This window comes from Nocardia brasiliensis NBRC 14402 (assembly GCF_000308475.2).
Classification (GTDB): domain Bacteria; phylum Actinomycetota; class Actinomycetes; order Mycobacteriales; family Mycobacteriaceae; genus Nocardia; species Nocardia brasiliensis.
Genome location: NZ_BAFT02000032.1, coordinates 57672 through 115342, shown reverse-complemented (window position 1 = coordinate 115342; position 57671 = coordinate 57672). Strand labels below are relative to the sequence as shown.

General features: G+C 68.6%; 50 protein-coding genes and 1 pseudogene (2 of these 51 cut by a window edge). 30 read left to right on the top strand and 21 right to left on the bottom strand.

The window, feature by feature from the left end; translation table 11 throughout:
* The 3 genes in view from TY25_RS09580 to hutI are tightly spaced (at most 52 nt apart) and all read left to right on the top strand, a layout consistent with a single transcriptional unit that may run on beyond the window.
* Window positions 1-1005, top strand: partial view of an allantoate amidohydrolase gene (locus TY25_RS09580; RefSeq protein ID WP_088606883.1) — the 3' portion only. It extends 195 nt beyond the left edge of the window; only the last 1005 of its 1200 coding nucleotides appear in the window; its start codon lies off the left edge, out of view; it ends in the stop codon at window positions 1003-1005.
* A 52-nt stretch (window positions 1006-1057) separates the two neighbouring features.
* Complete coding sequence (locus TY25_RS09575) at window positions 1058-2362, top strand: formimidoylglutamate deiminase (protein ID WP_088607223.1); 1305 nt, start codon at window positions 1058-1060, stop codon at window positions 2360-2362.
* Window positions 2350-3507: an imidazolonepropionase gene (gene hutI, locus TY25_RS09570; protein WP_042255554.1), complete on the top strand. Its 1158-nt coding sequence runs from the start codon at window positions 2350-2352 to the stop codon at window positions 3505-3507. The genes TY25_RS09575 and hutI overlap by 13 nt, the downstream gene beginning before the upstream one ends.
* A 5-nt stretch (window positions 3508-3512) precedes the next feature.
* On the opposite strand, the gene TY25_RS09565 is transcribed toward hutI, so the two are convergent.
* Window positions 3513-4592 carry a PQQ-dependent sugar dehydrogenase gene (locus TY25_RS09565; RefSeq protein ID WP_201773652.1) on the bottom strand — a complete coding sequence of 360 codons (1080 nt, stop codon included), beginning with the start codon at window positions 4590-4592 and terminating at the stop codon, window positions 3513-3515.
* Window positions 4593-4805: 213 nt separating this feature from the next.
* Between TY25_RS09565 and TY25_RS09560 the strand changes: the two genes are divergently transcribed.
* Together TY25_RS09560 and TY25_RS09555 are read left to right on the top strand one after the other, a co-directional pair.
* Window positions 4806-5741, top strand: coding sequence for a LysR family transcriptional regulator (locus tag TY25_RS09560; protein ID WP_042255552.1), 936 nt, complete (start codon window positions 4806-4808; stop codon window positions 5739-5741).
* A 132-nt stretch (window positions 5742-5873) separates the two neighbouring features.
* A complete protein-coding gene (locus tag TY25_RS09555) occupies window positions 5874-7946 on the top strand; it encodes a CocE/NonD family hydrolase (RefSeq protein WP_042255551.1) in 2073 nt (690 codons plus the stop codon).
* Between the two features lie 26 nt (window positions 7947-7972).
* Here the strand turns inward: TY25_RS09555 and TY25_RS09550 are convergent, their stop codons facing one another.
* Entirely contained in the window at window positions 7973-8893 is a 921-nt protein-coding gene (locus TY25_RS09550; RefSeq protein WP_042255580.1) for an LLM class F420-dependent oxidoreductase, read from the bottom strand.
* Window positions 8894-9617: 724 nt separating this feature from the next.
* Here TY25_RS09550 and TY25_RS09545 point away from each other — a divergent pair.
* From TY25_RS09545 to TY25_RS43950, 6 genes are read left to right on the top strand one after another with little or no spacing between them, the layout of a single operon-like run.
* A complete protein-coding gene (locus TY25_RS09545; protein ID WP_042255550.1) occupies window positions 9618-10667 on the top strand; it encodes a 3-oxoacyl-ACP synthase III family protein in 1050 nt (349 codons plus the stop codon).
* 3 nt (window positions 10668-10670) lie between these two features.
* A complete protein-coding gene (locus TY25_RS09540; RefSeq protein WP_042255549.1) occupies window positions 10671-11564 on the top strand; it encodes a beta-ketoacyl-[acyl-carrier-protein] synthase family protein in 894 nt (297 codons plus the stop codon).
* Window positions 11561-14224, top strand: a complete 2664-nt coding sequence (locus TY25_RS09535; protein ID WP_052382893.1) for an aminotransferase class III-fold pyridoxal phosphate-dependent enzyme — start codon at window positions 11561-11563, stop codon at window positions 14222-14224. The genes TY25_RS09540 and TY25_RS09535 overlap by 4 nt, the downstream gene beginning before the upstream one ends.
* Before the next feature lie 58 nt (window positions 14225-14282).
* A complete protein-coding gene (locus tag TY25_RS09530; RefSeq protein WP_052382892.1) occupies window positions 14283-15983 on the top strand; it encodes a class I adenylate-forming enzyme family protein in 1701 nt (566 codons plus the stop codon).
* A complete protein-coding gene (locus TY25_RS09525; RefSeq protein ID WP_042255548.1) occupies window positions 15980-17503 on the top strand; it encodes a flavin-containing monooxygenase in 1524 nt (507 codons plus the stop codon). Before TY25_RS09530 ends, TY25_RS09525 begins: the two co-directional genes overlap by 4 nt.
* A 4-nt stretch (window positions 17504-17507) precedes the next feature.
* Window positions 17508-20855: a 3-carboxy-cis,cis-muconate cycloisomerase family FAD/NAD(P)-binding protein gene (locus tag TY25_RS43950; protein WP_063602715.1), complete on the top strand. Its 3348-nt coding sequence runs from the start codon at window positions 17508-17510 to the stop codon at window positions 20853-20855.
* Between the two features lie 150 nt (window positions 20856-21005).
* On the opposite strand, the gene TY25_RS09515 is transcribed toward TY25_RS43950, so the two are convergent.
* On the bottom strand, window positions 21006-21431 hold the full coding sequence (locus TY25_RS09515; protein WP_042255547.1) for an SCP2 sterol-binding domain-containing protein: 426 nt from the start codon (window positions 21429-21431) through the stop codon (window positions 21006-21008).
* Between the two features lie 70 nt (window positions 21432-21501).
* Window positions 21502-22263, bottom strand: coding sequence for a helix-turn-helix transcriptional regulator (locus tag TY25_RS09510; protein ID WP_042255546.1), 762 nt, complete (start codon window positions 22261-22263; stop codon window positions 21502-21504).
* Between the two features lie 161 nt (window positions 22264-22424).
* Between TY25_RS09510 and TY25_RS42540 the strand changes: the two are divergent.
* The 4 genes and pseudogenes from TY25_RS42540 to TY25_RS09490 form a co-directional block, all read left to right on the top strand.
* Window positions 22425-23078 (top strand): annotated as a pseudogene (locus TY25_RS42540) (ABC transporter ATP-binding protein); the annotation flags it as partial.
* An 80-nt stretch (window positions 23079-23158) separates the two neighbouring features.
* Window positions 23159-24733 carry an ABC transporter permease gene (locus TY25_RS42535; protein ID WP_042255544.1) on the top strand — a complete coding sequence of 525 codons (1575 nt, stop codon included), beginning with the start codon at window positions 23159-23161 and terminating at the stop codon, window positions 24731-24733.
* Between the two features lie 19 nt (window positions 24734-24752).
* Entirely contained in the window at window positions 24753-25226 is a 474-nt protein-coding gene (locus tag TY25_RS09495; protein ID WP_014984177.1) for a universal stress protein, read from the top strand.
* 122 nt (window positions 25227-25348) lie between these two features.
* On the top strand, window positions 25349-25834 hold the full coding sequence (locus TY25_RS09490) for a gluconokinase (RefSeq protein ID WP_052382895.1): 486 nt from the start codon (window positions 25349-25351) through the stop codon (window positions 25832-25834).
* A gap of 180 nt (window positions 25835-26014) precedes the next feature.
* Here the strand turns inward: TY25_RS09490 and TY25_RS09485 are convergent, their stop codons facing one another.
* The 10 genes from TY25_RS09485 to TY25_RS09440 all read right to left on the bottom strand — a co-directional run bounded on the left by TY25_RS09485 (window position 26015) and on the right by TY25_RS09440 (window position 36518).
* Window positions 26015-26908, bottom strand: a complete 894-nt coding sequence (locus TY25_RS09485) for an ADP-ribosylglycohydrolase family protein (protein ID WP_042255543.1) — start codon at window positions 26906-26908, stop codon at window positions 26015-26017.
* Window positions 26909-26962: 54 nt separating this feature from the next.
* Entirely contained in the window at window positions 26963-27760 is a 798-nt protein-coding gene (locus TY25_RS09480; protein WP_081868775.1) for an adenylate/guanylate cyclase domain-containing protein, read from the bottom strand.
* Window positions 27761-27844: 84 nt separating this feature from the next.
* Window positions 27845-28300 (bottom strand): hypothetical protein, encoded by a 456-nt coding sequence (locus tag TY25_RS09475; protein ID WP_146153996.1) that lies wholly within the window; start codon window positions 28298-28300, stop codon window positions 27845-27847.
* Window positions 28301-28363: 63 nt separating this feature from the next.
* Entirely contained in the window at window positions 28364-29542 is a 1179-nt protein-coding gene (locus TY25_RS09470; RefSeq protein ID WP_042255540.1) for an acyl-CoA dehydrogenase family protein, read from the bottom strand.
* Window positions 29543-29626: 84 nt separating this feature from the next.
* Window positions 29627-30190 carry a type 1 glutamine amidotransferase domain-containing protein gene (locus tag TY25_RS09465; RefSeq protein ID WP_042255539.1) on the bottom strand — a complete coding sequence of 188 codons (564 nt, stop codon included), beginning with the start codon at window positions 30188-30190 and terminating at the stop codon, window positions 29627-29629.
* Window positions 30191-30263: 73 nt separating this feature from the next.
* A complete protein-coding gene (locus tag TY25_RS09460) occupies window positions 30264-31061 on the bottom strand; it encodes a M50 family metallopeptidase (protein WP_042255538.1) in 798 nt (265 codons plus the stop codon).
* Window positions 31062-31070: 9 nt separating this feature from the next.
* Window positions 31071-32630: an AMP-binding protein gene (locus TY25_RS09455; RefSeq protein WP_042255537.1), complete on the bottom strand. Its 1560-nt coding sequence runs from the start codon at window positions 32628-32630 to the stop codon at window positions 31071-31073.
* A gap of 113 nt (window positions 32631-32743) precedes the next feature.
* Window positions 32744-34393: a serine/threonine-protein kinase gene (locus TY25_RS09450; protein WP_042255536.1), complete on the bottom strand. Its 1650-nt coding sequence runs from the start codon at window positions 34391-34393 to the stop codon at window positions 32744-32746.
* A gap of 83 nt (window positions 34394-34476) precedes the next feature.
* Window positions 34477-35367 (bottom strand): bile acid:sodium symporter family protein, encoded by an 891-nt coding sequence (locus TY25_RS09445; RefSeq protein ID WP_042255535.1) that lies wholly within the window; start codon window positions 35365-35367, stop codon window positions 34477-34479.
* Between the two features lie 92 nt (window positions 35368-35459).
* Entirely contained in the window at window positions 35460-36518 is a 1059-nt protein-coding gene (locus TY25_RS09440; RefSeq protein WP_042255534.1) for a Gfo/Idh/MocA family protein, read from the bottom strand.
* A 603-nt stretch (window positions 36519-37121) separates the two neighbouring features.
* Here TY25_RS09440 and TY25_RS09435 point away from each other — a divergent pair.
* From TY25_RS09435 to TY25_RS42530, 3 genes are all read left to right on the top strand, one after another.
* Complete coding sequence (locus tag TY25_RS09435; protein ID WP_162184196.1) at window positions 37122-38678, top strand: mannitol dehydrogenase family protein; 1557 nt, start codon at window positions 37122-37124, stop codon at window positions 38676-38678.
* Entirely contained in the window at window positions 38675-39367 is a 693-nt protein-coding gene (locus TY25_RS09430) for an HAD family hydrolase (protein WP_081868772.1), read from the top strand. Before TY25_RS09435 ends, TY25_RS09430 begins: the two co-directional genes overlap by 4 nt.
* A 134-nt stretch (window positions 39368-39501) precedes the next feature.
* Complete coding sequence (locus tag TY25_RS42530; protein ID WP_162184195.1) at window positions 39502-40041, top strand: LppP/LprE family lipoprotein; 540 nt, start codon at window positions 39502-39504, stop codon at window positions 40039-40041.
* Window positions 40042-40048: 7 nt separating this feature from the next.
* Here TY25_RS42530 and TY25_RS09420 read toward each other — a convergent pair whose 3' ends face one another.
* Complete coding sequence (locus TY25_RS09420) at window positions 40049-40393, bottom strand: winged helix-turn-helix transcriptional regulator (RefSeq protein WP_042255573.1); 345 nt, start codon at window positions 40391-40393, stop codon at window positions 40049-40051.
* 69 nt (window positions 40394-40462) lie between these two features.
* Here TY25_RS09420 and TY25_RS09415 point away from each other — a divergent pair, with 69 nt between their 5' ends.
* Window positions 40463-41035 (top strand): carboxymuconolactone decarboxylase family protein, encoded by a 573-nt coding sequence (locus TY25_RS09415; RefSeq protein WP_042255531.1) that lies wholly within the window; start codon window positions 40463-40465, stop codon window positions 41033-41035.
* 3 nt (window positions 41036-41038) lie between these two features.
* On the opposite strand, the gene TY25_RS09410 is transcribed toward TY25_RS09415, so the two are convergent.
* Window positions 41039-41710 (bottom strand): response regulator, encoded by a 672-nt coding sequence (locus TY25_RS09410; RefSeq protein WP_042255530.1) that lies wholly within the window; start codon window positions 41708-41710, stop codon window positions 41039-41041.
* Complete coding sequence (locus tag TY25_RS09405) at window positions 41692-43380, bottom strand: ATP-binding protein (RefSeq protein ID WP_172595833.1); 1689 nt, start codon at window positions 43378-43380, stop codon at window positions 41692-41694. The genes TY25_RS09410 and TY25_RS09405 overlap by 19 nt, the downstream gene beginning before the upstream one ends.
* 146 nt (window positions 43381-43526) lie before the next feature.
* Here TY25_RS09405 and TY25_RS09400 point away from each other — a divergent pair, with 146 nt between their 5' ends.
* The 6 genes from TY25_RS09400 (at window position 43527) to TY25_RS09375 (ending at window position 49155) form a co-directional block, all read left to right on the top strand.
* Complete coding sequence (locus tag TY25_RS09400; RefSeq protein ID WP_042255529.1) at window positions 43527-44366, top strand: ABC transporter ATP-binding protein; 840 nt, start codon at window positions 43527-43529, stop codon at window positions 44364-44366.
* Window positions 44356-45243, top strand: coding sequence for an ABC transporter permease (locus TY25_RS09395; protein ID WP_081868771.1), 888 nt, complete (start codon window positions 44356-44358; stop codon window positions 45241-45243). Before TY25_RS09400 ends, TY25_RS09395 begins: the two co-directional genes overlap by 11 nt.
* 2 nt (window positions 45244-45245) lie before the next feature.
* Entirely contained in the window at window positions 45246-46298 is a 1053-nt protein-coding gene (locus TY25_RS09390) for an ABC transporter substrate-binding protein (protein ID WP_042255570.1), read from the top strand.
* Window positions 46299-46442: 144 nt separating this feature from the next.
* A complete protein-coding gene (locus tag TY25_RS09385) occupies window positions 46443-47588 on the top strand; it encodes an aromatic ring-hydroxylating oxygenase subunit alpha (RefSeq protein WP_081868770.1) in 1146 nt (381 codons plus the stop codon).
* 10 nt (window positions 47589-47598) lie between these two features.
* Window positions 47599-48216 carry a TetR/AcrR family transcriptional regulator gene (locus TY25_RS09380; RefSeq protein ID WP_042255528.1) on the top strand — a complete coding sequence of 206 codons (618 nt, stop codon included), beginning with the start codon at window positions 47599-47601 and terminating at the stop codon, window positions 48214-48216.
* Window positions 48217-48246: 30 nt separating this feature from the next.
* The gene (locus TY25_RS09375; RefSeq protein ID WP_081868769.1) at window positions 48247-49155 is read left to right on the top strand and encodes an alpha/beta fold hydrolase; all 909 of its coding nucleotides are present in this window, start codon (window positions 48247-48249) and stop codon (window positions 49153-49155) included.
* A gap of 46 nt (window positions 49156-49201) precedes the next feature.
* Here the strand turns inward: TY25_RS09375 and TY25_RS09370 are convergent, their stop codons facing one another.
* Window positions 49202-49972: a siderophore-interacting protein gene (locus TY25_RS09370; RefSeq protein WP_042255526.1), complete on the bottom strand. Its 771-nt coding sequence runs from the start codon at window positions 49970-49972 to the stop codon at window positions 49202-49204.
* Window positions 49973-50333: 361 nt separating this feature from the next.
* On the opposite strand from TY25_RS09370, the gene TY25_RS09365 reads away from it, so the two are divergent.
* A complete protein-coding gene (locus tag TY25_RS09365; protein WP_042255525.1) occupies window positions 50334-51758 on the top strand; it encodes an amino acid permease in 1425 nt (474 codons plus the stop codon).
* Between the two features lie 56 nt (window positions 51759-51814).
* Here TY25_RS09365 and TY25_RS09360 read toward each other — a convergent pair whose 3' ends face one another.
* Entirely contained in the window at window positions 51815-52480 is a 666-nt protein-coding gene (locus TY25_RS09360; RefSeq protein ID WP_226887380.1) for a TetR/AcrR family transcriptional regulator, read from the bottom strand.
* A gap of 47 nt (window positions 52481-52527) precedes the next feature.
* On the opposite strand from TY25_RS09360, the gene TY25_RS09355 reads away from it, so the two are divergent.
* Genes TY25_RS09355 through TY25_RS09345 form a run of 3 tightly spaced genes read left to right on the top strand, consistent with a single transcriptional unit; the run spans window position 52528 to window position 55121 of the window.
* Window positions 52528-53547: an oxygenase MpaB family protein gene (locus TY25_RS09355; RefSeq protein ID WP_042255524.1), complete on the top strand. Its 1020-nt coding sequence runs from the start codon at window positions 52528-52530 to the stop codon at window positions 53545-53547.
* 3 nt (window positions 53548-53550) lie between these two features.
* A complete protein-coding gene (locus TY25_RS09350; protein ID WP_042255523.1) occupies window positions 53551-54888 on the top strand; it encodes an oxygenase MpaB family protein in 1338 nt (445 codons plus the stop codon).
* Complete coding sequence (locus TY25_RS09345) at window positions 54885-55121, top strand: 2Fe-2S iron-sulfur cluster-binding protein (protein WP_042255522.1); 237 nt, start codon at window positions 54885-54887, stop codon at window positions 55119-55121. Before TY25_RS09350 ends, TY25_RS09345 begins: the two co-directional genes overlap by 4 nt.
* On the opposite strand, the gene TY25_RS09340 is transcribed toward TY25_RS09345, so the two are convergent.
* Window positions 55104-55700: a TetR/AcrR family transcriptional regulator C-terminal domain-containing protein gene (locus tag TY25_RS09340; protein ID WP_042255521.1), complete on the bottom strand. Its 597-nt coding sequence runs from the start codon at window positions 55698-55700 to the stop codon at window positions 55104-55106. The genes TY25_RS09345 and TY25_RS09340 overlap by 18 nt on opposite strands.
* A 65-nt stretch (window positions 55701-55765) precedes the next feature.
* Here TY25_RS09340 and TY25_RS09335 point away from each other — a divergent pair, with 65 nt between their 5' ends.
* On the top strand, window positions 55766-57016 hold the full coding sequence (locus tag TY25_RS09335) for an FAD-dependent monooxygenase (protein WP_042255520.1): 1251 nt from the start codon (window positions 55766-55768) through the stop codon (window positions 57014-57016).
* Here the strand turns inward: TY25_RS09335 and TY25_RS09330 are convergent.
* Window positions 56994-57671 carry the 3' end of an ABC1 kinase family protein gene (locus TY25_RS09330; RefSeq protein WP_042255567.1) on the bottom strand. Its footprint extends 1284 nt past the window's final position, so 678 of the gene's 1962 nt are visible here — the last part of the coding sequence; the start codon falls outside the window, past its right edge — the gene reads right to left on this strand; it ends in the stop codon at window positions 56994-56996. The two genes, TY25_RS09335 and TY25_RS09330, sit on opposite strands and share 23 nt — an antisense overlap.

Here is a 57671-nt window from a genome sequence, read left to right as displayed (position 1 = left end):
GCCGGCGCGGTGGTCACCGGCAGCCATCTCGATTCGGTCCCCGGCGGCGGCGCCTTCGACGGCCCGCTCGGCGTCGCCAGTGCCCTCGCGGCGGTGGAGATCCTGCAGGACAAGGGTTTCACGCCAGCGCGGCCGCTCGCCGTGCTGGTCTTCGCCGAGGAAGAAGGCGGGCGATTCGGGGTGCCCTGCCTCGGTTCCCGGCTGCTCACCGGCGCCCTCGACCCCGATCGCGCCCGCAATCTCCGTGACGCGGAAGGCGTCACCCTGGCCGAGGCGGCGGTGAAGGCCGGGCACGATCCGAAACGGTTCGGGCCCGATCCCGAGTTGCTGTCGAAGATCGGGTGTTTCGTGGAGTTGCACGTCGAACAGGGCCGCGGCTTGATCGAGCTGGACAGCCCGATCGCCACCGGCAGCACCATCATCGCGCACGGTCGCTACCGATTCTCCTTCTCCGGGCAGGGCAATCACGCGGGTGCGACCAGACTCGGCGACCGGCACGACCCGATGCTGCCCGCCGCCGCCGTGGTGGCCGCCGCCCGCCGGGCCGCGGCCGCGATGACCGACGCCCGCGCCACCGTGGGCAGGCTCGTACCCACACCCGGCGGCACGAACGTGATCGCCTCCACGGTGGACCTGTGGCTGGACGCGCGCGCGGCAGGCGACGGCCGCACCGCGGCACTCGTGGACGACATCACCGAGGCGGCGTTCGCGGCCGCCGCGGCCGAGGGCTGCGAGCTGACCGTCACCGAGGAGTCCTATTCGGACGATGTGGTTTTCGACGAGCCGCTGCGGCAGCGGATGGACAAGGTGCTCGGCGGTGTCCCCGCGCTGCCGACCGGCGCCGGGCACGATGCGGGCATTCTCGCGGCCCACGTGCCCTCGGGCATGCTGTACGTCCGCAATCCCACCGGTGTCAGCCACGCTCCCGAGGAGCATGCCGAGGCCGCCGATGTGGCCAGTGGCGCAGCGGGTTTGGCGCGGGTGCTGGAGGAGCTGGCCGGATGAGCCGCGACCAGCTCGGGAGCACCACGCCCGCCGCCGCGCCGGAGGTATGGCCGTGACCGTGTATTGGGCCGAATATGCCTGGCTGCCGGATGGTTTGGCGGCCGGGGTGACGATCGATGTGCGCGGCACGGCGATCCATGCGGTGGTCCCGGGCACCGAGCCCGCCGGGGAGCTGCTGCGCGGGCTGACCGTGCCGGGATTCGCCAACGCGCACTCGCATGCCTTCCATCGTGCGCTGCGCGGCCGCACCCAGCACGATCAGGGCACGTTCTGGACCTGGCGGGAGCGCATGTACGCCGTTGCGGCACGGCTGGATCCGGATTCGTACTACCGGCTGGCCCGCGCCGTCTACGCGGAGATGGTGCTGGCCGGCTACACCAGCGTCGGCGAGTTCCACTACCTGCACCACGCGCCGGGTGGCGTGCCCTACGCCGACCCCACCGCCATGAGCGCCGCGCTCGCAGCCGCCGCCGTGGACGCGGGCATTCGGCTGACCCTGCTCGACACCTGCTATCTCGCAGGCGGTTTCGGTGTCGAACTGGGGGAGCATCAGCTGCGCTTCAGCGACGGCACCGTGGACGCGTGGGCCACCCGCGCCGCCGCGTTCACGCCGGCCTCGGAGCTGGTGCGCACCGGCGTCGCCGCGCATTCGGTGCGGGCCGTGCCGTCGGCCGCGCTGCCGGTCATCGCGGCGGCGGCGGCCGGCCGGCCGTTGCATGTCCACCTGTCCGAGCAGCCCGCCGAGAACAGCGATTGCCTTGCCGCGCACGGCCTCACGCCGACGGCCCTGCTGGCGAAGACCGGGGTGCTCGGGCCGCAGACGGTCGCGGTACACGCGACCCACCTCACCGCCCTGGACATCGGCCTGCTCGCCGACTCCGCCAGCCGGGCATGCTTCTGTCCCACCACCGAACGGGACCTCGGTGACGGTATCGGCCCGGCGCGTGCGCTGTCCGACGCCGGCGTCGGACTGTGCCTCGGCACCGACAGTCACGCGGTGATCGACGCGTTCGAGGAGTGGCGGGCGCTCGAACTCGACGAACGTCTGGCCAGCCGGGCCCGCGGCCGCTTCACCCCGGCCGAGTTGTACCGGGCCGCCACCGATCACGCGTCCATCGGCTGGCCCGAAGCCGGGCGGATCGCCGCCGGCGCGGCCGCCGACCTGGTCACCGTCGACCTGGATTCGATCCGCACCGCGGGTACCGCGCCCGCCGCCGCGCTGTTCGCCGCCACCGCGAGTGACGTCCGCGCGGTGCTGATCGCCGGGCGGGCGGTCGTGGCCGACCACCGCCACATGCACGTGGACCACCCAGCAACCGTGTTGCGAGAGGAGATCGAGGCCCTGTGTCGACCCTGATCACCGGTATCGGCGAACTCACCACCAATACCGAGGAGGGCCAGCTGCGCGACGCGGCGGTGCTGCTCGACGGCCAGCGCATCGCGTGGGTCGGCGCGGCCGCGGCGGCGCCCGCGGCCGACGAACGGGTCGACGTCGGCGGTCGTGCCGTGCTGCCCGGCTGGGTCGACAGCCACACCCACCTCGTCTTCGCCGGGGACCGCACCGCCGAGTTCGAGGCGCGGATGGCGGGACGGCCCTACCGCGCGGGCGGCATCGCGACCACCGTCGCCGCCACGAGAGCCGCGTCGGACGAACAACTTTCGGCTAATCTGGCGCGGCACATCGCCGAGGCCAGGCGGCAGGGCACGACCTGCATCGAGACCAAGACGGGCTACGGGCTCAGCGTCGCCGACGAACTGCGCTCCGCCCGGCTCGCCGCCGCGGCCGCCGACGAGGTGACCTTCCTCGGCGCGCACCTGGTGCCGTCCGGGATGACCGCCGACCACTACGTCGATCTGGTGTGCGGCGCGATGCTCGACGCGGTCGCGCCCTACGTGCGGTGGGCCGATGTGTTCTGTGAGACCGGCGCGTTCGACGAGGCCCAGACCGACCGGGTGCTGCGGGCGGCCGGTGCGCGCGGCCTCGGGTTGCGCGTGCACGGCAACCAGCTCGGCCCCGGGCCGGGCGTGCAATTGGCGGTGAAACACGGTGCGGCGAGCGTGGATCACTGCACCTATCTGACCGACGCCGATATCGAAGCGCTCGCCGCCTCCGACACCGTCGCCACCGTGCTGCCCGCCTGCGACCTGTCCACCAGGCAGCGGCTCGCCCCTGCCCGCGCGCTGCTGGACGCGGGCGCGACGGTCGCGCTGGCCACCAACGCGAACCCCGGCAGCTCCTACACCACCTCGATGGCGTTCTGCGTGGCGACCGCGGTCTTGCAGATGGGTCTCTCGGTCGCCGAAGCGGTGTACGCCGCGACCGCGGGCGGCGCACGTGCGCTGCGCCGCGACGACGTCGGCGTGGTGCGCGCCGGTGCGCGCGCGGATCTCCAGGTACTGGACGCACCGTCGGTCACGCACCTGGCCTATCGACCGGGCGTGCCGCTGACGTTCGCGGTGTGGCGGCTCGGCCGGGCGGTCGTGGTGCCGGTGCGCGACTGATCCGCTCAGCGCGCTGGGAAGCGTACGACGCGATCGTCGTTCGGTCGCTCGTCGCCGCGTCCGTCGGTGTTGGAGGTGGTGATCCACAGTGCGCCGTCCAGTGCCGCGATGACGGTGCGCAGGCGGCCGTAGGTGTTGCGCAGTTCGGCGCGTGGCTCGCCGGGTACTCCGTCGCGCAGGGGCACCACCCACAGCCGCTCGCCGCGCAACGCCGCGACATACAGTGTGTCCCCGCCGATCGCGATGCCGGAGGGCGACGCCTCGGCGGTCGACCAGGTGAGCAGCGGCTCGGTGAATCCGCGATCGGCGCCGCCTTTCCCCTCGACGGTCGGCCAGCCGTAGTTGCGCCCGGGTTCGATCAGGTTGATCTCGTCGAACCTGTTCTGCCCGAACTCCGCCGCGAACAACCGCCCCGACCCGTCCCACGCCAAGCCCTGCACATTGCGATGGCCGAGACTGTAGACCGGCGAGCCCGGAGTCGGGTTGCCTTGCGCCGGTTGGCCTTCGGGGGTGAGCCGGAGGATCTTCCCGTTGGGGCTCGCGGGATCTTGCGAAAGCCCGCTCTGCCCCGCGTCGCCGGTCCCCACATACAGCATGCCGTCCGGCCCGAAGGCGATCCGTCCACCATTGTGGTTGCCCGCCTCAGCGATTCCGGCGAAGATCAGCTCCGGTGGCCCGTCCGGCCGCAATCGGACGATCCGATTGTCGTTCTCCGCCGTGAAATAGGCGTACACCTGGCGGTTTTCGAGATACCCGGGGGACAGGGCCACACCAAGGAGCCCGCCTTCGCCGCGCGCGACGACGCCCGGCACCTGGTGCACCTGTTCGGGCGCCTGGCCGGGCATGATCCGCAGAATCCGCCCGCTGTCGCGCTCGGCCACCAGGGCGCCGCCGCCGGGGATCAGCGCGAGCCCCCACGGCACATCGATGCCCTGCGCGATCTCCTCGGCCGCGTCCAGCGCGGGGGTGCCCGCTGGGTTGCTCGCGGCGGTGAGCGGCGCGGTGGTCACCGGTGCGGTCCTGGTCGGCGCGGTGGCCGGTTCGTCGGACTCCGCACACGCGGACAGGGCGCCGACCAGCAGCATCGCCGCCGCACCGGCGCGTATCCAGCGGACGTTGCTCGACCTGATCGCCGCCTTGCGCACGAGCGCACCTCCGCTGTCATCGCGTGTGGACATCGAGTTGTCCATTGTCGTCCAGCGTGCCGCGCGGCGCGCTGGAACAAGCCGCATCGGTGACCCGCGCGGCACGGGCGGTAGCCTGACCCAAGTCTTGTCCCCGAACCCCGCAGAGGTCATGTGGAACTTCGTCAACTGAGATACTTCGTCGCGGTGGCCGAAGAACTACATTTCGGCAGGGCGGCCGAGCGACTGATGATCGTGCAGTCGTCGGTCAGCCAGCAGCTCAGCAGGCTGGAGCGTGAGCTCGGCGTGGTCCTGCTGGAACGTTCACCCCGCAGCGTCCGGCTCACCGAGGCCGGGGCGGCGTTCCTGCCTGCCGCCCGCCGGGTGCTGGCGGCGGAGCGGCGCGCGCGGTCCAGCGTCGCCGATTTCCTCACCCCGCCTTCGGTATTGCGGATCGGGACCAGCCGCGGCATGGGTGAGCGGCTGGAGCGATTGCTCGTCGCGCTGAAACAGCGCGCTCCGGGCCTGAAGGTCGAACTGACGTCCGCCGCCTTGGGGCAGCGCCTGCGCAAGGTCTCGGAATACGAGTGGGACGCGGCGTTTCTGCGCGGTGAGGTCGCGGCCCCGGAGGGCGTGCGCCAAATCCCGGTCTGGCACGACGAATTGGTGGTCGCGCTGCCCGCCGACCATCCCTCGGCGCTCGACCGCTGCGTGGATCTGGCCGAACTGGCCGCGTTGCCGCTGTATCTGACCAACCGGCTCAACAACGCGTTACTCGACGACCTGGTGCTCACCGCTTGCCACAACGCGGGTTTCGAGCCGGTGCTCGGCCCCGAGCAGATCTCCATCCAGGACACCCTGGCGGTGCTCGGCGCGGGCGAACCCGGTTGGACCGTGCTGTATGCACCGCACGCCCGGCTGTTGCGCAGCAGCAGAGTGGCGTTCCTGCCGCTGTGCACTCCGGGCGTGCTCGCGTTGCCGACGGTGCTCGCCGTGCGCAGCAGCGCGATGGACCGCCTGCAGCCGTTGCTCGAAGCCTGCAAGGATGTCGCGCTGGGTGACGCCGGGCTGGACGAGGAAGATCTGGGCGACCAAGACCGGGCGTCCTGACCAGGAATCGGCGTGGCCGGCCGAATGCCCGATCGGGCCGTACCTCCCCGAAAATTTGCACACCGATTGCTATGTTGTCCCCTCGCTACACCGTAACTCAATCAGCGTGCGAGAACTCAGTCGAGGAGACGGATGCGTTCGGGGCGTCAAGTGGCACAACGGTTTGTCAGCGTGGCTCGAGTGGTGACGGCGGTAGCCGTGCTCGTGGTTGGCGGTCTATTCGCGGTCGACTCCCTATCCGGCGCCGCAGCCGCGGAACCGAGCAGCGACTCCGAGGGGCAGCGCAGCGAGCGCTGGACCGCACTCCATGACGGACCGCAGCCCTACGCCGATGTGCACATCGACTGGGACGTCCCCATCCGGATGAGCGACGGCGTGGTGTTGAAGGCCAACGTGTACCGCCCGATGGACGCCGCGGGACAGATCGAGCAGCGGCCCTTGCCGACGATCGTGAATCTCACGCCGTACAGCAAATTGGCGTCCAATCTGGTCGATTCGGCGCTGGCCATCCCGAATCTGCAACCGATGGCGGTGGACCTGATCCGGCGGATGGACCTGTCCGGCACCCCGGTCAGCGGTTTCGAGGATCTGCTGCACGCACTCGACGGCGGCACCGTGCACACCGTGCTGGGCATCGATCGCGACCTGATCCGCAGCGGCTACACGCAGGTGATCGCCGATGTCCGGGGCACCGGCTTCTCCCAGGGGATGTGGGACACGCTCGGCGCGCGCGAGCAGCTGGACACCCGGGAGGTGATCGAGTGGGCCGCCGCCCAGCCGTGGTCCACCGGCAAAATCGGCATGAACGGCGGCTCCTACGCGGGCATCAACCAGCTCCGCGCGGCCGAAAACGCCCCGGCCGCACTGAAAGCCATCTTCCCGGTCACGCCGGGCAGCGACCTGATGCGCGACGTCGTCGCGCCGGGCGGCGGCATCGGCACCACCTTCATGCCGCTCTGGCTGAGCAACGTGAACCAGATGAAGGTGCTGCCCGACGTGCGCTCGATGCTCGACGGCACCTTCGACTGGCAGTGGTTCCACGACCGGATGGCCGACCCGTCCACCAATTACGATCTGCTGGTGCAGGCGCTGGTCACGCCGTCGCTGGACGCCGTGCCACCCGCCCTGGCCGAGTTGCTGGACGAGAACAGTGAACTGCGCCAAGGCATTCTGGGCCACCCGGAGCGGATCACCGTGCCCACCTTCGTCTACAGCGGCTGGCACGATATCTTCGCCAACAGCGCCACCAAGCTCTACAACGCGATCCCGTTGGCCCCGAGCCGGAAACAACTGATCGTCGGCGACACTTATCACGCGAATCCGGGTTCGGGCACCGGCTTCCCGGGCGCGCCGCCGCGGCTGCCGGTGTTGCAGCGGGTGTGGTTCGACAAGTGGCTCAAGGACATCGACCACGGGATCGACGACTTCGGCCCGGTGACCGTCTGGGAGCAGGGCGGCGGCTGGATCACGCTGGGAGAGTTCCCGCAGACCGGCGTCACCCACCGGCGGGTGTATCTGACCGCGGCGCCGAGCGGCACCGCGACGAGCGTCTACGACGGGTCGCTGTCCACCGCACGACCGGAGGAAACCGAGACGCTGACGGTGGCCCCCGGCTTGAGCACCGTGTGTTCGCGCGATGCCGCGCAGGGGTCGGCGGGCCTCACCGCGGCATTGGACATGTGCGCCAAGGATTCCCGGATCGCCGAGCAGAACGCGCTGACCTTCACCGGCGCACCGGTCGCGGAGCCGACGGTCATCTCCGGGCCGATCAACGTCCATCTCAACACCGTGCACGACGCGACCGACGGCTACTGGTCGGTGACCGTGAACGATGTTGCGCCGGAAGGTACTTCCACCGTACTGAGCACCGGCCAGCTGACCGCGTCGATGCGCGCGGTGGACGAGGCGAAGAGCGCCCGTTCGGCCAACGGTGATTTCACCGCCCCGTACAACCCGATCACCCTGGATCGGCTGCTGCCGGTGGTGCCCGGTGAGCCGACGGCGCTGGACATCGCCGTCATCCCGGTGCAGGCGGTGCTGCAACCGGGTCATCGGCTGCGCGTCGACGTCTTCGCCGGAAACTCGCCGAAGGCGCTGGCTTTCCGGCCGCTGCTGAACAACACCGAACTGAAACCGCAATCGGTGCTGCTGGATCCGGCCGCGCCGAGCTTCGTCAACCTGCCGACCAGCAGGCCGCTCGACTGAGCCGAGCGGCGCCGCCGGTCCGCGGGTCAGAGCTTGGCCTGCACCTGGTCCGCGATCAGCGCGAGGTGGTCGAGGTCGTCGAGATCGAGGATCTGCAAGTAGATCCGCTGGGTACCGATCTCGGCGTAGCGACCGATCTTGTCGACCACTTCGGCGGGCGAGCCGGCCAGGCCGTTCGTCTTCAGTTCGGCCACCTCGCGGCCGATCGCGGCGGCGCGCCGGGCCACCTCGGCGTCGTTCGCGCCGACGCAGGCGACGAGACCGTTCGAGTAGACGAGGTCCTCGCCCCGGCGGCCGCGGGCCTCGGCGGCGGCGCGCACCCGGTCGAATTGGGCGGCGCTGTCCTCCACCGAGGAGAACGGCATGTTGAACTCGGTCGCGTACTCGGCGGCCAGGCGCGGCGTGCGCTTGGCGCCGTGGCCGCCGATCAGCAACGGCACCGGACTCTGCACCGGCTTCGGCAGCGCGGGGGAGTCGGTGAGCTGGTAGTGCTCGCCGTCGAAGGAGAAGGTATCGCCGGGCTTGGTGGACCACAGCCCGGTGATGATCGCCAGTTGCTCCTCGAAGCGCGCGAACTTGTCCGCCGGGAAGGGGATGCCGTAGGCGGCGTGCTCCTCGGCGAACCAGCCGCTGCCGAGGCCCAGCTCCACCCGGCCGCCCGACATCTGGTCCACCTGCGCGACCTGGATGGCCAGCGGGCCGGGCAGCCGGAAGGTGGCGGCGGTGACGAGGGTGCCCAGCCGGATCCGCTTGGTCTCCCTGGCCAGTCCGGCGAGGGTGATCCACGCGTCGGTGGGGCCGGGCAGGCCGTCGGCGTCGCCCATCTTCAGGTAGTGGTCGGACCGGAAGAACGCGTCGAATCCCAGATCCTCGGTGGCCTTGGCAACGGTGAGCAGGGTGTCGTAGCTCGCACCCTGCTGTGGTTCGGTGAAGATGCGCAATTCCATGAGCACCATCGTGCCCGAGCTCCGCGTCGCCGCCGCGGGCCGGGGTGCGGTGTGGTGATGCCCGTCTCGGCGTGCCCGGCGGCCCGGCACGGGAGCGTCAATGGCAAGTTCCTGCCACGCGGTGGGCCGCGAGGCCCAGCGCAGCGAGAGCGGATGTGCCCGAGTCGGTTTCGACGCCGCGAAAGGCATTGGTGCGCAGCGCAATTCACAAGACCATCGAGCGTGGCGTCTAACATCCTGCGGCATAACGCATCTCGATGACGGCGTGGTCGTGGGATCATGGGCAGTCGGTTTCTTAGTATTGCCTGACCTGACCCGGTCGGGTAACCTCAGTTGCCAGACGATCTAGATGAGACCGAGTTGAAATAGTCGGATCGTCCGTGCCGGTATCGACGCAATGGGGGTCTGGTTGTGGTGATGCGAACCAATGAGATGTCAATCTTTCTGACCTGATTGCCTGCAGGTTCGGGTTTCCTGCTGCGATTAATTCGATAGTTCTGTCGATTGCTCTGTCCGTGCGAGGCCCAACGACGTGGATCGCACTATTCTCCCAACGGCGTGGAATTCGGAGCGTTGACCAGCCGGTGACGGCGGTAGTGCGGTGCCGTCACCGGGTATTGTTGCCGACTTCGTTGTTCGGCTGACACGCGAGAATCAACACTGCCCGCCGCCCTGTGCGGTGCGGTAGTGCTGGGCTGTGTCGATTTTCCCTGGAGGATGATTAATGGTCCTATCTCGAATCGAATCCATCGGCACCTATGTGCCGGAACGAGTGGTCACCACCGAGGAATTGGTGGGACGGTTGGATCCGGAATTCCGCTTCGATCTGGAGCGGATCACCGGAATTCGGGAGCGGCGGGTGCACCGGAACGCGGACGGAGTCGTCGAGGATTCCTGTGTGCTGGCATCGACCGCCGCGCAACAGTGTCTGGACAATTCCCGATATACGGCCGAAGACCTGGACATCGTGATCTCGACGTCGATAACACGAACTGTCGCCGGGACCAAGTTCTATTATGAACCGTCGTTCGCGCTGCTCGTCCGGAACACGATCGGTGCGCACGACGCGAAATACTTCGATATCACGAACGCGTGCGCGGGCATGTCCACCGGCGTGCTGATCCTGGACAGCATGATCCGGGCCGGCCTGGTCCGGCGCGGCCTGGTGGTCAGCGGAGAGCAGATCACCCCCATCGCGGAGACCGCGGTCCGGGAGATCTCCAAGAAATACGACCCGCACTTCGCCGCGCTCACCGTCGGCGACGCGGGTGCCGCGGTGCTCCTGGATGCGGAGGGCAGCCCGGGCGATTCGATCGAATTCATCGATATGATGACCTCGGCCGAATACGCCGACCTCTGCATCGGCATGCCCAGCGATCGGAACCAGGGTATCGCGATGTACACCGACAATCGCGCCATGCAGAACGAGGAACGGTATCTGCAAGGTATTCGCCGATTGCGCGACTATCTCGCGACCCGAGGGTCTTCGTTCGAGCAAGAAGGCTTCGATTTCGTCATCCATCACCAGTTCAGCAAGCCCGCGCTGGATTACGTCAACAGCCTCATGGTGCGCGAATACGAGAGTCCGCAACCGGAACATCTCACGTCGCTGGAAAAATATGGCAACACCGCATCGACTTCCCATTTCGTGGTCTTGCACGACCATTTGAAACGAGGCGAGATACCGCCCGGGTCGAAGGTGCTGATCGTTCCGTCCGCGTCCGGAATGGTCTACGGGACCATCTCCGTATCTCTGCGTGAAGTAGGTGTGTGAGCCATGGGTATCGTGGTCGAAACCGTCCAGGTGAGCAATGATGCGGATACCGGGAGCGCCATCGAACACGCGGTGCGGGCCGCGCGTGCCTGTGTGGCCGAGGTGGGCGACGCCGGAATTCATACCTTCATCAATACCGGCGTCTACCGCGACCGCAATATCGTGGAACCGGCCGTGGCCGCATTGATCCAGAAACGCGCCGAAATAGGCCTGCGGTACGCGTCGGATATCGAACCGGTGTTGTCCTTCGATCTGATGAACGGCCCGTGTGGATTTCTGGGTGCGGTGGAGGTGTGTGACGCGATCTTGCGGACGCGCGGCAGCGGCCGCTGTCTGGTCGTCGCGGGCGACGGCCACCCCTCCACCGACCGCGCACGCTCGTTCCCCTACGCCTCGACCGGTGCCGCAGCCGTGCTGAAACATGTTGCACAGCAAGAGGGTTTCGGCAAGGTGTACGGAGCCGCGACCACCGGCAAGTTCGAACCGCACGGGTACGTCGATCTCGCCGAGATGGGCGCTACCGGGCGGGAAACCCTCAGCTTCGGGTCGGTGTTCGACGAGGACGAGGTCTTCAAGACCGCGGTCCGGGCCGCGCACGACTGCCTGGACGCCGAGCACATCGACCCTGCCACAACGACTTTGGTCACCACGCAGCCGGTGGCGGATTTCGGCGCGCGGGTCGCCGCGGAACTGGGCTTCGGGCTCGTCGTGGCCGCGCCGGCGGGGTACGGCCGCGATCCGCATACCGCCGCGTCGTTGATCGCGTACGCCGCGGCCACCGCCGACGGCCCGGTCTCGGACCTGCTGCTGCTCGCCGCGGGCGCGGGCCCGGTCGCCGCGGCATCGGTCTACCGCAGGCCCGCGGCACGCTTCGCAGAACAGGGGGACCACCGATGACAGCACAGACACCGGCCGCCGGACGGCGGCCGGGCACCGGCCTCGTGGTCGGGATAGCCGAAACCGTCCGACTTGCCTGGTGGACAAGCATTCTCGCGGCCGAGTACCTGCTGGTGCCGCGCAATCGCACCGACGATGTCCGCAAGACCGCGATGCTGCGCCGCTACCTGCTGCGCATGGGACCGCTCTACATCAAGGCGGGGCAGATCCTCGGCACGCAGACCGGGTGGTTCTCCCCGGACGCGGCCGACAATTTCCGGGAGTTCTTCTCCGGGCTGCCGCCGATGAGCCGCCGGAAACTGCGCAAGAAGGTGCGCGAAGGTTTCGGCGTCGCCGTGGAGGAGATCTTCGCGGATTTCGACTGGGAGCCGCTCGCGGTGGGCTCGGTCGCACAGGTGCACCGGGCGACCCTGCGCGACGGCCGTCCCGTCGCGGTGAAGATCGTGAAAGCCGGTGTCGCCGAGCGTATTCGCGCCAGCTCCACGGTGATCGGCATCCTGCTCGCGATCGGTCACCGGATCATCCCGCAGGTGCGTTCGCTGGACGGCCCGGCGCACTTCGGTGAACTGCGGCCCGCCCTGATCGGCCAGTGCGACATGCTGGGCGAGGCGCGACGCCAGCAAGCCGTCGCACACAACTTCCGGACGCACCCGTACCTGACGATTCCGGCCGTGTACGAGGAGCACTGCCGCGCCGAGATCCTGGTCATGGAGTTCGTCGACGCCGTATCCGGCGAAGAGGTCGAGCGGGTGCAGGCCTCGCATCCGGACCTGGCGCGCCGGTTGCAGGACGTGTTCTACACGATGGCGTTCTTCCACGGTTGCTTCCACGTCGACCCGCATCCGGGGAACATGATGTTCACCCACGATGGCGGCATCATCGCGCTCGACTTCGGGCTGGTCGGCTATCTGAGCGAAGACGACAAATGGAACCTGGCCTCGTTCTTCTACGCCTGTGTTCGCAAGGAATGGTCGGTGGCCTCGGACCGGTTCACCCGCGCGTTCGTGGCGCAGCCCGGCCGGCTCGGTCCGGCCCGCGAAGAGTACGAAGCCAAGCTGGCCGTCATCCTGCGCAAGCATTTCGAGACGGAGTCCTACAAGTGGTCCACCGTCGGCTTCTTCGACGAGGGCACCCGGCTGCTGCGCAGTTATGGTGCGCGCGTTACCACTTCGTTCTCGCTGCTCGCACTCGCCTTCCTGACCGGCGAGGGCTATATCTGCCGGATCGATCCCGAGATCGATATCTGGCGCAACGGCCGCAAGTTCACCGACCGGTTCTCGCCCTATATGAGCGACGAGCTGAAGGAGGACTTCGAGAACCGGCTCGGGCGCCGGATCCCGCTGTCGATGCAGGTGAAGAACGACAAGGAGCGGCCGCTGATCGCACCGTCGCACCTGGACCGGTTCGCGCTGCCGAGCGCGTTCCCGCTCATCGTGGCGGAAGCGGAAGGCTCGCGCATCGTCGACATCGACGGCAACAGCTACATCGACCTGTCCTCCGGCTACGGTCCGCACATTCTCGGCTATGCGCCCAAGTGCGCGGTCGCGGCGATCAGCGAGGCCGCCGCCAGCGGTGCGGTGAATTCGCTCGGCAACCGGCCCGAGCTCGAGCTGGCGGAGCTGATCGCCGAGGCGTTCGGCCCGGATGCCAAAGTGGTGCTTGCCAATTCGGGTACCGAAGCGGTCCAGGTGGCGCTGCGCCTCGGCCGGGCGCACACCGGCCGCCAGCGAGTGGCGAAGTTCGAGGGCCACTACCACGGGTTCTCCGATCAGGGCATGGTCAGCTCGTGGTTCCGCTACAGCGGTGACCGCACCGCGCCGACGGCCATCGCGAATTCCGCAGGCGTGCACCAGGTCGTGGTCGAGGACACCATGGTGCTGCAATACGGGGACCGCAGTTCGCTGCGCGTGCTGGCCGAGCAGTCCGCCGACGTGGCCGCGGTGATCATCGAACCGATGCCCTCGGCCACGGTGACCTACGACGCCGAGTTCCTGCGTGAACTGCGCGAGGTCTGCACGGCGCACGGCATCGTGCTGATCTTCGACGAGGTGGTCACCGGCTTCCGGGCCTGCTACGGCGGCGTTCAGCACCTGGTCGAGGTCCGCCCGGACCTGACCTGCCTCGGCAAGATCATCGGCGGCGGTCTGCCGTGCGGGGCGGTGGTGGGCCGGACCGAGGTCGTGAATGTCGCACGCACCAGCGAGGATCCGTTCCTCGACGTGGACTCGCGGGCCTTCGTCGGCGGCACGATGAGCGGTAACTCGATCACCGCCGCGGCCGGTGTCGCGGTGCTGCGCGAGCTGTCCGGCGCACCGGAGATCTACCAGCGGTTGGAGGACCGTACCCAGCAGCTGTACGAGCTGATGCGGACCAGCGTCGAAGAACTCGGTGTGCCTTGCGGTATCAAGGCGAAGCACTCGATCTTCTCCATCGCGTTCGACTACGCGAAGGGTCCGCTGATCCGGGATCGCCTGTCCGGCGCGGACATCAAGGCCAGCCTCGCGCTCGCGTACTACATGCGCGGTCGCGGCGTGTATCTGCCTGAGCTGCACACGATTCTGTTGAACGCCGCACACTCCGAGGACGACATCCGGGAGATCGCCGAGGCTTTCGACAGCAGCATTCGGGAGATGAGCACGCACGGCTTCTTCGCGGCCTGACCGCCCCGGCTCGACCGCCCCTGCCCGACAACGCAGCACCTATCGTTACGGAGAGAACATGAGCACAACCACCGACGCGCACGCCGCGCGCCCGGTCCCCGATTTCCTTCGGGTGTATGCCCCGTCGCGTTTCCAGAAGCGCATCAGCCCGGTCTCGCGCATCCCGGCCACCGGCCGGATCGGCGAGGTGTGGCACGCGGCCGCGCAGCGCGGCTCGCTGAACACCATCACCGTGGACCGCGTCCCGGATCTGGCCCCGGAATTCGGCACGATCCTGAACTACGGCAACTGCGCGACCATCGTCGATCACCTCGCCGCGAAACTGAACGCGTGGGGCGTGCGGCCCTGGGATCGCGTCGCGGTCGTCAAGCGCAACCATCTCGACACCGCGTTCCTGGCCAGCGCGATCGCCCGCCTGGGCGCCATCCCCGCGCTGATCTCGGACAACCACAGCCGCGAGGTGCTCGATATCCTGATCGGCCGGCTGGAGACGCCGTTCCTGGTCACCGACGCCGGCGCGGTGGACCGGATGGGCATCGATCCCGAACTGGTCGCCAAGACCGTGCGCACGGCCTGTGTCGGACGCCCGGACGACCGGCCCGACCTCGACGACTGGTTCGCCCTGGACGAGGGCATCGTGCCGGCGAACGCGATGCGCCAGCCGTTCGAGCCGATGGTCATCACGCACACCTCCGGCACCACCGGCGCACCGAAACTCGTGATGCATTCCGCGAATTCGCTGTACTCGCTGGCGCTGGGCGAGGCCGAGCGCTGGCCCGGGGTCGGGCTGCGGGCCACCGATCGGTTCGCGATCTGCGAGCCCTACTGCCACCAGCGGGTGATCACCGGCCTGCTGGCGATGGCGACGGTGCAACCCACCATGCTGTGCCTGTCCGATCCGATGGATCCCGCGGTGCGCGATGCGCTCGTCGCCTACCGGCCGACGTTCATGGAGACCGTCCCGAACGGATTCCTCTACTGGGAGAAGTACATCGACGATCCCGGCCGTCCGTTCGCCGACGTCCGCGTCTATGTCAGTTCCTACGACGGCATCCACACCCGCACGATGCGAAAGTTCTTGAACGCCAGCAAACGTCGGCAACCGCTCTGGTTGCAGTCGTGGAGCCAGTCGGAGGCGGGGCCGGTGGCGGTCCGCGTCTACGTCCGGCATTCGGTGCGTCGCGTCGGGCATCGGCCGCCGCCCACCCAGGTGCTTGGCTGGGCGGTGCCGCGCTGGGGCAAGGTCCGCTGCGTCGACCCGGAGACCGGGCGTCCGGTGCCGCGCGGTCAGGTCGGCCTGATCCAGCTGTCCGCGCCGGGACGCTGCCTCGCCTACGTCAACGAGCAGGACCGGCACACCCACAAGGTGGACGGCGAATGGTGGGATCTCGGCGACCTCGGCATCGTGAGCCGCTGGGGCACCGTGCGCATGATCGACCGCGAGATCGATCGCCTGCCCGAATCGAGCACCATCGAACTCGAGGACGTGCTGCTCGACCGGCTGCCCGAAACGACCGAGGTCATCGTGCTCGCCATCGCCGGCGGCCCGCCGCAGCCCGTGCTCAGCATCGATGGGGACCGCGAGCTGGACAAGAACGCCTGGCGGGCGGCGACCCACGACATGCCGGAGCTCGCGGAGCCGATCCAGGTCAAGTGGTCGGAGTTCCCGCGCACCGCGACCTGGAAGGTCCGCCGGGTCGCCCTGCGCAAACAACTGTTCGGGGCGGCCGAGGCCATCGGAAAGGGCCGGTGGACATGACAGCTCCCGACTTCACGGTCGCGGTGGTCGGGGCGGGTCCGAGTGGGATCGTCACCGGAATCAAGCTGAAGCAGGCGGGTATCCAGGATTTCACCATCCTGGAGCGGGCCGACGATGTCGGTGGCAGCTGGCACAGCAACACCTATCCGGCGATCTGTGCCGACTCGCCCGGACTCGCCTATCAGTACTCGTTCCTGAAGAACCGCAACTGGACTCGGTTCTTCCCGAAGGGCGCCGAGGTCCGCGACTATCACGTGCGGGCCGCCCGGCAGTACGGCCTCTATCCGCACCTCCAGTTCGGCAAGCACGTCGTGGCCCAGAAATGGGATGCGGCACAACGGTGCTGGAGTCTGCGACTGGCCGACGGTGCGACGACCACGGCACGGTTCCTGATCACCGCGGTCGGCGTGTTCGTCGACCCGGTGACCGAGCCGGATATCGCGGGCATCGACGAGTTCGCGGGCGTGGTGCAGCGGACCGCGGCCTGGCAGCACGCGCACCGGCACGAGGGCAAGCGTGTCGCGGTGATCGGCACGGGGGCGAGCGCGGTGCAGATCGTGCCCGCGCTCGCCCCCGACGCCGCGGTGGTCGACGTCTATCAGCGCACGCCGGTGTGGTGTCTGCCGAAGCCGGACTTCGACCTGACCTCCGGCGTCGGCAGGGTGCTGCGCTCGCGCAGGCTCGTCGGGTTCCTGCACGGCATCGGATTGGCGTTCTTCGATCTGATGTTGCGACTGGCCGCGGTGCTGCCGAAACCGGTGGCGAAGGCCTTGCTGGTCGGGTTCGATCTCAGTGCGCGCGCGGCGTATTCGCTCGTGCTGCTGAAGGCGGTGCAGGACCCGGCGGTGCGGCAACTGCTGCGCCCGCGGTTCGGGTTGGTGGTGAAGCGCCCGGTGCTGTCGAACTCGTTCCTGCAGACCTTCAACCGGGCGAACACCAACCTGATCACCGAACCGATCGAGCGGCTCACCCGCACGGGCGTCCGCACCACGGCCGGCGTCGACCGCACCTACGACATGATCGTGCTCGCAACGGGATTCGTCGTGTTCATCGATCCGCGCGCCTACCCGCCCGGCACCATCGTCGGCCGCGACGACGCCGATCTCGGCACCTTGTTCGCCACCCGCGGCATGCAGGCCTACGAGGGGCTCAGCGTGCCCGGTTTCCCGAACCGCTGGATGATCGTCGGGCCGTACTCGTGGACCGGCACGGGCTGGCATTCGGCCGCCGAACTGGCCGCCGATCACGCGGTCCGCATCATCAAGGAGACGCTGCGCCGCGGCGCCGACGTCGCCGAGGTGACCCAGGCCGCGCACGACCGCTATCACCGTGCGGTGCAACGCAACGGCCGCAACATCGAGCTCTACTACAAAGAGATCAACGGCGGCACCCGCACCTACTATGTCAACGCCCGAGGCGAGGTCGCCTACATCCGCCCGGGTTCCTTCCTCCGCGCCATCTGGGGCGGTCGGTACTCCCCGGTGAACCACTACCGCTACACCGGGTCACAGGGAGCATGACGCGATGGCGGGCACTGCGACAGCAGCCGCGCTCCGGATCGCGATCGTCGGGGTCGGCCCGCGCGGGTTGAGCGTCTTCGAGCGTATCTGCGCGAACGCGGGCAGCGACGCGTATCCGGTCGGCGTGGAAGTGTTTCTCATCGACTCGACCAGGGTGGGCACCGGGGCGGTCTGGCGCACCGATCAATCGCCGCACCTGCTGATGAATACGGTGGCGGCACAGGTCACCATCTTCACCGACGACACGGTGGAGATGGACGGACCGGTGGACGAGGGGCCGAGCCTGTACGAATGGGCGAGCTTTCTCGCCAAACTGGGCAATTTCGCGGAACTGCCGGACTCGATGTACGCCGAGGCGCGTGCATTGGGCCCGGACACCTATCCCACCAGGGCGCTGTACGGCCACTATCTGCGCTGGGCCTACGAGCACATCAGGGACGTGCACTCGAACAGGGTGCGCGCCGACGAGATCACGGCCACCGTGCTCGATGTCCGCGATCAGCCCTCGGGCTTGCAAGAGGTCGAGCTCAGTACCGGCGCGCGCGTCCGCGACCTGGACGCGGTCGTGCTGACGCAAGGCCATCTCGCCTTGATCGGTGCGGACAGCGATGCCGGCTCGCCGGCCCGCGCGGCGCGGCGTCTCGGCTTGACGTATGTGCCGCCCGCCAACGCCGCCGATGTCGATACCGCCGAAGTCCCGGCTGGCGAACCGGTCTTCATCCGCGGTCTCGGCCTGACCTTTTTCGACTACGTGGCGTTGTTCACTGCCGGCCGCGGCGGATCGTTCGGACCGGTGGACGGCAGGCTCGAATACCTGCCGTCGGGCGCCGAACCGGTGATCATCGCGGGCAGCAGGCGCGGTGTGCCACACCGGGCCAGGGGCGCCAACCAGAAAGGGGTCGAGGGCAGGCACGAGCCGGTGCTGCTCGACCTGTCGCGCATCGGCGAATTGCGCAAGCGGGCCAAGCGATTCGGCGATGTATCGTTCCGGCGCGACGTGTGGCCGCTGGTGGCCCGCGAAGTGGAGTCGGTCTATTACTCGGCGCTGATCGCGGATCGGGTCAGTCCCCGTGAACTCCGCCGGTTCCGGGCGCGCTTCCTGCACGCGGCGACCGAACCCGCGGCCGTCGCGATCCTCGACGGTCTCGGGATCGATCTGCGGGAGCGGTGGGATTGGGCCGCGGTCGCCGACCCGACCCGCGGGCGTTGTTTCGGTTCCCCGGCCGAGTTCCGGTATTGGCTGAGCGATTACCTGGAGCGAGATGCGGGTGATGCGCGGCAGGGCAACGTGTCCGGGCCGGTCCCGGCCGCGCTGGATGTGCTGCGCGACATCCGCAACGAGGTGCGGCTGATCGTCGACCACGGCGGTATCGCGGGCGGTTCGTATCGGGACGACCTGGACCGCTGGTACACGCCGCTGAACGCTTTTCTGTCGATCGGGCCACCCGCCAGCCGAATCGCAGAGCTGGCAGCCTTGATCCGGGCGGAGGTCGTCCGCATCGTCGGACCGGGCACCCGGGTCCGCGTCGATGAGCGGTCGCGTCGATTCGTCGCGGACTCGCCCCGGGTGGCGTCCTCGCGGACCACCGCGGGCCTGCTGATCGATGCCAGGCTGCCCGATCCGGATCTGCGCAACACCGCGGACCCGTTGCTGCGCAACCTGTTGCGCCGCGGCGAGGTGCGCAGCTACACCCTGTGCGACCCAGACGGCGGCCGCTATCCGACCGGCGGACTCGAGGTGGCGGCCGCGTCGCACGCCGTGCGCTCGGCGGCCGGGCACGCGCACCCGCGGCGCTATGCCCTCGGCGTGCCGACCGAATCGGTGCGGTGGGTGACCGCCGCCGGACCGCGGCCGCAGGTGAACTCGGTGACCCTGTCCGATGCCGACCGGATCGCCCGCGCCGCACTGGCCATCGATGGCCGCACACGACACTGTCGCTCGGCTGAAAGGACGTGTATCACCGTGCACGACAATGGATTACTGGCGCCGGTGCGTGCCGGCGTGCCGATGCGGCGACTGGTGAGCGACGACGCCTGGATAGCCGCCATGGTCGACGTCGAGCTGGCGCTGGTCCGGGCGCAAGCGCGGCTGGGCATCGTCCCGGCGTCGGCGGCACAGGGCATCGCGCGGGCTGTACGGACGTATCGCTTCGACGCGGACGCGCTCGCGCAGGCCGCGCGCGACGCGGCGAATCCCGTGGTCGCCTTCGTCGCCGAACTGCACCGTGCGGTCGCCGCCGTCGACCCGGCGGCGGCGGACTACGTACACCGTGGCTCGACCAGCCAGGACATCCTGGACACCGCGACCATGCTGATCGCCGCGCGGGCCGTCGCGGCCATCATCGATGACCTGAACGGCGTCATCGACGCGCTGGCCCGGCTGGCCCGAGCGCATCGAGACACCCCGATCGCGGGCCGAACCCTGGGAATGCACGCCGTGCCCACCACGTTCGGCGCGAAGGTGGCGGTGTGGATGCACGGCCTGCTCGATGCGCGGGATCGGCTGAGCCAGGTCGCGTCCTCGGGCCTGCCGGTGCAACTCGGTGGAGCGGCCGGAACGTACGCCTCGTATGTCGAATGCGCCCGGATCAGTGACTCGGACCTGGCCGTGGCCGCGCCCACGGAGATCTACGAGAAATTGACCACCGAGTTCGCCACGGAACTCGCCTTGACCGCCGCCCCGGTGCCGTGGCAGACGGTGCGCACGCCGATCGCGGATCTGGCGATGGCGATGGCCGTCACCTCCGGTGCCCTCGGCAAGTTCGCGGTCGACGTGATCACCCAGTCCCGCACCGAGATCGCCGAGGTGTTCGAGCCGGCCGCGGCAGGCCGGGGCGAATCCTCCGCCATGCCGCAGAAGCGAAACCCGGTGCTGGCCACACTCATCCGCTCCGCGGCAGTACAGGTGCCCGCACTCGCGTCGATTCTGCTCGGTGCGATGCTCGCCGAAGACGAACGACCGGCGGGGGCATGGCACGCGGAGTGGCAGCCGCTGCGCGAATGTCTGCTGCTGGTCGGCGGGTCCGCGCACACCGCCGTGGAACTGGCCGAGGGACTTACCGCGGACGCCGCGCGGATGAAATCGAACCTCGCCGCCACCCAGGGGCAGGTGCTCGCCGAACGCCTCGCCTTGCGCCTCGCCCCACTGCTCGGCAAGGACGCCGCGAAGAAGGTCTTGCAAGTGGCTGCTTTCGAAGCCCAGCAGAGTGGCCGTTCGTTCAGCGATGTGCTGGCGGAGGACTCCGCGGTCCGCACCCACCTGTCCGAGCGGGAGATCACCGAATTGCTCCGCCCCGAAACCTATCTCGGTGCCGCCACCGCCTTCGTAGACCGAGTGCTCAACAGATTGTGAACGGTGGCGGCGCCGCGGACCCGTCGCCGCCGCGCGATGTTTCGTACGCCGCGCGCGTGTTGCTCGACTGACACGCGCGCGGGACGACGGGATGTGCGCGGCGGGTGCCTCGCCCTGGTCAGGGCGGCTGTCCTCGACGTCGAGGCAGCGCTAGTCGAACCAGCTGTCGATGCGCATGGCGGTGAGCATGTTGCCCTCGAGACGGAGTTTGCCGGTGGCAAGTAGTCGGACGCCGCTGACCTCGCGGGCGACCAGGCGCAGGAACGCGACGTCGCCGAGGGTGAAGGTGACGTCGGCGCGTGTGTCGGCCGGGCCGGGGGTCGCGGTGCAGGTGCCGCGGTAGACGTGCATGGTCCACCGGTCGGGCTCGTCGCCGATCTGCCAGTGGATCGTCGCGTCGGTCTTCTTGGTTTTCGGCTCGAGCACTGCGGCACACCAGATTTCGAAGATGCGCGCCACGATCTGCGGGCGCAGCTCCTGATCGTTCATCAACGCCGCGAGATCGGCGTCGCTGGAGTCGCGCACGAACTCTTTGAACTCGTCCTCGGTGGTCTCCGGCGTCAGTTGCGCTGCCATACCGCGATCGTGCCACGGTCGATGCCGTGCTCGCTTGTACGAATCCGCAAGCCGCCGGGCCGTTTTCGCGCTAGTGCGGTTCGGGTCCGGAATGTACGGCACGCAGCAGCACGCTCGGCGGCACGCCCGTCATCTCGCGGCACACCCGGGTCGCGTGCGCGCTGTCGGAGAATCCGGCGCTGTGCGCGGCGTCGGTGATGTTGCGCCCGGCCAGCGTCTCGATCAGCGCATATTGCAGTCGCGCCCAACGCACTACACCGGGGAAGTTCACGCCGGTCTCGTTCACGAAGAGCTGACCGAGGCTGCGCTGCGAGATCGATACCGCCGCCGCCAGGTCGCGCAGATACAGTTTGCGCGGCATCAGCACGGTCAGCAGGTCCAGGGCGTCCCGCAGTTTCGGGTGCACGCCGTCGGTGGCGATCGGTTCGCCGCGAACGGCGCTGAGAAGCCGTTCCGCGGCCGCCTCCAAGTCCGCACAGCCGTCGACATCCACGGAGGTCAGCGGTGCCGCGGCGGCGGCCCAATCGCGCGGCCCGGTGCCGTTGGGCACGCGGGCGGCGATCTCGCGGGCATCCCGGCTCGCCGGATGCAGATAGATCGACAGCACCCGGGTATCGGCGCTGCCGGATTGCAGGGCATGGGACACGCCGCTGGGCACGATGACGCCGCGGCAGCGCACCTTTTCACCCGCGCCCGTGGCGATCAGCTCCCCGTGCACCGCGAGGGTGATCTGCACGGCCGGGTGGTGGTGTTCACTGGTCGAGCCGAACCGACCGGCGAGAACGAGCCGGTCGGGGGCAATGCTCCACGTGCCCGCCCACGTAGTCTCCATGGAGTTAGGTTAGCCTGATCCACCTGCCGCGTCGATGACCTCCGCGGTTACGGCAGCGGCCCGCAAGATCTTTCCGGATCTGCCGATCTGTGCAAGCGCCACCACCCCTGACCCGCGCACACTCGACCCGTAGCACGGGCTATCGAGTGAGGGAGGTTGCGATGTCGGCAGTTATCGACGTCCGGTCGCTGGTGAAGCGGTATGGGAAAGTGGCCGCGCTGCGGGGGCTCGATCTGGAAGTGACCGAGGGCGAGGTACACGGCTTCCTCGGCCCGAACGGCGCCGGCAAGACGACGACCATCCGCACGCTGCTCGGCCTGCTCCGGCACGACGCCGGCGAGGCGAAGGTCTTCGGCCTGGACCCGCGTGCGGACGCGATGGCGATCCACGCCCGGCTCGCTTATGTGCCCGGCGATCTCAATCTGTGGCCGTCCCTGACCGGTGGCGAGGTGATCGACATCCTCGGCAGGCTGCGCGGCGGTATCGACCCCGCACGCCGGGCCGCGCTGATCGAGCGGTTCGAACTCGACCCGAGCCGGCGCTGTTCGACGTATTCGAAAGGCAACCGGCAGAAGGTCGCGTTGATCGCGGCGTTCGCCGCCGACGTCGAACTGTTCATTCTCGACGAACCGACCAGCGGCCTGGATCCGCTGATGGAACAGCAGTTCAGCCACTGCATCGAGGAGGCGCGCGACAGCGGGAAAACGGTGCTGCTGTCCAGTCATATCCTCGGCGAGGTCGAGAAGCTCTGCTCCCGGGTGACGATCATTCGCAGTGGAATGACGGTGCAGTCCGTGGGCATGGCCGAGCTGCGCGCCGAATCCGGTACGCAGGCAGTGGAATTGGCAGATCTGTTCCTGCGCCACTACGGTGCCGCGCAGGCGGGGTCGGCGAAATGACGAACCTGACCGTCGCGATGCGACTGAACCTACGACTGAACTATCGCGGGCTGATCGCCGCGATGATCGCCGTGATCGGCTGCATGTACGCGGGCGTGCGCGGGCTCGACAAGATGTATCCCACGGTCCTGGAGCGCGCGACCTACGCTTCGATCGCGAACACGCTCACCTCGCAGCAGGCGTTGCAGGGTCCGCCGACCGCCTTGAACACGTTGGGCGGCATCGCGGCTTTCGAGGTCGGCTGGTACGTGTCGATCGCCGTCGCGCTGGTCAACATCATTGTGGTCGTGCGCAATACCCGGGCGCAGGAGGCGCTGGGGCGGCTGGAGTTGCTGCGCGCGGGGCGATTCGGTGCGCACGCCAATTCCGTTGCGGTGCTGATTGTTTCCGTCCTCACGAACCTGATCGTCGGCGTCGGCTCCGCACTCGCGTTGATCGCGGGTGGGGCCGAGAGCCGGGGAGCGGTCGCGTTCGGCGTCGCTTTCGCCTGTGTCGGCATCGTTTTCGCGGCGATCGCGCTACTCGCCGCCCAGCTGACCGAGCACGCCCGCGGTGCGTACGGTATCGCCTGCGGTGTGCTGGGGCTGGCCTATGGGCTGCGCGCACTCGGCGACACCGTCGACTCCGATGCGCTGCGGCTGCTGTCTCCGCTGGGCTGGGCGCAGTTCATCCACCCGTTCGGTCAGGTGCAGCTGTGGCCGATCCTGTTGTGCGCGTTGGTTTCCGGTGCGTTGTTCCTGCTGGCGATCCGGATCGAGCAGATCCGTGACTACGACGCCGGACTGTTCCGGGCGCCGCCCGGGGCGCCCGCGGCCGGTCCGCTGACCCGCACCGCGCTCGGCATGGTGGTGCGGGCCCAGCGCGCCGGGCTGGCCATGTGGGTCGCGGCGCTGTTCGGTCTCGGTCTCGGTTTCGGGGCGGCCGCGCACGATGCCGGCGAGGTGGCACAGGGCACGCAGGGCATGCTGAACCTGCTCGCCGGATTCAACGTCGACGTCGTCGACGGCTTCCTCGCCATGTCGACGCTGCTGCTCACCCTCGCGATCACCGGATCGACCGTCGTCGGCGTGCTCCAGATCCGCAGCGAAGAGCTCGCGGGCCGCGCGGACCTGCTGCTGTCCGGCACGTTGCCGAAATGGCGTTTCGTCGCAACGCATCTGGCCTATGCACTGGGTTCCGCGGTGCTGCTGCTCGTGGTGACCGGACTGGGCCTCGGGACCGCGCACGCGCTGCGGACCGGTGATCCGGGACAGGTGTCCCGGTTGCTCGGCGCCGCGCTCGCGCAACTGCCCGCCTGTGTTTTCCTGGCCGGACTCGGCGTGTTTCTCGTCGGGATCCTGCCGCGTATCACCTGGCTCGCCTGGGTGGTGCTGGCCGAATCGGCGGTGGTCTCCATCCTCGGTCCGTCCATGAAGCTGTCCGCGTCAACCATGAATGTTTCTGTGTTCAACCATGTTTCGCACCTTCCCGGAGTGTCGATCGATGCGCGATCGTCGCTGGCGCTGACAGCCGCCGGTGCGCTGCTCGCGCTGCTCGGCGCTGCCGGTTTCGTCCGCAGGGATCTCGATTGATCCCGTCAGAGGAGCAGTTGTGTCCGAATACGCTTCGATCCCGAGTTACCGTTCCATCATCGTCGGCATCGACGGCACGCCACGATCCTTACGCACCGTGGAGACCGCCGCCCGATTAGCCAGGGACGCGCACGCCACCCTGACGGTGACCTGCGCCTACCCGGAACTCCCGCCGACCGAGCGGGCCATGATCAACGACCTGCTCGACTCCGACAGCTACAGCGTGCTGCCCGCCGCGGCCGTCGACGAACTGCTGAAGGACGCCGCCGCGCACGTCGACGACCAGGGCAGTGAACCGGCGGTCCAGTACGCGGTGCGTGGCGGCCCGGCCGAGGCGCTGCTCTCGATCGCCAACCACGTCAGCGCGGACCTGATCGTCGTCGGCAGCGGCGACTTCGCCTCGCCGTTCGGACGTTTCCTGCGGGCCTTCCCCGCCGAGATCGCCCGCCGGGCGCACTCCGACGTGCTGATCATCAAATCCGCCAACCCGTGAAGCGCGGTCCGCCGCCGCGGTCACGGTAGGCTCGGAGCCTGGATTTCCGGCGCCGACGGCGGCGGACTCGACGCTGAGGAGCCGATGTGCCGCAACGACCCGGATTGCCGATCGTGGTGGTGATGGGGGTGTCGGGTTCCGGCAAATCGACCGTCGGGCGGGAACTCGCCGCGACCCTGGACGTGCCCTACGCCGAAGGCGACGAATTCCATCCCGCCGCGAACGTCGCCAAGATGGCGGCCGGTATCCCGCTCGACGACGCGGACCGGGCGCCGTGGCTGGACGCCGTCGCGGCGTGGCTGGCCGGGCAGGTCGACCGCGGCGGCGTCATCACCTGCTCGGCGCTGAAACGCGCCTACCGCGACCGCCTCCGCACCGCCGCCCCCACCGCATTCTTCCTGCACCTGTCCGCCCCCCGCGTGGAACTCGCCCACCGAATGACCGAGCGCAGCGGACATTTCATGCCCGCCAGCCTCCTCGACTCCCAACTCGCCGCGCTGGAGCCGCTCGGCGCCGACGAGTACGGCACCGTGGTCGACGCAACCCGCCCCGCCCCAGAACTGGCCCGTGCGGCCGCCGCGGCATTGCGCGGTGACGCGGCACACTGAGGCCGCGCTGTCCTGTGCTGGCTGCCGCGCGATATTTCGCACGCCGCGTGCGTGTCGCTCGACTGACACGCGCGCGGGGTGACGGGATGTGCGCGGGATCGCCATACACGAGCACACTGCGCCACTCGCGGCGTCTACTGCGTACGAGGTTGCGCCTAGTTCGACGAGGCGGCGACACGCTCAGACCCAGAGAGGCAATGGTTCGCGGGATGCGAGCCAGGGCTCAGGGATTCCACGGGTAAGTCCACCGGGGCCGGTGCGTGCCGCGACGATCCCGCCGACGATTGCCGCGGTGGTGTCGGCGTCGCCGCCCGCCTCGATGCAGGCCGTGATCGCGCCGGGGTAGTCGTCGAGGTGGGAAGCGGCGGCCCACAGGGTGAAGGGCACGGTGTCCTGGGCGCTCACCTGTGCGCCGTTACCGAGTTCGTACGCTGCCTCCGCCGCTGATCGGCCCAGCAGCGTTCGTGCTCGGTGGATACCGTCCGCAGTCCGGCCCGGGACCAGGTAGGGCTCGATCGCGTCCAGTAATTCGCTTGGCGGGCAGTAATTTCCGCGCGTGGCAGCCGCGTGGCTCGCCGCTACGGCGACCACCATGGCGCCGACGATCGCTTCCGGATGCCGGTGGGTCACCTCCGCCGACAGTGCGGCCTGCTCCGCCGCGCGTTCCGGCTGTCCCGCGAAGTACGCACCGAGGGGCGCGACCCGCATGGCGGCGCCGTTGCCCCAGGATCCGCGCCCGTCGTAGAGCCCGCCCGCCACCTCGGCCCACGGCTCGCCGTCCCGAATCCGGTGCAGCACAGCGACTGTGCCGCCGCTGTAGCCCCGGTATGGTTCGCACCGTTCGGCGAACAGCGCGGCCAGCGCATCCCGGTCGATGTGCCCGCGCTCGCGAATTTCGGTGTATACCGAGCACGCCATTTCGGTGTCGTCGGTCCATTGCCACGGACCGCTCGGCGGCTTGCCCGCGCGGAGTTCGGAAAGGGAGCGGCCCGGTACGAAGAACTGCGCACCCAGCGCGTCCCCGACGGACAGTCCATCGAGGCTGTCCCGCGCGGCATCAAGAGTTGACGGCATACCGGCTCCATGGTGCCAAACCGCGATGGGCGGGTGCAACATTGGGCGCGGTGGTCAGGGGGTGGGGCGTTCTACGGCGTAGAGGGTGTGTTTGCCGTGGAGGCCCTTCAGTTCGACTTCGCGGTGGGCTGTGACGGTGATGTCGGGTACGTCGGTGATGGCGTTGCGGACGGGTTCGCTGATGAGGATCTCGCCGCCGTCGGCTTGGCCGGCGACGCGGGCCGCCATGGCGACGTTGCGGCCGAAGAGGTCGTCGCCGCGGCGCACCGAGGTGCCCATGTGGATGCCGATTCGGACTCGAACACGTTCGCGCCCACTGAGTTTGCTGCCGTTGCCGAGCGCGTGCTGCACGTCCAGTCCGCAGCGCACCGCTTGTTCGGGCTCGGCGAAGGCGATCATGAAACCGTCGCCCTGGCTCTTCACGATGTGCCCGTCGTGCTTGCTGACGTACTTGCGGATCAGCCGGTCGTGCCGGTCGAGCAGTTTCACCCACGCTTGGTCGCCGAGGCGCTCGTTGAGCGCGGTGGATCCTTCGATATCGGAGAAGGTGATCACTACGTGCCCGTCGGGGGTCAGCCGCGCCAGATCCGGTCGCTCGACCTGCGCCCACCCCGCCAGGTCTTCGATCGAGGTGAGCACGGCGCCGCGGAACCCCTTCTTGCGCAACAGGTTCGCCGTATCCCAGACCGTCTTGACGGCTTCGCGCCCGCTGATCCGCAGCAGCTGCCTGGCCTCGATCTTGCGGTGCAGTTCGTCGAGTTCGCGCCGGCTGCGCCGCAGCAGCACGAACAGCGCGACCAGACCGGCGGCTTCGAGTGCGGCGACAACCGCGAGAACGAGCTCGATAATCATGGGATCCGTCGCAGGGGAGTGGTCGGCAAGATCGAGTCCGACCATAGCCGACCGGCATGCCGCGTGGGCACCCGCGCCCGCCGGTCAGCTGTACTGGTCCGCGGCCTGCCGCTCGGTGGGTTCGCTCAGCTCCACCCGGGCCGGATTGTCCCGTCTGACCCGTACCCGCGGTGTCTTGCCGGAATTGCGAAACCCCAGCCACAGATCAGCGAACAATTCCTCGGTCAGCAGCGGGCGAGCGGCGATCATCAATCGCTTGGCGTAGTCGTGCTGGGCGATCGCGATATCCCGGATCATCTGAACCTGACTGGACACGAAATACCCGAGCACACTGAGGGATTCGTGGTCGGCCGCCCCTGTGACGGCAGGCTCGGCGCTGAGCCCGAGCGCTCGCACCACCCGCTCGATCGCGACCACACTCGCATTCTCGAAACCCACCCGCGACTCGAGCATCCGCCCCTCGAACGCCATCAACCGATCGATGGCGTTGTGCCAGACCGCGGTTCGGTCCGCACGACCCGGATCCTGCAGCGTACACACCACATTCATATTAGGTAAGGCTACAGTAATTTGCCGCAGGATCGGTGCGGGAATGGGGTGGGGTCAGATCATGGCGCGGTGGATGCCTTGAGGTTCGCCGCCTAGTTGGGTGAGGGCGGAGGAGTGGAAGATCGAGCCGGGGACGTGGATGGCATGGGAGAGGCCTGCGTGCGCGTCGCGCCAGAAGCGTTGCAGGGGTGTTTTCATCTGTAGGGCGCCACCGCCGGAGCGGGCGAAGATCTCGTCGACGGCCCGGACCGCGCGCCAGGCCGCGGCGGTCTGCGTGCGGCGGCCGATCGCCCGCAATTCGAAGCTCACCTCGCGTCCCTGCTCGGCCATGTCCCAGAATCGGTCCACGGTTTCCAGGAGCGCGGCCCGCGAGGCCGCGATCTCGGCGGCCGCGTCGCCGATCGCGTACAGCACGTACGGGTCTTCCTTGATCGGGACGCCGGTGATCGCCACTCGCGATTTCTGCGCGGCGATGTGGCAGGCCAGCGCGCCCTCGGCGATGCCGATGAGCGAGGAGGTGATGCCCAGCGGGAAGATGCACGAGAACGGGAAGTTGTAGAGCGTCTCGCTGCGCCCCGCGTCCTTGGGCGCGGTGCCGTCGAACACCTTGGCGGCGTCGATGGTCCGGTAGGCGGGGACGAACGCGTCCTCGACGATCAGGTCTTTGCTGCCGGTGCCGCGCAGTCCGACGACATCCCAACTGTCCTGGTCGATTTCGTAATCGCTGCGGGGCAACAGCACATGCAGTATCCGGGGCGGCAGCACTCGATTGCCGTCCGGATCGCCGACCGCGGCACCGATCATCACCCACTGGCAGTGATCGGTGCCGGAGGAGAACGACCATCGGCCGCTGAGCCGGTATCCGCCGTCGGTCGGCGTCGCGACCCCCATCGGCGCGTACGGCGACGCCATCCAGGTGTCCGGATCCTTGGCCCAGACCTCGTCCTGCGCCTTGGGATCGAAGAACGCGAGTTCCCACGGGTGCACGCCGACGATGCCGGTGACCCAGCCGGTCGCGCCGTCCATCGCGCCGATCGCCATGGTGGTCTCGGCGAATTCCCGCGGATGCACCTCCAGCCCGCCGTGCTGCTTCGGCTGCAGCATGCGGATCGCCCCGGTCTCGCGCAGCCGCTTGGCCGACGAATCGGGCAGGCGCATCAGCTTGTCGCCTTCGACACCTGCCGCCCGGATCTCGTCCGCGTACTGCTCGATCCGCTCCAGTACCTTCCCCACGACGCTCCCCGTCCCTTCCGTCGAACCGGTCATGCTCACCAAAGTAGAACATGTTTCAGTTCGGCGGAGCGGAACGGGCCGCGCTCAGGAAACCGCGACGAGCTCCTCGGCGATCGCCCGGCAGAAGTCATCGAGGTCGCCCGGATTACGCGACGTGATCAGCAGCCAGCCGTTCTCCGGCGAGCGCACCACCGGCTCGTCCACCCACCGGCCGCCCGCGTTGGTCACATCGGTGCGCAGGGACGAGTACGACGTCAGCGTCTTGTCCGGCGTGAGTTCCGCCTCGACCAGCAGCCACGGCCCGTGACAGATCGCGGCGATCGGCTTGCCGGCCGCGGCGAACTCCTTGGCCAGTTCGACCGCGCGGCCCTCGGCCCGCAGTTTGTCCGCGTTGACCGTGCCGCCGGGCACCACCAGCACATCGAAATCGTCGGCCGACACCTCGGACAGCGCGGCGTCCGGTCGCACGGTTTCGTCCTTCTCCGTGTCGTGCTGGAAGGTCTGCACCTCGTCGGTCTCCGGCGCCGCGTGCACCACGCTCGCGCCCTTGCCTTTGAGTTGCTCCAGCGGAACGAGCAGTTCGTCCCGCTCCACACCGGTGTTCGAGGTGATGACCAGTACGCGCGTCCCGTTCAGGTCGTCCGGCATCTGACACTCCTTCCGTCGTCGGGCCCCCGTCTAGGCGTGCCGCGAAACGGAAAAGCTAAACATCGGACGGCGGCTACGGCGACGCCGGACACGTCCCGCCGGACAGCACCGGCACGCAGACGCCGGAGGTGTCGGAGATCAGCAGGCCCGCGCCGAGCACCAGCGAGCCCACCGCGATCACCCCGAACAAGCCCACCCACAGCAGCCCCGGCAGGTGGGTCAGCCGGGCGAGCTGGTCGGCGTCGGAGGCGACGTCCTGCTGATGCCGGCTGCGCAACTGCCGCGAACGGCCCCGCTGTAATTCGAGCACCGGCCGCGCGCCGGCGAACAACAGGAACCACGCGCCGAGATACGCGAAACCTGCTTGCAGCGTGTCGGTTCCGAACCAGGACACCGCGAAAACGGTGGCGCCCACCGCGAAAACGGTGAGCATGCCGTAGACGTTGCGGGTCATGATCAGCACGCCGGCCAGCAGGACGATCGCGGTCCACAGCATCAGGGTGATCCGGCTCGCGCCGAGCAGCGCGGCGAAGCCGAGGCCGAGCAGCGGCGGCGCGGGATAGCCCGCCATCGTGGTGAGAATCATGCCGAGCCCGTACGGTTTTCCGCTGGACACGGTGAGACCCGAAGTGTCCGAATGCAATCGGATGCTGTTCAGCTTGCGACCGGTGAGCAGTGCGACCAGCGCGTGCCCGCCCTCGTGCGCGATGGTGACGATGTTGCGGGTGAACCGCCATAGCGGCGTGTAGCCGACCAGAGCCAGTGCCACCACGGTGGCGCCGGCGACCAGCCACCATGGCGGCTGGGCTTGGGTTGTCGTCAGGCGGTCGGCGATGGAGCTGCCACGCTCGACCCATTCGGCTCTGTCCACCGGGGCACCTTAACCGCCCGGCGTCATCTGCGCGCGGAGCCGGCGTTTGTAGATCTTGCCGGAATCGTCGCGCGGGAGTTCGGTCACTATGCGGAGCAGGCTCGGCACCTTGTAGGCGGCCAGTTGCCCGGCGAGCCCCGCGCGCACATCGTCCTCGGTGAGCTGGGCGCCTGGCCGCGGGAGAACCTGTGCGGCCACCGCTTCGCCGAGATCGCCGGGATGCGGCACGCCGAACACCGCGACGTCCTCGACCTCGGCGATCGCCATGATCGCGTTCTCCACCTCGGCGGGATAGATGTTCACCCCGCCGGAGATGATGATCTCGCTGGAACGCCCGGTGAGATAAAGGAATCCGTCCGCGTCGAGGTAGCCGCGGTCGCCGACTTCGAAGAAGCCGGGCACCTCGGGGGCCTGGTCGTCGTCGGTGTTGAGATAGCGGAACTTCGGCCAGTAGTCGGCGCCGCGCACGAAGACCCGCCCGACCTCGCCCACCGGCAGCGGCGCGCCCGCGTCGTCCACCACCACGGCGGCGGCGCCGTCACCCGGTCGCCCGACGCTCCCCGGATGGGCCAGCCACTCCTGCGCCGAAATCCAGGTGATCGTGCCCGCTTCCGCGCACCCGTAGAACTCGAGCACCGCGTCGCCGAACCACTCGATCGCGGCGCGCTTCACGGCGGGCGGGCACGGCGCGGAGGAGTGGATGAGGTGGGTCAGGCTGGACACGTCGTAGCGCTTGCGCACCTCTTCGGGCAGCGACAGCAGCCGAGACAGCATGGTGGGCACCACTTTTGCCTGGGTGATGCGGTTCTCGTGGACGTGGCGCAGGAAGCTTTCGGCGTCCCAGCGCGGCATGATCGTGATGTTGGTGCCCATGCGCATCGCGAGCATCGCGATCCCGTTCGGGCTGGCGTGATAGAGCGGGCCGGGTATCACGGCCTGGCCGCGCGGCGCGAGGCCCATCCGCTTCGCGGCGCTGCCCGCGATGGACAGCCACTGGTGCGGTGTCATCCGTTCGCGCAGTACGCCTTTGGGGCGGCCGGTGGTGCCGGAGGTGTAGATCAGGCCGGTGGCGTCGTCGCGGGCGCCTTCGATCCGGCCCAGCGGCTCGGCCTGCGCGTCGATCCACTGTTCGACGGTGGGATGCCTGCCCGTCGGCGTCGCCAGGGCCGCGTCGCGGCCGAGGGCGGCGAGCAGATCGACGGGCATGGCGACCTCGACGAAGGTCGTATCCTCGTGCGGCGCAGCCTGCTCCACGATATCGATGAACTCGGTGTGCGCGACGACCAGGCGCGCGCCGCTGTCGCCGAGCACATGGGCGACCTCGGGCACCTGCCATCGGGTGTTGATCGGCACCGCGTTCGCCCCGCACGCCGAGACCGCCTGCGACACCTCGAGGAACTCGATGTCGTTGCGCAGCATCACTGCCACCCGGCTCCCCGGCGTCACCCCCGCGTCGACGAGCGCCGCCGCGAGCCGCCCCGCGCGCTGGTGCGCGTCCGGCTGTGTTCGCACGCGTCCCGCACACGTGATGGTGGGCGTCGACATACTGCTGCCAGAAGCATCCTCCATGCACCGCAGTCTGCCATCCGGGCACTACATGACGTCTCATACCCTCGGGATCCGGCCGATATCTGCTGGTCGAGACCGACTCGGGCGCAGCGGTTTCACAGCCGCGAAGGCGGTCAGGGCGTTCGGGTGAGGCTGCCCACCATGTCGCCGAGGACGCCGCGGGTGCGATAGGACAGCGACCCGTCCGGCTGCACCGTCAGTTCCGAGGTGGCGCCCTCGTCGTTGCAGAGGCCGCTGTCCGCGGCGAGTTGCGCGGTGAGGGTGATCTTGTCCGGTTCCACCGCGGTGAGGGTTTCGGTGCGGCCACAGGTCAATCCGGCGACCCGGCCCGTGTTGGACGAACTGCCGACCTGATCGCCGAGCACGCCCGCCTGCAACGTCAGGACGATGTCGTAGGTGCCCAGGGTGTCTTTCGCGACGCCCGTCCATTCGCCGACGTAGTCGCCCGGCAGTTCGGCGCCCGGCTCGCTCGGCGCGTCCGTGGCGGTGGCGTTCGGCTCGTCCGGGCCTTTGGTGACGTAGGTCGTGATCGCGAACGCGCCGAGCGCCACCGCGAGGCAGACCGCGACCGCGGCGGCAATGAGCGCGATGCGGCGACGGGTGGGCCGGGCAGCGGGTGACGAGGCGGCGACCGCCGACTGGTGAGCGTGGGGGAGTCGTGAGCCGTCCTGCGGCCCATGGGCGTACGTTGGTGGCGGCGGCCCGGGGTCCGGCGCGCCCTGCCACCAGGAGCGTGCCGTGACATCCTGCGGCTCGGTGCCCGGACCGCTGGTGACGGTCGGTGCGTTCGGCCCGGTGCCCGGACGCACGAGGGTGTCGGCGGTCCGCGCGGTCTCGGTAGCCGGTGCGGCGAGGGAGTGCGGCACGTCGAAGGGGCCCGAATCGAGGTCGAGCAGTTCGACGGCTCGTCGGTTCACCTCCTCCAGCGCGGGGCCGGGCAGCCAGCCGCCGCGCGCGGGCAGGCCGAGGCCGGTCAGTTCCGCGAGGAGTCGCTCGGGGGTCGGGCGGGCGGCGGGATCCTTGGTGAGGCAGGCCGCGACGAGCGGACGCAGCCGCTCCGGCACTCCCTCGAGGTGCGGCTCTTCGTACACCACGCGCCACAGCATCTGCACCATTTCGCCGACCCCGAACGGCCCTTGGCCGGTCGCCGCGAACACCAGCACGCCGCCGAGCGCGAACACGTCGCCCGCGGGGCCGAACGTCGCGCCCGTCACCTGCTCGGGGCACATGAAGCCGGGGGAGCCGATGACCTTGCCCGTGGTGGTGAGCTTGCTGTCCTCGATCGCGCGCGCGATGCCGAAATCGATCACCTTGGGTCCGTCCAGCGCGAGCAGTACGTTGGACGGTTTGAGGTCGCGGTGCACCAGCCCGGCCCCGTGCACCGCGAGCAATGCCTCGGCCAGTCCGTGCGCGAGCACCAGCAGCGAGTTCTCGGTGAACGGCCCGTACGTCTCGACCGCCTCGGTGAGCGAGAATCCGGCCACGTAGCCGGTGGCCAGCCACGGCGGGTTCGCGTGCACGTCGGCGTCGAGCACCGGCGCGGTGAACTTGCCGCCGACCCGCCGCGCCGCGGCCACCTCGCGACCGAACCGCACCCGGAACTCGTTGTCGCCGACCAGGTCCGGCCGGATCACCTTGACCGCGACGGTGCGGCCACCGGCGTTGCGGCCCAGATACACCCGGCCCATGCCGCCCGCACCGAGCACGCCGAGCAGCCGGTACTCACCGATCCGCGCAGGATCGTCCGCGTCGAGCGGTCGCATCGCGATGCTGTTCCCTTCCAGAGTCGAACAGCGAAAGGCTACCCACCCGCGGGCCGGGTGTCTGGTCCAGTTGCGCGGTTTCGTTATCCAGTGGTGCTCGGCACCGGAGCCGGTGCGGCCTTGCGCACGTATTTGGCGAGCAGGTACGCGGCGATCGCGGCGGGGATGTTCATCAGCACGCCGTACACCGCGCCCGGGACGGCCATCGCGTCGTTGTGCAGCACCGAGCCCGCCACGGCGATGGCGATCGCCCCATTGTGAATGCCGATCTCCATCGCTGACGCGATCGCCTGATCCGCGTCCACCTGGAACAGCCGCGGCACGAAATAGCCGACGGCGAGGCTGAGCACCGCGAACAGCAGGCTCAGCGAGGCGAGCTTGCCGATGTGCTCGGTGAGCGTCTCGAAATTCTTCGCCACCGCGGCGAGCACCACCAGCGCGAGCACCACGATCGAGAGGATCTTGACGTTGCCGCGCATCCGCTGCGACCACGCGGTGAACCGATGATGCACCAGCATGCCGATCGCGACGGGGATCAGGACGATCGCGAACACCTGCGCGAACTTGTCCGGCCGCAGCCCGAACGACCCGTCACCGTCCATGAACTGGTGGAACGCCAGCGCGACGACCAGCGGCATGGTGAACACCGCCAGGACCGAGTTGATCGCGGTGAGCGTGATGTTCAACGCCACGTTACCGCCGGCGATATGGCTGAACAGATTGGCCGACGGCCCGCCGGGCGAGGCCGCGAGCAGCAGCATGCCGACCGCGAGCGCCCCTTCGAGCCGGAACAGCGAGATCAGCCCGAAACACACCGCGGGCAGCAGCACCATCTGGCAGACCAGCGCGATCACCGCCGCCTTCGGGTAGCGCAGCACCCTGGCGAAATCGTCTACGGTCAAGGTCAATCCGAGCCCGAACATCACCAGGGCCAGGGCGAGCGGCAGGAACACCGCGAAAATCGTTGACCCCATACGGATCTCCTCTCCACCGAACGACCGGTCCGAACGCGACCGGCACGGGTGTCGACGTTAACGATCGAGGAGGCGTCAGGCCAACCGGATTCTCAGCCCGCGACGACCTCGCCCGCGTCGGCCGAGCGGCGGGCTTGTTCCAGCACGCGCAACACGGCGACGGCGTCACGCGGGTCGACGGGCAGATCGTTGCCGTGGAGCAATGCGTCGGCCAGCGCGGTATAGAAGGCGGGATAGTCGCCCGCGTGGGTAGGTGTGGGCGCAGTATCCGGCTCGGCGCCGAGCAGGCCCCACTGATCGGGCTCGACTGTGCCCCAGACAGTGCCGTCACCCGGGCGGCGACCGTCGCGGAGCGCGGCCTCTTGCGGATCGAGCCCGTAGGTGACGTACCCGGCGCGCGCGCCGAGCACCCGGAAACGCGGACCCAGTTGCGGCGCAACGGCACTCATCCACAGGTGCGAGCGGACGCCGTCGGCGTGGGTCAGCGCGAGGAAGGCGTCGTCGTCGGTCTGGATGCCCGCGCGCCGCCGATCCAGTTCGCAGTACACCGATTCCGCGGGTCCGAACAAGGTGAGCGCTTGATCGACGAGATGGCTGCCGAGGTCGAAGAGCAGTCCCGCGCCGTCGGCCGGGCCACCCATCTCGCGCCAGCCGCCCTTCGGTGTCGGCCGCCAGCGCTCGAACCGCGACTCGAATCGCCGCACCGCGCCGAGCGTGCCCGCCTCGACCAGCGCGCGCACCGTCCGGAAATCGCCGTCCCAGCGCCGGTTCTGGAACACCGTGAGCGGCACCGCCGCCCGCGCCGCGTGCTCCACCAGCGCCTCGGCTTCGGCGACCGATACCGCGAAGGGTTTGTCGACCACCACCGGCAGTCCCGCGTCGACGGCCCGGGTGGCCAGGGGCGCGTGCGTCCGGTTGGGCGTGGCGACGACCACCAGATCGAGTTCGCCGGGGCCGGCGAACAGTTCGTCGGCGGTGGCGAGCACCCGGACGCCCGGATGTTCCCGCTCGGCCTGCGCGGCGCGCTCTGCGGACGAGGTGACCACCGCGGCGACGCGCATCCGCGGTTCGGTGGCGATCAACGGCGCGTGGAAGACCGATCCGGCCAATCCGTAACCGATCACGGCGACCCGCAGGATGCTCTCGCTCATAGTCTTGAACGCTAGTCGGTCCGCCACGGATCTCGGATCATGCCCGGCGGCGCGCAGTGCGGCCGATCCTCGGTCGGCTGGACGGCTACGAGCCACGGCATAGCGGCAACGCCGAAGCAAACTCGGTTTCTGCCCACGACGACGCTGTGACCGGTCTCTCGTGTGCCGCCCCGGCAGGTGGTCGCTTCCATCTGGAAATAACCCTGTCGGGGCGCTTTTTCGTGGCGTGCGGCGGTGTGCATTCGACCGTGCCGTTGTATTCTCCGCCAAAAATTCGGCAATTATTTGGCAAATCTGAGAACTTACTTAAAGGCTGTCGTATCAGACATATCGCCATTGCTCGCCGGTGACGTATTTCACTCGCTGCTGCCGGCAAATCGGGTATGTCCGAATTCGTGCGCGGATTCGCCCGCGCTGAAGTGGCACTTTACGGAATTTTTGCAATACCGCAGTTGACCTGCTGCGCCATGCCTTCAGTTAGCTGGATCACGGATTAGCTGTCGAAATACTGGCAACCCTGATCTAGCGTTTGAAATATCGCTGAGTCAATGGTGATTAGGCGTTATGCCGCTTGCCCCTCGTATAACCCAACGGAGGCCGCACATGCGTGTGCCGCTGATTACGGCGAAGAAAACCCGAACCGAAATGAACACCCGGGTACCCGGCCATGTGGTCCCGCGACTGTCGGCCGACCTGCTCCATCGGTTGCCCGATACGGTGGCTCGCCCCGGCTTCGCGCCGCGCAGCCTGACCACCGGCATCCTGCATCTGGGCTGCGGCTCGTTCCATCGGGCGCACCAGGCGCTGGCAACCCAGCACGCGATGAACCAGACCGGTGACTCGCGCTGGGGCATTGCCGCCGTGGCGATCAACCGGCCGACGATCGTCGACGCCCTGCGCGCCCAGGACAACCTCTACACGACCCTGCTGCACGAGGACGGGCAGGCCAGAGTGGAGGTGGTGGGCGCGCTCACCGAGACCGTGCACGCGCCCTCCGACCTGATCGGCGTGCCGAACCGGATCGCCGATCCGCGGGTCAAGATCGTCACCCTGACCGTCACCGCCAGCGGCTACTGCGTATCGCCGGTCACCGGGCGGCTGGAGACCGACTGTCCAGGCGTGCGCCACGACGTGCGGCACCCGACCCGGCCGATCACCCCGATCGGCATGCTCACCCAGGGACTGGAACTGGTGCGTCGCCGCGGCAGCACGCCGCCGGTGGTGATCAGCTGCGACAACCTGTGCGCGAACGGCAGCACGCTGCGCCGCGCCGTGATCGACTTCGCACTGCTGCGCGACGATCACCTGGCCGAGTGGATCGCCCGGCACGTCCAGTTCCCGAACAGTGTGGTGGATCGCATCGTGCAACCGACCGCGCCCACCGATGCCGCGATCGCGCGCAACTGGCTCGGCGGCATCGACGATCACGCCCCCGTGTCCGCCGAGCCGTTCATGACCTGGACGATCGAGGATTTCGAGGGCGAGCGCCCGCAGTGGGAGCTCGGTGGCGCCCAATTCGTCGCCAACGTCAAGGATTACGAGCTGGCCAAGCTGCGCCTGCTCAACGGCACGCATATGCTGCTCGCCTATCTGGGCGGCGTCGCGGGCCACCGCACCATCGCCGAGGCGACGGCCGATCCGGCGCTCGCCGCGCTGGCCAGGCAGTTCATGCTGGACGAGCAGGGGCCGACGCTGGCCCTGCCCGGCCCCGAGCTGCGCCGGACCGTGGACGACCTGATGCGCCGCTTCCGCAACCCGGCCATCGCCCAGGACATGACCCGGATCGGCCGTAACGGCTCGGACAAGATGATCCCGCGGGTCGTCGACGCCCTGCGGGACAATATCGCCGCGGGCCGGCCGACTCCGGGCGCGACCCTGCTGATCGCCGCCTGGATCCGGTGGTTCACCGCGAGCCACCACCCGGACGCCGTGATGGAGCTGATCGACCCCCGGGAGGACTCGCTCACCGAGCTGGTCGACGCCGATCCGCATCGCTGTGCGCAGGCGTTCTTGCAGCGCACCGATATTTTCGGCACGCTGCCGGAAGCGCAGCGGGTGCAGCGTCAGGTCGGTGACGCCCTGGCCGACCTCACGCGCGACGGTGTGGACGCAGCGGTACGGCGCAGGCTCGCGCCGGAATGGGAAGGGAGCAACAGGTGAACGCCGAAAATCCGGTGCGCGCAGTCGTCTTCGATATGGACGGTCTGCTGATCGATTCGGAGAGCCTGGCGATGGAGTCGCTGGTGAGCGCGGGCGCGGAACTCGGCTACGACATGCCGATCGAGTTCTGCCGCAGCATGATCGGCGTGCCCGCCGATCGCTGTCGCACGCTCGCGGCGGCTGCCTATGGGCGGGGCTTTCCGCTGGAGGAGTACTTCGATCTGCACGACGTGCACCTGCGTCAGCTGGTCGACAGCGGCCGGCTGGCCACCAAGCCCGGCGCCCTCGCGCTGCTCGACGCGCTGGAGGCGCAGGGTATTCCGAAGGCGATCGCCACTTCCTCGTCCCGGGACCGGGCCGACCATCACCTGCAACTCGCGGGCATCGCCGACCGCTTCGACGCGGTGGTGACCCGGCAGGACGTGACCAAGGGCAAGCCCGATCCCGAGCCCTACCTGAAGGCCATGGCCGCACTCGACGGTGACGTGGAAACCACACTGGCGCTGGAAGATTCGACCAACGGTATCCGCGCGGCCGTCGCGGCCGGCCTGCGCTGCATCCTGGTCCCGGATCTGGTGCAGCCGACGGAGGAGTCGCGGCGCATCGCGCACCGGCTCTACCCGGACCTGAACCGGGTCATCGAGTACGTCGCGGCGGTGAACGCCGCAAGCACCGCCAAGACCGCCTAGCGCGGGTTCGCGCCGCGGTAACGGGCCGGCCGTCGGGGGCGGCCTGCCCGTGGTGATCGACATCGCCGGCCGGATGGGCGAGACTGTGCACTGCTCGCTCGAACCCGTCGGTGGACCCGAAAAGGATTTCCGTGGTGCGGATTGCTCGACCTGTGCTCGTCGCCTGTGCTGTGCTCCTGCTCGGTTGCGCCGGGTGTGCGGGCGATCGGCAGCCGGAGGCGGCCGGGCCGCACGAACATTCGGCCGTGCCCACCACCTCGACCACGCCGGTCCGCTGCGGCATCGACCTGTCGGCGCAGGTGATCCAGTCCGCGCTCGCCACGCTGCCGGTCGAGCCGGTCACGCAGGCGCCGTGGTCGGCGGACGCGCGCGGTTTCCAAGGGAACTTCGACCCGTGTGCCACCCTGTCGACGGTGATCGTCACGGTCGAGGGCGCCACCGGCAGTTCGCCCAATCACGCGCTGTTGTTCCACAGGGGCGCGTACCTCGGCACCGCGACGCCGCGCGCCTACGGTTTCACCTCACTCGACGTCGATCGGACCACCGATGACACGGTCGGCCTGCTCTACCGCACACCCGGCAGCTGCAACGCGTGCGACGACGGCACCGTCACCCACGTCCAATTCCGCTGGGACGGAAGCAAAGTCACCATGATCGGCGCGCCGCCGAGGTAGCCACCACCTATTCCGCCCAACGCTGCACCCACACTTGCAACGGCGCGAGGGCGGCCAGCAGATCCGTCCCGTCCGGACTCAGCTGATAACCGTCCGGCTCGGCGGTGACGACCCGGGCCTCGCGTAGTTCCCGCAACCGATCGTTGAGCACGCTGGCAGAGATGCCGCCGCAGCGGGCCTGCACTTCGCGAAACGTCACGGCTCGGCCGTCGCGCAGTTCCCACAGCACCCGCAGCGCCCAGCGTCTGCCGAGTAGATCCAGCAGCACCATGATCGGGCGTCCGGACTGCGAACCGCGCACCGGGCGTCCAACCACCGGACCCTTGTCTGCTTCGGAATCCGAAGCTACCATCGTCACCATCCTTGCTCTGTTTTTCGAAGCAAGATTACTCCGTCCGTCTGGCATTCGTGAGGATCCGCCGTGAGTACCATCGAATCCCGGCCGCGCATCGCGCCGCTGCAACCGCCCTACGCTCCGGATATCGCAGCGCAACTCACCAAGTGGATGCCGCCGGGGACGGCGATCGAGCCGCTCGCGCTGTTCCGTACGCTCGCGGTGCACGACGAACTCTTCAGCCGGATGCGCCCGCTCGGCGCGGGCATCCTCGGCCATGGCCGCGTGCCGCCGCGCGCCCGCGAGATCGTCATCCTGCGGACCTGCGCACGGGCGGGCGCGGAGTACGAATGGGGCGTGCACGCGGTGCTCCAAGCTCCGGAAGTCGGCCTCACCCCGGCGCAGATCGATGCGACGGCGGTGAGCGCGCCCACCGACCCGGCGTGGTCCGGCGGTGACCGTGCGCTGGTGCGCCTGGCCGACGAAATCCACGAGACCGCCAGTGTTTCCGATGACCTGTGCGCCGAACTGCAGGCGCGCTACCGGGACGATCAGGTGCTCGAACTCGTCACCATCGCCGGCTGGTACCGACTGTTGAGCGGGGTGATCAACGCCGCGCAGGTCCCGCACGAATCCTGGGCGCGTCGCTTCCCGAACTGAACCTCAGCTCCGGCTCGTCGCGGAGTATTCCTGTTCGGGTCGGCCGGTGCTGCCGTAGCGCAGGCTCATGCGCAGGGTGCCGGTGCCGACGAGGGTGGCCAGGTAGCGCTGGGCGGTGGCGCGGGAGATGCCGATCGCGGTGGCCACCTCGCCCGCGGAGAGCGGGCTGCCCGCGGCCAGGATCGACTGGAGGACAAGGTCTTTGGTGGGAGAGGCGACGGTGGCCGAGGCGGCTGCCGCGGCGGCCGGGCGCAAGGCCTGCAGGGCCGCGTCGACCCGGGCGTTGTCCACCTGTGGTGCCGAGAGGATGCGCCGGTAACGCGCGTACGCGGCCATCCGGGCCGCGAGCTCGGTGTGCTGGAAGGGCTTGACGAGGTAGGCGAGCGCGCCCGCGGACAGCGCCGCGCGGACGGTGTCGCTGTCCGTGGACGCGGTCAGAACCATCGCGTCACACCGTAATTCGCGGACGAAGTCGACCCCGGAGCCGTCGGGGAGGTACACGTCGACGAGTGCGAGATCGACCTGCCCCGCGTCCAGGATCACCCGGGCCGCGGCCAGGGTGTTCGCGGTGCCCGCGACGGTGAATCCGGCGATGGAGTCCACGATCGCGGCATGCAGGTTGGCGACGCGGAAGTCGTCGTCGACGACGAGAACGGTCAAATCTGTTGGGGCCATGACACCTTGCTGTCTACGAGCACGCCGGGAATGCGAGCGATGAATTCGGCGCCGGTCAGCGGTGGCGCACCGCCGCGCGGACTGGCCAGACGCACATCGCCGCCGTGGGTGCGGGCGATCTGCCGGATCAGCGCGAGCCCGACCCCGCGTCCGCCGGGGACGTCGCGGCCGTCGCGGGTCGAGGTGCCCTCGGTGAACAGCACGTCGATCAGCTCCGGCGCGACACCGTCACCGCTGTCCGCCACGACGATGTGCAACGTCGAATCCTGCTGAACCAGTTCTACTTCCACCTGCCGCACGGTATTGCCCGAGACGTGCACGGCTTCGATCGCGTTGTCGAGCAGGTTGCCGAGCACGGTGGTGACGTCGACCGGGTCGGCAAGGGTGCCGTCCACCCAGGTGTTGGGCCCCAGCACCAGTTCGACGCCGCCCTCGCGGGCATGCGCGGCCTTCGCGGCGAGGAAGGCCTGCAGGTAGGCGTCGTGGATGGCGTCGATGCCGGGTGCTGCGGCGCCGAGCGGCCCGGCGCCGATCATCTCGTCCAGCGAGCGCGACGCCTCTTCGGTGTGTCCGCTGTGCAGCAGCCCGCTGATCAGGTGCATCTTGTTGGAGAATTCGTGGCGCTGGGCGCGCAGCACGGTGCTCATCGATTGGACGGCGTCGAGCTGACGGGTCAGCGCTTCGACGTCGGTGCGGTCGCGCACGGTGAGTACCGCGCCGAGGTCGCGTCCCTCGCGCTGCACGGGCCGGGCCGCGACCACCACGATGTGCGAGCCGACCGTGGCCGACGCGGGTTGTTCGTCGAGTCCGCGGAACACCTCGAGCACCCGTGGCGTCAACCCGATCTCCGCCACCGGACGTCCTGTTTCCGCGCCGATGCCGAGCAGCCGGCGCGCCTCGTCGTTGACGAACGTGGTCCGCCACCGCGCGTCGACGGCGAGCACGCCGCGGCCGATGCCGTGCAGCACCGCGGCCTGCCCGCGCACGAGTTCGGCGAGTTCGGCGGGTTCGAGCCCGAGCGTCAGCCCGCGCCAGCGCCGGGCCAGCACCATGGATCCGGCGATCCCCACCAGCAGCGCGGCGCCGACCAGCAGTCCCGCGGTGCGCAGGTCGTCGAGCAGTTGATCGCGCACCGCGTCGGTGGCGATCCCGACGCTCACCGCGCCCACGATCTGTTCCGAATCCGATTCGAGCACGGGGACTTTCGCGCGTACCGAGTCGCCGAGCGTGCCGCGTTCCTCGGCGATCACCTCGCGCCCGGCCAGCGCGCCGGACGGATCGGTGCTGACGTGTTCGGTGAGCCGGGTGGCGTCGGGGTGTGCGAGCCGGATGCCGGCATCGTCGGTGATCACCACGAACAGCGCGCCGGTGCGCTGGGTGGTGTCGACCGCGATGCGCTCCAGCGGCCCGTCTGCGAGTTCGCGGCGCAGCGCCGGATCGGTGTCGATGGCGCCCGGTGCGTACCGGGCCACCTCGCGGCGCACCACGGGATCGGCGGCGACCGTGCGCGCGATCGCGAGGGCGCGCTGGCCGTAACCGTCGCGCAGCCGCTGATCGCTGAGATAGCCGAAAACCGCGAAGGCGACGCCGAGGGTAAGGGTGACCACCACGATCTGCAGCAGCAGAACTTGCGTCCTCAATCGCACGGCCGGCGCGCCCTCAGTGGCCATTGCCGCAGCATAGACCACTCGCCCGGCGTGAGCAGAATGCGCAGAACCTCCGAATCGGCACTTTGCACGGCTTGTGCGCACAAGCTCCGGCCTGTGACCGGGGCCACGTACGTTCGCTCTATCTCGACTCGCAGGAGCTAGAAATCATGACCAACCCACTCATCGAGCTGCGGAGCGCGACCAAGCGTTTCCCCGGCACCGGTGGCGGCATCCACACCGCCGTCAAGGACCTCGACCTCGAGGTCGGGCCCGGCGAATTCGTCGCCGTGGTCGGCCCGACCGGTTGCGGCAAGTCCACCACCCTGTCCCTGGTGTCCGGTCTGGAACCGGCCTCGGCGGGCCGGACCCTGGTGCGCGGCAAGGACGTCCGGGGCATCCCCGACGGCATCGGCTACATGTTCCAGCAGGACGCGGTGCTGCCGTGGAAGAGCGTGCTGGACAACGTCGCCCTGGGCCCGCGGCTGCGCGGCAAGTCGAAAACCGAAGCACGGGAGCAGGCTTCGGTCTGGGTACGCAAGGTGGGCCTGGCCGGGTTCGAGACCTACTATCCGCATCAGCTCTCGGGCGGTATGCGCAAGCGGGTCGCGCTGGCACAGACGCTGGTCAACGATCCGGAAATCCTGTTGATGGACGAGCCGTTCAGCGCGCTCGACGTGCAGACCCGCCAGCTCATGCAGGACGAACTGCTGCGCGTGTGGGCGGGCACCGGCGCCGCCGTCATCTTCGTCACCCACGACCTCGAAGAGGCCATCGTGCTCGCCGACCGGGTGATCGTGATGACGGCGAGCCCGGCGACGGTGTGCGGCAACTTCACCGTCGCGCTGGAGCGTCCGCGCAATGTCGAAGAGGTGCGGCTCACCACGGAGTTCCGCGATATCTACAAGGAGATCTGGGAAACGCTGCGCGATCAGGTCGAGGCGGCACGTGGTGCCGGGGCCACGGCAGCGGGCGGGGCGGTCAAGGAAGGAGCGACCCGTGTCGCATGACATTCTCGAAAAGAGTTCCGCCGCAGCGCCGGTCCCGGAGAACGAGTCCGAGGAGCAGATCCTCGCGCGGGTGCGCACCAATGCCCGGCGCGCGGGTATCCGCACCTGGGGACTGCGCGCGGCGCTGGTGGCCCTGTGGCTGGGGTCCTGGGAGCTGACCGCCTCGCTCTGGATCGACCCGTTCTTCTACTCGAAGCCGTCGCTGATCTGGGCGCGGCTGGTCGAATGGTTCACCGACGGAACCCAATTCGGCTCGATCTGGTTGCAGATCTACACCACCGTGCAGGAGGCGGTGCTCGGCTTCGTGATCGGCACCGTGGCCGGTGTCGTGCTCGGCGTGCTGCTCGGGCGCAGCCGCTACTGGGCCGATGTGCTCGCGCCGTTCATCAAGGGGCTCAACGCCGTTCCGCGGATCGTGCTCGCCTCGCTGTTCATCATCTGGTTCGGTCTCGGCTTGAGCTCGAAGGTGGCGACGGTGGTCGTGCTGGTGTTCTTCGCGGTGTTCTTCAACGCGTTCACCGGCGCCCGGGAGGTGGACGGCAACGTGATCAACAACGCGCGCATCCTCGGCGCGGGCAAACGGCAGGTGCTCACCGCGATCGTGCTGCCCAGCGCGACCACCTGGATCCTGTCCAGTCTGCACACCGCTTTCGGTTTCGCGCTGATCGGTGCGGTGGTCGGTGAATATGCCGGGGCCAGTAAGGGTTTGGGTCTGCTGATCAGCAACGCGCAGGGCACCTTCGATTCGGCGGGTATCTACGCGGGCATGATCATCATCACCGTCATCGCGCTGCTCGCCGAGTGGGCGATCGGCTACGCGGAGAGCCGCCTGCTGAAATGGCGTCCCTCGCAGGCGAACCCGAGCCACGGGATCTGAGCATGAGATATCGCAAGCATGTGACGGTCGTCGTGCTGGCCGTGGCGGCGCTGCTGCTGGCCACCGGATGCCGGGATTCGCGCCATATTCCGATGGTGAACGGGCGACCGGAGATCACCATCATGGTCGGCGGGCTGGAGAAGGTGATCTACCTGCCCGCGATGCTCACCAAGCAGCTCGGATACTTCGAGAGCAACGACATCGATGTGAAGCTGCTCGGCGAGCAGTCCGGCGCGAACGCCGAGACCGCGTTGCTCACCGGCGATGTACAGGCGGTGGTCGGTTTCTACGACCACACCATCGACCTGCAGGCCAAGGATCAGTGCATCAGTTCGGTGGTGCAGTTCTCGGACGTGCCCGGCGAGGTGGAGTTGGTGTCCACGGCGGACGCGGACGAGATCAAGTCGACGGCCGATCTGCGCGGCAAGAATTTGGGCGTCACCTCGCTCGGCTCGTCGACCGATTTCCTCACCCAGGCGCTCACCGGTCAGCAGGGGATGTCCACCGCGGACTACACCAGGGTGAAAGTCGGTGCGGGACAGACGTTCATCGCCGGGATGAACCACAACGGCATCGACGCGGGCATGACCACCGACCCGACGGTCGCGCAGATGGTCAATTCCGGGGAAGCACGGATCCTGGTCGACATGCGCACCGAGGCGGGCACCCGGGCCGCCCTGGGCGGTTTGTATCCGGCCACCTCGCTGTACATGAGCTGCGCGACCATCGATGCGCACCCGGAGATCGTGCGCAAGCTCGCGGCGGCGTTCGTGCAGACCCTGCAGTGGATCAAGGCGCACACTCCGGAGGAGATCGCCGCGCAGATGCCCTCGCAGTACGCGAGCGCGGGCAAGGACCTCTACGTCCAGTCCATCCGCGACTCGATCGGCATGTTCAACGGCGACGGCGTGATGAAACCCGAAGGCGCCCAGAACGTTCTGAACATCCTCGGCCAGTATTCGAAGAACGTGCGCCCGGTCCGGGACCGCATCGATCTGTCGAAGACCTACACCACCCGGTTCGTCGAGGAGGCGCTGCGCGCGCCGAAGCAGTAGCGCGCTCGAGGTACGGCGGGCCATCCCGGGTTTCCGGGGTGGCCCGCCGTCGTGCCGGCACCCGAATTAATGCCTTGACGAGTGGTTATCACTTGATAACCTAGAGGAAGTTATCGAACGATAACCTCATGTTCGGGAGGCCCCATGACCGCGATCACCACCTCGGGCATCCGCGAGATCCTCGCGGAACTGCACCGCTACCTCGAGCCGGAACCCCCGGCGCTCACCCTGCCGCCCAGCGCGTACTCCTCGCCCGAGTTGTGGGAGCTGGAGCGTGAGCTGATCTTCCGGCGTAGCTGGATCCTGGCCGCGCACGTCGATCAGCTCGCGCGTCCCGGTGACTATGTGGCGCTATCGATCGCGGGAGAGCCGGTGGTGGTCACTCGGGGCCAGGACGGCGAACTGCGCGCGATGTCCTCGATCTGCCGGCACCGGCTGATGCCGCTCGTCGAACCCGGTGCGGGCCATACGGATTCGTTCACCTGTCGCTACCACCTGTGGAAGTACGGCCTCGACGGCAAGCTGCGCGGCGCGCCGTACATGGGCGGCAACCAGGACTTCGCGCCCAAGCTGTGCCGGCTGCCGCAATTCGCGTTGGCGGAATGGAACGGCCTGGTCTGGATCAATCTCGACGCGGACGCCGAACCGATCGGTGACCATCTCGATCGGGCCGCGGCCCAGTTCGACGGGTACCGCCTCGGCGAGATGGTGCAGGTGGACTCGTGGTCGCTGGAATGGCAGGTGAACTGGAAACTGGTGATGGAGAACGGGCACGAGAACTATCACGTCATCGGCCTGCACCGGGAGACGCTCGAACCGTTCATGCCGGGCGGCAGCGATATCCACGTCGAGCACTACTCGCCGTGGGTGCTGCACGCCAGAATCCCGCTCGCTCTGCCGGTGCAGCCGGAAGCGGTGCGGCTGAACGAGATTCAGCGCAACAACGGCATGCTGCTGCTGGGTTTCCCGGTGAGCGCGTTCATCGCGATCGGCGACCAGGTGGTGTGGTTCAGCTTCACGCCGACGGCGATCGACCGGGTTCAGGTGATCGGTGGCGTGCTCACCCTGCCGGAACTGGCCACCGATTCCGAAGCGCTGCGCCGCACCCAGCAGGCGGTCACCATGATGATCAACGACGAGGACCGCGACGGCCTGGAAGCCGTGCAGCGCGGCGTCGCCGCGCAATTCACCGCGCGTGGTCACCTCAGCCCCAAGGAGCAGCCCGGCATCCTGGCCTTCTACCGCAATCTGGCCACCGCCTTGCTCGGGGACGAACCGTACGGCCGTTAGCCTGGAACGCATGACGGCGGAGACGACCCGATCGAGCCCGGCGGCCGAACGCATCCTGCGTACCGCCGCCGAGCTCATCGCCGTGCGCGGATTCGCGGCCACCTCGACGCGCGACATCGCCGCCGCCGTCGGGGTGCGCCAACCCGCGATCTACAAGCACTTCGCCGCGAAAGACGACATCCTCGCCGCACTGGTCCGCCTCGGTCTGGAACGTCCGCTGGCACTCGCGGACGAACTGGCAGCGCTCGACGCGCCCGCGGTGGTGAAACTGCATCGGTGGTTGCGGGAAGCGCTGGACCATCTGCAACGGTCGCCGTATGTACTCGCGTCCATCCTCACCACTCAGGAGCTGACCCGGGAACGCTTCACCGCCGAGCTGGGCCTGGTCACCCGGTTGGATCGCATCGTCATCGATCTGGTGACGGCGGGTCAGCGCGAAGGTGACGTGCGCGCGATGGATCCGGTGTCCGGGGCGCGCCTCGTCCAGGCCCTCTTCGATGCCCTCGCGCTGCCGGAGATCGCGGTGAGCCCGGCGGAGATCGTGGAATTCGCCCTGACCGGACTGCTCGCCGACCCGGCGCGGCTGCCCGAGATCCGGCGGGCGGCGCAGGCGTTACCCCTTTCCTGAGCGCGATCATCGGCTACCGTCGTTCGGGTGATGGCGAGCCTTTCGGGGGGTGCTGAGCACGGTGGTGGGGACGTGGTCGAGGGTCCGGCCGGGCTGCCGCCACGCCGGACGATCGTGCTACCCGACGGGTCGACGATCGCGGTCCGATTCGTGCCCGGTCCCGATCCGGTTCTGCTGCTGCATGGTTGGGCGCTGACGGCGGATGTCAATTTCTGTCACCTGATGCCGTCGGTCGCGGCGGAGCACGGTCTCGTCGCACTGGACCTGCGCGGGCACGGCCGCGGCCTGCCGCTGGCCGCCGGCGAACGATTCGACATCACCCGGTGCGCCGACGACGCCGCTTCGGTGCTGGACGCGCTGGGCATCGATCAGGTGGTGGTGTGCGGGTATTCGCTGGGCGGGCCGGTCGGCCTGGAATTCGCTCGGCGCCACCGGGATCGGGTGCGCGGGCTGGTGTTCGAGGCGACCGCGATGGCCTTCGACAGCCGCACCGACCAGATCGGCCGGGTGCTCTTCCGCGGGCTGCGCCCGCTCGCGCATGTCAGCGCGGGCATCGGCCGCACTCTGCCACTGGCCTACTTCCGCAGGGCGCGAGCGCGCGTGCCGGAGGTGGCCCGACTATGGCCGTGGCTGAGTGCCGAACTGGGACAGTGTCATCCGCGCGTGATCGTCGACGTGATCCTGGCCGAGTACGCCTTCGATTTCCGGCCGCACGCGGCCGAACTCGCGGGGCTGCCCACGGCGGTGGTGGTCACCGCCCGCGACGGGGCGGTGCCACCTACCGACCAGCGAGAACTGGCGGCACTGCTCGGCGCCGAGGTGATCGAGCTCGACGCCGCCCATGACGTTTTCCTGGCCGAGCCGGAAAAGTATGTGGCGGCGACTCGTACGGCAATCGAGCACGTGCTGAAGGACTCCGGAACTTCGACGCCGTCCTGACCGATCCGCATGCGGCCTCGGGCCGTCTGCTCAGGTAGAACTCGGCTCAGCTCGGCGAAGCCGCGGGCTCGGCCCCGTCTTTCGCCTTCAGCTCGGCCTTCCACTCCCGGAAGCCTTCTTCGGTGCGACCGCGACGCCAGTAGCCCGAGATCGACGCCGCCCATTCCGCGGGCACATTGTGCTCGCGGCGCACGTAGCGCCGCAGGTCGTGCATGACGGTCTGGGCCTCGCCGTGGATGAAGACCTGCACCTGCCCGTCTTTCCACGGCGCGCTGCGCACGCTTTCGGCGAGCACCTCGCCCGGTCCGCGGCTGCCGCGGTGCAACCAGGTGAACTCGATGCCGTCGGGCTTGCGCACCGGCAGTTCGTCGTCCGGTCCGGCCACCTCGACGAACGCGTAGCCGACCGCGTCCGCGTCCATCGCTTCCAGTGCCGCGGCGATGGCGGGCAGCGCCGCCTCGTCGCCGGCCAGCAGATGCCAGTCCGCGTCGGACCGGGGTGCGTACGCGCCGCCGGGACCGTACAGGTCGATGGTGTCGCCGGGCTCGGCCTCGGCCGCCCACGGTCCCGCGATGCCCTCGGCGCCGTGATACACGAAATCCGCGGCCAGTTCGCCGGCTTCCTGATCGACCGAGCGAACCGTGTAGGTGCGCAGCACCTCGCTGCCGTCGCGTTCGAAGATGAACTTGACGTAGGAATCGGTGAACTCGTTGTCCTTGAACGCGGCGAAACCGGGTCCGCCGAGGTGGACCCGGATCAGATGCGGGCTGAGCCACTCGGTGCGCTGCACGGTGAGGGTGGTGCGAGGTCGAGCCATAGGTAATCCTCCCACGATTAGAATTAGGGTTACCTTACTGACACTACTCCCCGTTGATCGTGAACGAGGCGGCGCGGCGTTCGGTTGCGGGCGTCGCCGCGGAATCGTTCGGGCGCGGCATCGTTTTCGAAGTAGTTCGTTCAGCGGACCGGTCCGATTGTGGCGACCTGCCTGGTGTGGGGCGTCTACCTGCGAAGTCGGGTTCGCCGGTTGCTGCTCGGTGCCCGCCGGGCGGGCGTGACCGGTAGCGTGACGTGCTGATCGATGCGGGAACATGCGATGATCCCATGTCATGTGTCCGGGGTCACCGACCGACGACCCCGGCCGTCGCGTCGTTGCCGCAAGAGAGAAGGACCGCACTATGACAGCCGCCGACCGTGAAGTATCGGACGCCGGACCCCTCGACCAGACCGGCGCCGGCGAATCGGAGGGCTACGCGCGCGGCCTGAGCCCGCGCACCATTCAGATGATCGCCATCGGCGGCGCGATCGGCACCGGCCTGTTCTACGGCGCAGGCGGCGCGATCGAGCAGGCGGGCCCCGCGCTGATCCTGGCCTACCTGGCGGCGGGCGTGGCGATCTTCGTCATCATGCGCGCGCTGGGGGAGTTGCTCACCTATCGGCCGGTGTCGGGCAGTTTCGCCGAGTACGCGCACGAATTCCTCGGCCGCTTCGCGGGTTTCGTGACCGGCTGGTCCTACTGGGCGGTGTGGGTGGCCACCTGCATGGCCGAGATCACGGTCGCGGGCAAGTACGTGCAGTACTGGTTCGATATCGAGCCGTGGATCACCGCGCTGGTGGTGCTCGCCGTGATGTTCGCGGCGAACCTGATCTCCGTGCGGTTGTTCGGTGAGGGCGAATTCTGGTTCTCCGCCATCAAGGTCACCGCGATCATCGGCATGATCCTGCTCGGCCTCGGCGTGCTGACCATCGGCTTCGGCCACGCCGCGAACCCGACCGTGACCAACCTGTGGGCCGACGGCGGGGTGTTCCCGAACGGTTTCGGGCAGTCGCTGCTGGTGCTGCAGATCGTGCTGTTCGCCTATGTCGGTGTCGAATTGGTCGGCGTGACGGCCGGCGAGGCTCGCGACCCGCGTAAGACGCTGCGCAAGGCGATCAATACCCTGCCGTTCCGCATCGGCCTATTCTACGTCGGCGCGCTGCTGGTGATCATGTCGGTGGCGAGCTGGCGCACCTTCCACGAGGGCAAGAGCCCGTTCGTCGAGGTGTTTCAGCAGATCGGCATTCCGGGCGCGGCGGGCATCATCAACTTCGTGCTGCTGACCGCGGCGCTGTCGTCGTGCAACTCTGGCATCTACTCGACCGGCCGCATGCTGCGCACCCTGTCGATGCACGGCGAAGCCCCGTCGGCGCTGGCGAAGCTGAGTTCCCGGCAGGTGCCGTACGTCGGCATCAGCGTGTCGGCGGCCGCGATGGTGATCGGCGTGATCGTCAATGTCATCTCGCCGGACAAGGCGTTCAACTACATCACCTCGGTGAGCACCATCGGCATCATCTTCGTGTGGGGCATCATCCTGGTCTGCCACCTGATCTACCGTGCCAAGGTTGCGCGCGGCGAACTGCCCGCCAGCGACTATCGCCTGCCCGCCGCCCCGTACACCACCGTCGGAGCGCTGGCCTTCCTGGCCCTGGTGGTCGTGCTGCTGTTCTGGACCGAGAGCGGGCGGACCGCGCTGGTGGTCGGCCTGGTGTGGGCGGTGCTGGTCTCGGCCGGTTATGTGGGCCTGACCCGGTTCGGTGCGCGCGGGAAGGCTGCCGAGCACTAGAGCGTCGAAACGGGCACGCGACCGCGAGGTGCGGCGCGTGCCCGTTGTCGTATCGGCTACTCGCGTTCTGCTCGTGACCGGCGCGGCGGCGGTCTCTTCGCAGGTAGGCCGCTCGGCGCGGGATAGAAGAAGTTCAGGATCAACCTGGTGATGTCGGCCAGGAACCGCTCGCGGGAAATGGGCGGCTGGTCCAGCACGTAGCGGATCGTCAGATGTTCTACGGTGCGCACGAGCAGCCACGAGGCGGCGTCGAAGTCGACGTCGTCGGGCAGCGCCGCACTGTGCATGGCGAGCGCGGCCCTGGCGATACCGCCGATCTGCTGTTCGAAGGCGAACACCGTGTTCGCGCCGCTGAGCCGCGGGGTCTGCTCGATCACCGCGCGCAGCAGCGCGGGATGCTGGCCGAGCGCCTCGAGCAGTACGGAAATCGCTGCGGGAACAGCGATTTCGGGCGGTTCGGCGAGGTTGGCCAGCACACTGCCGTGCACCACGGCCGCGACCTCGGTGTTGAAGCGGTCGATCACGGCGGTGACGATCGCGTCCTTGTCCGGGAAGTACTGGTACAGCGAGCCGGGGCTGACCCCGGCCGCCTCGGCGATCCGGTTGGTGGACGCGCCGTCGTAACCGTGCCGGATCAGCACGTCCTGACCCGCGTCGACGAGGCGCGCGACCATGGCGCGAGACCGCTGCTGCTGCGGGGTTTTCCGGGTCTTCGGCGGCATCAGAAGACGAATTGAACGCGAGTATTTATTCGTGTCAGCATCGATTCATGGTGGCACACAATGACGTGGTGCACGAGGGTCGCCGTGTACCTGTTCCGCTCGGCCCGGACTCGTTGACCTGGAAGATCTTCGGCTCGCTGTACTTCGCACCGAGCGGGTTGTTCCTCGGCATGGTGCAGAACATGCATCCGGGTCTCGGTGCGGGAGTCGAGTATCACTCGCAGATCAAGGACGAGTTCTATCAGCGCGTGCTGCGGTCGGCGTACCCGATCGTCGGCGTGGTCTTCGACGGCCCGCGCGCCGAGCAGACCGCGCGCGAGATCGTCGACTATCACCGCACGATCAAAGGCCGCGACGAACAGGGGCGGCGATATCACGCCCTCGACCCGGGCACGTTCTACTGGGCGCACGCGGTGTTCTTCGTGCAGACCCTGCGGGCCGGTGAGCTCTTCATGGGCGGGCTGACGCCGGGACAACGCGAGCAGCTCTGGCGCGAGCAATACCAGTGGTACGAGATGTACGGGATGAGCATGCGGGTCGTGCCGAAGAGCTGGCCGGAGTTCCAGGAGTACTGGAATCACATGTGCGAGCAGGTCTTGGAGCCGACCAAGGCCGCATGGGAGGTGTACCGTCTGGCCGAACAGGCCCCGGTGCCGCCGTTCCCGATCCTGGAGCTGTTGCCGGAAGCCTTGTGGAACAGGCTGTTTCGCCCGGCGGGCGCCAGGTTCTACCAGTTCGTCACGATCGGCCTGTGCGATCCGGCGATCCGGCGCACGATGGGTTTCGACTGGACTCCGCGGGACCAGTTCTGGTTCGACCGGTGGTGCGCGTTGTTCACCGCGCTGAACCGGGTGACCCCGGACGAAATCCGCTATTTCTTCCCCCGGATCCGGGCCGGGCGACGTCGCGCGCGTGGCCGGCGTCCGGCCACGCTGGCGCCGCCGGAAGCCCCCGAATTGCTATGGCCCGCACCGGAACACCGTGCCGATCCGAAACACTACTGCCCCGTGCACGCGGATCACGGCAGCACGCCGGTGACGAGATTTCGCCAACTGACAGGATTCTGACCGATGCTCGACGTGCACACCCACCATCCCTACGACTACTACTACCGTCCGGGGATGCCGCTGCGACCCGCCCCGCCGCGCGCCGTGGCCACCGAATTATGGTACGAGCCAAGGAAATCGATCCTGTCGCCGTGGCTGGAAGTGCGGCCGATCCCGGTCGAGACGCCGCGCACCCGTCTGATGGCGGACCATCTGTGGCAGGGCGACGAGCCGATGGACCGGCTGGTCGCCGCCTTCGCCCGAATCGGCACGGCCGCGGGCCGGCGCCTGCTCGACCAAGCGCTCGACCACGGCATCGAGACGGTGGACGACCCACCGCCGGAACTGGTTTCGCTGTTCGCGAGCCTGGACACCCCGCCGGACTGGTACGACCCGGAGCTGTGGGAGTACGGCCGCCGCTTGTGGATCAACGTCTCGACCTCCGGCAAACTCGCGATGGGCGTGCAGGACTTCATGGGCACGTTCGTCGGCGCCGAGGTGGCCTCGGCGACCGGTGCCACCGGGCGGTTCGTCAACGACCCGTACCGGCGAAACCTGGAGACCGCCACCTGGTTTCGCAACGTCACCGTGCGCGGCGGCATGCAACGCCGGTCGCCGGTGTTCAGGGACACCGTGCGGGTGCGGCTGATGCACGCCCAGGTGCGCGCCGGACTGCGCCGGGCCTGGGGCGCGGACCATTTCGCCGCGCACGGCAATCCCATCTCGAACAGCACCATGATGGGCGCCGCCGTGACGTTCGGGCTGTCCCCGATGTGTTTCGACCATGCGCACGGACGGCCCTGCACCGAGCGGCAACTGAACGCGGTGATGCACTATTGGGCCTACATCGCCTACGTCTTCGGTGTGGCCGATGAACTGATCCCGCGCTCGGCCGTCGAAGGCATGGAGATGTCGGACTACATGGTCGCGACGGCGGGCACGGCGCCGGAGTGGACCGCGAATATGGCGGGCGCGGCGACGCACCGGCTCGCGGGCACCAGCCTGGCCGATCGGCTGAAAGTACAGGCGACGGCGCCGCTCGTCGGCATGCTGGCCTACTTCAGCAGCCCGGGTTTGGTGCGAGAACTGCTGCGCGACACGCCATTACACAGCGTGCCGATTCAGCCGTGGGCGGCGCTGACCGGCATCGCCGCCGGGCTGGACGTCCGGCTGCGCGCACTCGACGACAAGCTGCCGGGCGCCCGGCGGCGCCGGACGCGCCGCGCCGCCGCCGACGACCCGGTCTGGCGGCGCAACACCAAGGTGGCCGAGCTGCTGGCGGCTCGGGTCGGCATCTACGGCACGCCCTACGACCAGCACGACAATTCCGCCGCGAACCTCAACCGCTGTCCCGTCCGATGATTCGGCCGCCCGCGCTCGTGGTGCGGCTGCGACGCTCCGGCCGGACCCTCACCGTGCCCGCCGAACTCACCGTGCTGGAGGCGCTCGAGCGCGCGGGCATCGAGATCCCGTCGCTGTGCCGGGCGGGCATCTGCGGCACCTGCGAGACCGTGGCTCTCGGCGCACCGCCGCGCGCCATCCGGCCCTGTGTCACCGCGGCGGGACAGGACGCCCAGCTAACTCTGGATCTCTGAGTTCGGCTGTGCCCCAGCGTGTTCGACGCGCTGCGCCAGCCCGTCCACGATCAGGGTCAGCCCCGCCTCGAACGCCGATTCGTGATCGATGCGCGGGATATCCGGTATCTGTGCCGCGGAGCCGTCGTCCGCCTGTTCTTCGAGCACCGCACCTACCGTGAACCTGCTCGCGGTCAACATCGCCATCTGCGCGTCCCGCTCGGGCACCCCGGCCGCGATGAGGAACGCCATCTTGTGCTCGAGCCGGCCGAGGTCGCCCGCGCCGGGATGGGTGCCGGCGTGCAGTCGCGCGCCGTCGCGACGCAGCAGCAGGGTGCGCCGGAAGCTGCGGGTGTTCTCGCGGAACCAGTCCTGCCAGTCGTCGGCGGCCGTGGGCAGCGGGGCCGTCGCGTGCGGTGCCATCGCGGCCTCGGCCATGGCGGCGAGCAGGTCTTCTTTCTTACGGAAGTGCCAGTAGAGCGAGGGCTGCTCGACGCCGAGCCGCTTCGCGAGTTGCCGCGTGCTGACCGTGTCCAGTCCGACCTCGTCCAGTAATGCGAGCGCCTCGGCGATCACGGTTTCCCGGTTCAGCTTTGCCATATTGACAATCTATCAGCGATAGGTAGCCTCGAAGCGGAACCTATCACTGATAGATTGGAGTGGTCATGACGGCCGTTCGGTCCTTGAAAGTCCTCGTCTGCGGGGGTGGCATCGCGGGGCAGGCCCTGGCCTACTGGCTCGCCCACGGCGGTCACCAAGTGGTGGTCGCGGAACGCTTCCCGGCGCTGCGCGCCAGCGGCGCGCAGGTCGACCTGCGCGGTCAGGGCATCGACGCCGTCGAGCGCATGGGCCTGCTCGACGCCGTCCGGAGCAAGCTCGTGCACGAAGCCGGCGTCTCCTTCGTCGACGCGCGGGGCCGAGCGCGCGGGACGATCCTGGCCAACACCTCCGGCCAGGGCAGGCAGACCCTGACCTCCGAATACGAGATCATGCGCGGTGATCTGGTGCGCATCCTGCACGACGCGACAGCGGACGACGTGCGGTACCTCTTCGGGCGCACCGTGGAACGGTTCGAACAGGACGACGCGCGGGTGCTGGCCCACTTCTCCGACGGCAGCTCCGGCGAATTCGACCTACTGGTCGGCGCGGACGGCCAGGGCTCCCGGATCCGCCGCGCGATCCAGCCCGCCGCCGCGCCCGACCCGTACCGGCCGGTGGGCATCCATATGGCCTACTGGTTCATTCCGCGCATCCCCGCGGACGGCGATATCCGCGACACCCATCACGCGCCGCACGGCCGAATGATCATGCGCCGCAGCCACAATCCGGCCGAGACGCAGGTCTACTTCATGCTGCGCGAGACCTCCGGTGAGGCGTCGGCGGTGCATCGCGAACCGGTGGAGCGCCAAAAGCAGTTCTGGACCGAACGATTCCTCGACGCGGGCTGGCAGACCGAACGCTTCCTCGAGGGCATGCGCACCACCGAAAGCTTCTACTCCCAAGAGGCGCTGCAGGTGCGCACGAACACCTGGTCCGCGGGGCGCGTCGTGCTGGTCGGCGACGCCGCACACTGTGCCTCGCCCTACAGTGGCATGGGGGTGTCCGGTGCACTGGTCGGCGCGTACGTGCTGGCGGGCGAGATCAACCGGCATACCGGAGACCTGTCCACGGCGCTGGCGAACTACGACACCACCCTGCGGCCGTTCGTGGACGAGATCCAGGCCACCGTGAAACCGCGGTTGCTCCGGTTGGGTATGCCGTCGACGCAGCTCGGCATCGACGCGTTCCATGCCTTGACCGCGGCCGCCTGCGCGCTGCGCATTCCCGAACTCGTCGCCCGGCGCGCGAAGACCGACCGGGGCGGCGACTGGTCGCTTCCGGCGTACCCGGAACTCAGTTCCGCAGCAACGTCCTGATCCCCAGTACCGCGCCGATCAACCCCAGCGCCGCGGCGAGCACCGCGGAAACCGCTACGCCGCCGATCAATTCGGCGTCGCTCCCGGCGACCAGGAGCACCGCCGCGGCGACCACACACGCCGCGGCGAACAGCGCGGTGATCAGCCGCTGGGCGAGTTCGGCGAGGAACGCGCGATCGGCCGGATGCTCGAAGACGCGCACGCCGACGCTGCATCGCCCCGCCGCCAGGTCCGCGCTGATCTTGTCGATACGCCCCGGAAGCCGTTGCAGCACTGGGAGAACCGCCAACGCCTGGCCCTTGGCGCGAAGGGCGAGACGGTCGGGCGAGAGCAGCGGGGTGAGGATGTCGTCGCCCGCGCGCCGCGCCGACACCAGCAGGTCGAAGCCGGGATCGAGCAGCAGCAGTGTGCCTTCCACCGAGGCGAGGGTGCGGAAGACCCCGGCCACCTGACCGGGGATGGCGAACCCGGCCGCGGCGATCAATCCGATCATCTCGGTGAACAGCGCTTTGCTGCCGCCGGCACCGAACCCGCCCCGGAACCGGACGATGACCTGCCCGATCCGCCGTTCGAAGGTACGCCGGTCGAAGTCGGCGGGCTCGCCGAGCAGCCGCAGCATGGCGTCGGTCGCGCCGACCGAATCGTCCCCGTCGAT

Bases quoted from the DNA above. Each gene is read 5' to 3' on its own strand.
- TY25_RS09565 (WP_201773652.1), bottom strand. From the start codon at position 4,592: ATGCTGCTGGTCGGCGCCCTGTCCGCGTGTGCGGAGTCCGACGAACCG.
- TY25_RS09555 (WP_042255551.1), top strand. From the start codon at position 5,874: ATGCGTTCGGGGCGTCAAGTGGCACAACGGTTTGTCAGCGTGGCTCGA.
- TY25_RS09550 (WP_042255580.1), bottom strand. From the start codon at position 8,893: ATGGAATTGCGCATCTTCACCGAACCACAGCAGGGTGCGAGCTACGAC.
- TY25_RS09545 (WP_042255550.1), top strand. From the start codon at position 9,618: ATGGTCCTATCTCGAATCGAATCCATCGGCACCTATGTGCCGGAACGA.
- TY25_RS09540 (WP_042255549.1), top strand. From the start codon at position 10,671: ATGGGTATCGTGGTCGAAACCGTCCAGGTGAGCAATGATGCGGATACC.
- TY25_RS09535 (WP_052382893.1), top strand. From the start codon at position 11,561: ATGACAGCACAGACACCGGCCGCCGGACGGCGGCCGGGCACCGGCCTC.
- TY25_RS09530 (WP_052382892.1), top strand. From the start codon at position 14,283: ATGAGCACAACCACCGACGCGCACGCCGCGCGCCCGGTCCCCGATTTC.
- TY25_RS09525 (WP_042255548.1), top strand. From the start codon at position 15,980: ATGACAGCTCCCGACTTCACGGTCGCGGTGGTCGGGGCGGGTCCGAGT.
- TY25_RS43950 (WP_063602715.1), top strand. From the start codon at position 17,508: ATGGCGGGCACTGCGACAGCAGCCGCGCTCCGGATCGCGATCGTCGGG.
- TY25_RS09515 (WP_042255547.1), bottom strand. From the start codon at position 21,431: ATGGCAGCGCAACTGACGCCGGAGACCACCGAGGACGAGTTCAAAGAG.
- TY25_RS09510 (WP_042255546.1), bottom strand. From the start codon at position 22,263: ATGGAGACTACGTGGGCGGGCACGTGGAGCATTGCCCCCGACCGGCTC.
- TY25_RS42535 (WP_042255544.1), top strand. From the start codon at position 23,159: ATGACGAACCTGACCGTCGCGATGCGACTGAACCTACGACTGAACTAT.
- TY25_RS09490 (WP_052382895.1), top strand. From the start codon at position 25,349: ATGGGGGTGTCGGGTTCCGGCAAATCGACCGTCGGGCGGGAACTCGCC.
- TY25_RS09485 (WP_042255543.1), bottom strand. From the start codon at position 26,908: ATGCCGTCAACTCTTGATGCCGCGCGGGACAGCCTCGATGGACTGTCC.
- TY25_RS09480 (WP_081868775.1), bottom strand. From the start codon at position 27,760: ATGATTATCGAGCTCGTTCTCGCGGTTGTCGCCGCACTCGAAGCCGCC.
- TY25_RS09465 (WP_042255539.1), bottom strand. From the start codon at position 30,190: ATGCCGGACGACCTGAACGGGACGCGCGTACTGGTCATCACCTCGAAC.
- TY25_RS09455 (WP_042255537.1), bottom strand. From the start codon at position 32,630: ATGGAGGATGCTTCTGGCAGCAGTATGTCGACGCCCACCATCACGTGT.
- TY25_RS09450 (WP_042255536.1), bottom strand. From the start codon at position 34,393: ATGCGACCGCTCGACGCGGACGATCCTGCGCGGATCGGTGAGTACCGG.
- TY25_RS09445 (WP_042255535.1), bottom strand. From the start codon at position 35,367: ATGGGGTCAACGATTTTCGCGGTGTTCCTGCCGCTCGCCCTGGCCCTG.
- TY25_RS09440 (WP_042255534.1), bottom strand. From the start codon at position 36,518: ATGAGCGAGAGCATCCTGCGGGTCGCCGTGATCGGTTACGGATTGGCC.
- TY25_RS09435 (WP_162184196.1), top strand. From the start codon at position 37,122: ATGCGTGTGCCGCTGATTACGGCGAAGAAAACCCGAACCGAAATGAAC.
- TY25_RS09420 (WP_042255573.1), bottom strand. From the start codon at position 40,393: ATGGTAGCTTCGGATTCCGAAGCAGACAAGGGTCCGGTGGTTGGACGC.
- TY25_RS09410 (WP_042255530.1), bottom strand. From the start codon at position 41,710: ATGGCCCCAACAGATTTGACCGTTCTCGTCGTCGACGACGACTTCCGC.
- TY25_RS09405 (WP_172595833.1), bottom strand. From the start codon at position 43,380: ATGGCCACTGAGGGCGCGCCGGCCGTGCGATTGAGGACGCAAGTTCTG.
- TY25_RS09400 (WP_042255529.1), top strand. From the start codon at position 43,527: ATGACCAACCCACTCATCGAGCTGCGGAGCGCGACCAAGCGTTTCCCC.
- TY25_RS09390 (WP_042255570.1), top strand. From the start codon at position 45,246: ATGAGATATCGCAAGCATGTGACGGTCGTCGTGCTGGCCGTGGCGGCG.
- TY25_RS09385 (WP_081868770.1), top strand. From the start codon at position 46,443: ATGACCGCGATCACCACCTCGGGCATCCGCGAGATCCTCGCGGAACTG.
- TY25_RS09380 (WP_042255528.1), top strand. From the start codon at position 47,599: ATGACGGCGGAGACGACCCGATCGAGCCCGGCGGCCGAACGCATCCTG.
- TY25_RS09375 (WP_081868769.1), top strand. From the start codon at position 48,247: ATGGCGAGCCTTTCGGGGGGTGCTGAGCACGGTGGTGGGGACGTGGTC.
- TY25_RS09370 (WP_042255526.1), bottom strand. From the start codon at position 49,972: ATGGCTCGACCTCGCACCACCCTCACCGTGCAGCGCACCGAGTGGCTC.
- TY25_RS09365 (WP_042255525.1), top strand. From the start codon at position 50,334: ATGACAGCCGCCGACCGTGAAGTATCGGACGCCGGACCCCTCGACCAG.
- TY25_RS09360 (WP_226887380.1), bottom strand. From the start codon at position 52,480: ATGCCGCCGAAGACCCGGAAAACCCCGCAGCAGCAGCGGTCTCGCGCC.
- TY25_RS09355 (WP_042255524.1), top strand. From the start codon at position 52,528: ATGGTGGCACACAATGACGTGGTGCACGAGGGTCGCCGTGTACCTGTT.
- TY25_RS09350 (WP_042255523.1), top strand. From the start codon at position 53,551: ATGCTCGACGTGCACACCCACCATCCCTACGACTACTACTACCGTCCG.
- TY25_RS09345 (WP_042255522.1), top strand. From the start codon at position 54,885: ATGATTCGGCCGCCCGCGCTCGTGGTGCGGCTGCGACGCTCCGGCCGG.
- TY25_RS09340 (WP_042255521.1), bottom strand. From the start codon at position 55,700: ATGGCAAAGCTGAACCGGGAAACCGTGATCGCCGAGGCGCTCGCATTA.
- TY25_RS09335 (WP_042255520.1), top strand. From the start codon at position 55,766: ATGACGGCCGTTCGGTCCTTGAAAGTCCTCGTCTGCGGGGGTGGCATC.